This is a genomic window from Microbispora sp. ATCC PTA-5024 (assembly GCF_000511135.2).
In the GTDB taxonomy this organism is placed as follows: Bacteria; Actinomycetota; Actinomycetes; order Streptosporangiales; family Streptosporangiaceae; genus Microbispora; species Microbispora corallina.
Window position 1 is genome coordinate 2,564,150 of the sequence record NZ_KI866522.1, and the last position, 42,851, is coordinate 2,607,000.

35 protein-coding genes are annotated in these 42,851 nt (G+C 73.5%); 13 read left to right on the forward strand and 22 right to left on the reverse strand.

Features of this window, described 5'->3' with window-relative positions; all coding sequences use genetic code 11:
* Positions 1-107 precede the first annotated feature (107 nt).
* Positions 108-1,985, forward strand: a complete 1,878-nt coding sequence (locus MPTA5024_RS11625; RefSeq protein WP_036322353.1) for a S9 family peptidase — start codon at positions 108-110, stop codon at positions 1,983-1,985.
* 184 nt (positions 1,986-2,169) lie between these two features.
* Here MPTA5024_RS11625 and rny read toward each other — a convergent pair whose 3' ends face one another.
* The 3 genes from rny to recA form a co-directional block, all read right to left on the reverse strand.
* The gene (gene rny, locus MPTA5024_RS11630) at positions 2,170-3,795 is read right to left on the reverse strand and encodes a ribonuclease Y (RefSeq protein ID WP_036322354.1); all 1,626 of its coding nucleotides are present in this window, start codon (positions 3,793-3,795) and stop codon (positions 2,170-2,172) included.
* Between the two features lie 320 nt (positions 3,796-4,115).
* Positions 4,116-5,420, reverse strand: coding sequence for a recombination regulator RecX (gene recX / locus MPTA5024_RS43405; RefSeq protein ID WP_232326402.1), 1,305 nt, complete (start codon positions 5,418-5,420; stop codon positions 4,116-4,118).
* A gap of 8 nt (positions 5,421-5,428) precedes the next feature.
* Positions 5,429-6,532, reverse strand: a complete 1,104-nt coding sequence (recA, locus tag MPTA5024_RS11640) for a recombinase RecA (protein ID WP_036322359.1) — start codon at positions 6,530-6,532, stop codon at positions 5,429-5,431.
* 316 nt (positions 6,533-6,848) lie between these two features.
* On the opposite strand from recA, the gene MPTA5024_RS11645 reads away from it, so the two are divergent.
* The gene (locus tag MPTA5024_RS11645; protein ID WP_036322361.1) at positions 6,849-7,124 is read left to right on the forward strand and encodes a hypothetical protein; all 276 of its coding nucleotides are present in this window, start codon (positions 6,849-6,851) and stop codon (positions 7,122-7,124) included.
* Positions 7,125-7,196: 72 nt separating this feature from the next.
* Here the strand turns inward: MPTA5024_RS11645 and MPTA5024_RS11650 are convergent, their stop codons facing one another.
* The 7 genes from MPTA5024_RS11650 to MPTA5024_RS11680 all read right to left on the reverse strand — a co-directional run bounded on the left by MPTA5024_RS11650 (position 7,197) and on the right by MPTA5024_RS11680 (position 12,114).
* Positions 7,197-8,282 carry an ABC transporter permease gene (locus tag MPTA5024_RS11650; protein ID WP_036322363.1) on the reverse strand — a complete coding sequence of 362 codons (1,086 nt, stop codon included), beginning with the start codon at positions 8,280-8,282 and terminating at the stop codon, positions 7,197-7,199.
* Positions 8,279-9,160, reverse strand: a complete 882-nt coding sequence (locus tag MPTA5024_RS11655) for an ABC transporter ATP-binding protein (RefSeq protein WP_036322365.1) — start codon at positions 9,158-9,160, stop codon at positions 8,279-8,281. Before MPTA5024_RS11655 ends, MPTA5024_RS11650 begins: the two co-directional genes overlap by 4 nt.
* Positions 9,153-9,461, reverse strand: a complete 309-nt coding sequence (locus MPTA5024_RS11660; RefSeq protein ID WP_036322367.1) for a winged helix-turn-helix domain-containing protein — start codon at positions 9,459-9,461, stop codon at positions 9,153-9,155. The genes MPTA5024_RS11655 and MPTA5024_RS11660 overlap by 8 nt, the downstream gene beginning before the upstream one ends.
* The gene (locus MPTA5024_RS11665) at positions 9,458-9,892 is read right to left on the reverse strand and encodes a hypothetical protein (protein WP_036322369.1); all 435 of its coding nucleotides are present in this window, start codon (positions 9,890-9,892) and stop codon (positions 9,458-9,460) included. The genes MPTA5024_RS11660 and MPTA5024_RS11665 overlap by 4 nt, the downstream gene beginning before the upstream one ends.
* Positions 9,893-9,991: 99 nt before the next feature.
* Positions 9,992-10,186: a DUF3046 domain-containing protein gene (locus MPTA5024_RS11670; protein WP_036322371.1), complete on the reverse strand. Its 195-nt coding sequence runs from the start codon at positions 10,184-10,186 to the stop codon at positions 9,992-9,994.
* 57 nt (positions 10,187-10,243) lie between these two features.
* Positions 10,244-10,732, reverse strand: coding sequence for a VOC family protein (locus tag MPTA5024_RS11675; RefSeq protein WP_036322373.1), 489 nt, complete (start codon positions 10,730-10,732; stop codon positions 10,244-10,246).
* A 47-nt stretch (positions 10,733-10,779) separates the two neighbouring features.
* Positions 10,780-12,114, reverse strand: a complete 1,335-nt coding sequence (locus MPTA5024_RS11680; protein ID WP_036322375.1) for a pyridoxal phosphate-dependent decarboxylase family protein — start codon at positions 12,112-12,114, stop codon at positions 10,780-10,782.
* A gap of 117 nt (positions 12,115-12,231) precedes the next feature.
* Between MPTA5024_RS11680 and MPTA5024_RS11685 the strand changes: the two genes are divergently transcribed.
* A complete protein-coding gene (locus MPTA5024_RS11685; protein WP_036322377.1) occupies positions 12,232-17,184 on the forward strand; it encodes an ATP-dependent helicase in 4,953 nt (1,650 codons plus the stop codon).
* Between the two features lie 96 nt (positions 17,185-17,280).
* Here the strand turns inward: MPTA5024_RS11685 and MPTA5024_RS11690 are convergent, their stop codons facing one another.
* Genes MPTA5024_RS11690 through MPTA5024_RS11710 form a run of 5 tightly spaced genes read right to left on the reverse strand, consistent with a single transcriptional unit; the run spans position 17,281 to position 23,659 of the window.
* Positions 17,281-18,666: a 2-oxo acid dehydrogenase subunit E2 gene (locus tag MPTA5024_RS11690; protein ID WP_036322379.1), complete on the reverse strand. Its 1,386-nt coding sequence runs from the start codon at positions 18,664-18,666 to the stop codon at positions 17,281-17,283.
* A complete protein-coding gene (locus MPTA5024_RS11695) occupies positions 18,659-19,663 on the reverse strand; it encodes an alpha-ketoacid dehydrogenase subunit beta (protein WP_036322380.1) in 1,005 nt (334 codons plus the stop codon). The genes MPTA5024_RS11690 and MPTA5024_RS11695 overlap by 8 nt, the downstream gene beginning before the upstream one ends.
* Positions 19,654-20,580, reverse strand: coding sequence for a thiamine pyrophosphate-dependent dehydrogenase E1 component subunit alpha (locus tag MPTA5024_RS11700; RefSeq protein ID WP_036322382.1), 927 nt, complete (start codon positions 20,578-20,580; stop codon positions 19,654-19,656). Before MPTA5024_RS11700 ends, MPTA5024_RS11695 begins: the two co-directional genes overlap by 10 nt.
* The gene (locus MPTA5024_RS11705; protein ID WP_036322383.1) at positions 20,577-22,241 is read right to left on the reverse strand and encodes a condensation domain-containing protein; all 1,665 of its coding nucleotides are present in this window, start codon (positions 22,239-22,241) and stop codon (positions 20,577-20,579) included. The genes MPTA5024_RS11700 and MPTA5024_RS11705 overlap by 4 nt, the downstream gene beginning before the upstream one ends.
* The gene (locus tag MPTA5024_RS11710; protein WP_036322385.1) at positions 22,238-23,659 is read right to left on the reverse strand and encodes a class I adenylate-forming enzyme family protein; all 1,422 of its coding nucleotides are present in this window, start codon (positions 23,657-23,659) and stop codon (positions 22,238-22,240) included. The genes MPTA5024_RS11705 and MPTA5024_RS11710 overlap by 4 nt, the downstream gene beginning before the upstream one ends.
* Positions 23,660-24,271: 612 nt before the next feature.
* Here MPTA5024_RS11710 and MPTA5024_RS11715 point away from each other — a divergent pair.
* The 3 genes from MPTA5024_RS11715 to MPTA5024_RS11725 are packed head-to-tail and all read left to right on the forward strand — an operon-like array spanning position 24,272 to position 27,707.
* Positions 24,272-24,505, forward strand: a complete 234-nt coding sequence (locus tag MPTA5024_RS11715; protein ID WP_036322387.1) for an acyl carrier protein — start codon at positions 24,272-24,274, stop codon at positions 24,503-24,505.
* A complete protein-coding gene (locus tag MPTA5024_RS11720) occupies positions 24,502-25,788 on the forward strand; it encodes a condensation domain-containing protein (protein ID WP_036323986.1) in 1,287 nt (428 codons plus the stop codon). Before MPTA5024_RS11715 ends, MPTA5024_RS11720 begins: the two co-directional genes overlap by 4 nt.
* Positions 25,785-27,707, forward strand: coding sequence for a N,N-dimethylformamidase beta subunit family domain-containing protein (locus MPTA5024_RS11725; RefSeq protein ID WP_051457954.1), 1,923 nt, complete (start codon positions 25,785-25,787; stop codon positions 27,705-27,707). Before MPTA5024_RS11720 ends, MPTA5024_RS11725 begins: the two co-directional genes overlap by 4 nt.
* Positions 27,708-27,738: 31 nt before the next feature.
* Here the strand turns inward: MPTA5024_RS11725 and MPTA5024_RS11730 are convergent, their stop codons facing one another.
* On the reverse strand, positions 27,739-28,434 hold the full coding sequence (locus MPTA5024_RS11730) for a M15 family metallopeptidase (RefSeq protein WP_051457955.1): 696 nt from the start codon (positions 28,432-28,434) through the stop codon (positions 27,739-27,741).
* Positions 28,435-28,542: 108 nt separating this feature from the next.
* On the reverse strand, positions 28,543-29,706 hold the full coding sequence (locus tag MPTA5024_RS11735; RefSeq protein ID WP_036322388.1) for an ROK family transcriptional regulator: 1,164 nt from the start codon (positions 29,704-29,706) through the stop codon (positions 28,543-28,545).
* Between the two features lie 216 nt (positions 29,707-29,922).
* Between MPTA5024_RS11735 and MPTA5024_RS11740 the strand changes: the two genes are divergently transcribed.
* From MPTA5024_RS11740 to MPTA5024_RS11755, 4 genes are all read left to right on the forward strand, one after another.
* The gene (locus MPTA5024_RS11740; RefSeq protein WP_036322390.1) at positions 29,923-31,254 is read left to right on the forward strand and encodes a sugar ABC transporter substrate-binding protein; all 1,332 of its coding nucleotides are present in this window, start codon (positions 29,923-29,925) and stop codon (positions 31,252-31,254) included.
* Positions 31,255-31,259: 5 nt separating this feature from the next.
* Positions 31,260-32,273, forward strand: a complete 1,014-nt coding sequence (locus tag MPTA5024_RS11745) for a carbohydrate ABC transporter permease (RefSeq protein WP_051457956.1) — start codon at positions 31,260-31,262, stop codon at positions 32,271-32,273.
* Complete coding sequence (locus MPTA5024_RS11750) at positions 32,270-33,121, forward strand: carbohydrate ABC transporter permease (RefSeq protein ID WP_036322391.1); 852 nt, start codon at positions 32,270-32,272, stop codon at positions 33,119-33,121. The genes MPTA5024_RS11745 and MPTA5024_RS11750 overlap by 4 nt, the downstream gene beginning before the upstream one ends.
* A 109-nt stretch (positions 33,122-33,230) precedes the next feature.
* Positions 33,231-34,790, forward strand: a complete 1,560-nt coding sequence (locus MPTA5024_RS11755) for a glycoside hydrolase family 3 protein (protein ID WP_084369568.1) — start codon at positions 33,231-33,233, stop codon at positions 34,788-34,790.
* A gap of 49 nt (positions 34,791-34,839) precedes the next feature.
* Here the strand turns inward: MPTA5024_RS11755 and MPTA5024_RS11760 are convergent, their stop codons facing one another.
* Entirely contained in the window at positions 34,840-36,018 is a 1,179-nt protein-coding gene (locus MPTA5024_RS11760; RefSeq protein WP_036322392.1) for an ROK family transcriptional regulator, read from the reverse strand.
* Between the two features lie 175 nt (positions 36,019-36,193).
* Here MPTA5024_RS11760 and MPTA5024_RS11765 point away from each other — a divergent pair, with 175 nt between their 5' ends.
* Entirely contained in the window at positions 36,194-38,119 is a 1,926-nt protein-coding gene (locus MPTA5024_RS11765; protein WP_084369569.1) for an endonuclease/exonuclease/phosphatase family protein, read from the forward strand.
* 21 nt (positions 38,120-38,140) lie between these two features.
* On the opposite strand, the gene MPTA5024_RS11770 is transcribed toward MPTA5024_RS11765, so the two are convergent.
* Positions 38,141-39,637 carry a cryptochrome/photolyase family protein gene (locus MPTA5024_RS11770; RefSeq protein ID WP_036322393.1) on the reverse strand — a complete coding sequence of 499 codons (1,497 nt, stop codon included), beginning with the start codon at positions 39,635-39,637 and terminating at the stop codon, positions 38,141-38,143.
* A 96-nt stretch (positions 39,638-39,733) separates the two neighbouring features.
* Here MPTA5024_RS11770 and MPTA5024_RS11775 point away from each other — a divergent pair, with 96 nt between their 5' ends.
* Both MPTA5024_RS11775 and MPTA5024_RS11780 read left to right on the forward strand, forming a co-directional pair.
* The gene (locus tag MPTA5024_RS11775) at positions 39,734-40,198 is read left to right on the forward strand and encodes an RrF2 family transcriptional regulator (protein ID WP_036322394.1); all 465 of its coding nucleotides are present in this window, start codon (positions 39,734-39,736) and stop codon (positions 40,196-40,198) included.
* A gap of 7 nt (positions 40,199-40,205) precedes the next feature.
* Positions 40,206-41,042 carry a DNA-formamidopyrimidine glycosylase family protein gene (locus tag MPTA5024_RS11780; RefSeq protein WP_036322395.1) on the forward strand — a complete coding sequence of 279 codons (837 nt, stop codon included), beginning with the start codon at positions 40,206-40,208 and terminating at the stop codon, positions 41,040-41,042.
* On the opposite strand, the gene MPTA5024_RS11785 is transcribed toward MPTA5024_RS11780, so the two are convergent.
* The 3 genes from MPTA5024_RS11785 to pgsA all read right to left on the reverse strand — a co-directional run.
* Positions 41,039-41,404: a helix-turn-helix domain-containing protein gene (locus MPTA5024_RS11785; protein ID WP_036322396.1), complete on the reverse strand. Its 366-nt coding sequence runs from the start codon at positions 41,402-41,404 to the stop codon at positions 41,039-41,041. The genes MPTA5024_RS11780 and MPTA5024_RS11785 overlap by 4 nt on opposite strands.
* Before the next feature lie 253 nt (positions 41,405-41,657).
* On the reverse strand, positions 41,658-42,152 hold the full coding sequence (locus tag MPTA5024_RS11790; protein ID WP_036322397.1) for a CinA family protein: 495 nt from the start codon (positions 42,150-42,152) through the stop codon (positions 41,658-41,660).
* Positions 42,149-42,851: CDP-diacylglycerol--glycerol-3-phosphate 3-phosphatidyltransferase (gene pgsA / locus MPTA5024_RS11795; protein ID WP_442922036.1), on the reverse strand; the 703-nt coding region annotated here is incomplete at its 5' end. The genes MPTA5024_RS11790 and pgsA, both read right to left, overlap by 4 nt.

Below are 42,851 nucleotides of genomic sequence, written 5' to 3' on the forward strand. Positions count from 1 at the left end.
CTCACGGCCGCTGATCAGTCGGCCCTGCCCCGGCGGCCCCCTGAGTTCCGGCGTCCGTTGGCGGGAATCTGCCCCGCGCGGACGCGCTCTTCGGGCAGGATGCCGTCATGTCCCCCACGCACGGCCCGACGCCGTGGTCTCCGTGGCCTTCGCCGATCTCCACCTCGGACGTGGCGCGCTCGGGGCTGGACCTGGGCTTCCCGACCGTCCTGGGCCAGGAGGTCTGGTGGGAGGAGAGCCGGCCCGCGGAGGGCGGCCGGCGGACCGTCGTCCACCGGGCCCCCGACGGCGCGCGGAGCGAGGTGATCGCCGCGCCGTGGGACGCCCGGAGCCGGGTGCACGAGTACGGCGGGCGGTCGTACGCCGTCGTCCCCGGCCACGGCCTCGTCTTCGCGAACTTCGCCGACCAGCGGCTGTACCTCGCCGAGCCGGGCGCCGAGCCCCGGCCCCTCACCCCCGAGCCCGACCGCCCCTGCGGCCTGCGCTACGCCGACCTGCTGCCGTACCGCAGCCCGGACGGCCCGCAGGTGTGGTGCGTGCAGGAGCGCCATCACGACGGCGGCAAGGTGATCCGGTCGATCGTCTCCGTGTCCCTCGCCGGGGAGGTCGTCGAGCGGGTGTCCGGAGCCGACTTCTACGCCTCGCCCGCCGTCTCGCCGGACGGCGAGCACGTTGCGTACGTCTGCTGGAACCACCCCCGCATGCCCTGGACGGGCTCCGAGGTGCGGATCACGAAGATCTCCGACGGCGCGTCCTGGACGATCAAGGGCGGCACGTCGGAGTCGGTCCTCGCCCCGGCCTGGCGCGACGACCGCCACCTCTACCTGGTCTCCGACTGGTCGGGCTGGTGGAACCTCTACCACATCGGGATCTTCGGCACCGCCCCCCAGGCTCTCTTCCCCGCGGAGGAGGAGTTCGCCGGGCCGTTGTGGCAGCTCGGCGGCCGGCCGTACACGGTGCTGGAGGACGGGCGGCTCGCGGTCCTGCACGGCCGGGGCGACCTGCGCCTGGGCGTCCTCGACCCCGAGGCGGGCACCCTCACCGACCTCGACGTGCCGTACGAGGGCTGGCTGACCGCGCTCGACGCGGACGGGACGACGCTCGTGGGCGTCGGGTACGGCCCGGACGTGCCGCGGTCGGTGGTCCGGGTCGACGTGGTCACCGGGCGGGTCGAGGGGCTGCGGCGCGAGGTGCCGGAGCTTCCCGACGTCGGGTACCTGCCCGTCCCCCGGGCCGTCGAGATCGAGGGCGCCCTCGGCCGCCGGGTCCACGTGTACGTGTACCCGCCGCGGGCGCCCGGGCGGCCGGCGGAGACCCCCGCGCCGTACGTCGTCTTCGCGCACGGCGGGCCGACCGCGCACGTGACGACCGAGATGAGCCTGGAGAAGGCGTTCTTCACCAGCCGGGGCATCGGCGTGATCGACGTGAACTACGGCGGGTCCACCGGGTTCGGCCGCGCCTACCGGGAGCGGCTGCGCGGCCAGTGGGGCGTGGCCGACGTCGAGGACGTGGTCGCCGCCGCCGGATGGCTCGTCGCGGAGGGACTGGCCGACCCCCGCCGCGTCGCCGTGCGGGGTGCCAGCGCGGGCGGCTGGACCGTCATGGCCGCCTGCGCGGCGTCGGACGTGTTCGCCGGAGGGGTGTCGATCTCCGGGATCAGCGCGCTCGCGCCTCTCGTGGCGGCGACGCACGACTTCGAGTCGCGGTACGTGGACTGGCTGGTCGGCCCCGAGCTCCTGTACGGCTCCCGCGAGCCGCTGGCCGCGGCCGACCGGATCTCCTGCCCGATGCTGCTGCTCCAGGGGCTCGCCGACCCCGTGGTCCCGCCCGCCCAGGCCGAGGCGTTCGCCGACCGGCTGTCGGCCCGGGGCGTGCCGTGCACGTATCTGGCGTTCGAGGGCGAGGGGCACGCGTTCCGGCGCGTCGAGACGAAGAGCGCCGCCCTCGCCGCCGAGCTCGCCTTCTACCTGCAGCTGTTCCAGTAGCCTCCGCCGCGCCGCGGGCCCAGCCGGCGAGACGCAGGGTGCGGGCCCACGCCCGCGGCATACACGGGCAGTGGGACGACAGCGGGGCGGCGGCGCACCGTCGCGCGACGCGGGGCGCAGGGACGCGGGGTCGGCCCGGCAGGGGCCCGGCAGGGGCGCCACAGGGGCGCGGCCTGCCGGCCGGTCAGCGGGCGAACTCGGTGGCCCGCGACTCCCTGACCACGGTGATCCTGATCTGTCCGGGGTAGGTGAGCTCCTCCTCGACCTGCTTGGCCACGTCCCGGGCGATGACCTGCGCCTGGATGTCGTCCACCGAGTCGGGACGGACCATGACGCGGATCTCGCGGCCGGCCTGCATCGCGAAGACCTTGTCGACCCCGTCGTACGACTGGGCGATCTCCTCCAGCCGCTCCAGCCGCTTCACGTACGCCTCGAGCGACTCGCGCCGGGCGCCCGGGCGGCTGCCGCTGATGGCGTCGGCGGCCTGGGTGAGGACGGCCTCCACCGTCCGGACCTCGACCTCGTTGTGGTGGGCCTCGATGGCGTGGACGACGTCCTCGTGCTCGCCGTACCGGCGGGCGATCTCCGCGCCGATCATGGCGTGGCTGCCCTCCACCTCGTGGGTGAGCGCCTTGCCGATGTCGTGCAGCAGCGCGCACCGCTTCACGAGGTCGCGGTCGAGCCGCAGCTCCGAAGCCATGATCCCGGCGATGTGCGCGGACTCGATGAGATGCTTGAGCACGTTCTGCCCGTAGGAGGTGCGGTAGCGGAGCTGGCCCAGCAGCGTCACCAGCTCGGGGTGCATCTCCGTGATCCCCAGCTCGACCAGGGCGTCCTCGCCCGCGCGCACGCACAGGTCGCGCACCTCGGCCTTGCTCCGCTCGTACGCCTCCTCGATGCGCTGGGGGTGGATCCGGCCGTCGAGGACGAGCTTCTCCAGCGTGAGGCGGGCCGTCTCCCGTCGTACCGGGTCGAAGCAGGACAGCAGCACCGCCTCGGGCGTGTCGTCGATGATGAGGTTGACGCCGGTCGTGGACTCGAAGGCGCGGATGTTGCGGCCCTCGCGGCCGATGATCCGGCCCTTCATCTCGTCGCCCGGCAGGTGGAGCACGCTGACCACCGACTCGGCCGTCTGCTCCGTCGCGACCCGCTGGACGGCCAGGGTGACGATCTTGCAGGCGCGCTTCTCGCCCTCCTTGCGGGCCTCGCTCTCGATCTCGCGGACGATCAGCGCGGCCTCGCGCTTGGCCTGGTTCTCGATCTCCTTGACCAGCTCGCCCTTCGCCTGCTCGGCGGTGAGACCCGCCACCCGCTGGAGGATCTCCTGGCGCCGCTCGGCGACCCGTTCCAGCTCCTCACGCCGGTCGGCGAGCTCGGTCTCCGTCTCGGCGAGCTTGCGGGCGCGTTCGACCTGCCTGCGGGCCTCCTCGTCGAGCCGCTGCTCGCGCTCGGCCAGGCGGTTCTCCCGGCGTTCGAGGTCGGACCTGAGCTCCTTGAGCTCGCTCTTGAGGATGCGGGACTCCTCCTCGACCTCCTTGCGCATCAGCGCGGCGCCCTCGGCCAGACCCTCCGACTTCTTGAGGAGCTCCCCCGCGTCGTGCTCCGCCTTGGTCCGGATCTCCTCGGCCTCGCGCCGGGCCCGCTCCAGCTCCTCGTTGACTCCGGCCTTGACCTCGGCCAGCTGCTCGGGTGAGGGGCCGGCGGGCATGGTCATGCCGCCGGTGCGGCGGACCACTATCACAAGGGCGGCGATCGCCACGAGAGCCAGCAGCACCACCGCAACCGCCAGAACGATCACGATCGTGTTCATGCTCGCTCCACCCCTCTCGCCTCAGACACATCTCCAGACGAGGGGTCACGCGCGCAGCACGGCACCACCCGGTGGCGTCACCAGGACAAATATCGCCCAAATCCCCGGCCGCCCTCACAGGCGACCGATCCGGCCCGGAGGCCGATCAAGATCTTTCGTCCGTCGTTCACCGTTATGGGAAACCGCGCTGCGCGGAGTAACTCCTCACTGCGGTCGAGATTAAGCGTCAGAGAGGTAACGAGCAAGCAAAGATGGTCTGTCAAGCGACTTTTGCCGGGGTCGGGTCTCCGGATCCCTCGCCCGCTCCGGCCATGTCGCGGTCATCCGAAGTCGTCGGGAAGGTCATCCGATTCGACGCCCTCGGCCTCCAGCGCCTCGCGGACCACGCGGAACGCCAGACCCGGCGCGTAGCCCTTGCGGGCGAGCATGCCGACCAGCTTCCGGGTGCGGGCCCGGGGGTCGGCCCCCCGAGTCGAGGCGAGCTTCTTGGCCACGAGCGCGCGGGCGGTCTCGACCTCCTGCTCAGGGTCGAGCTGTCCGACCGCGTCCTTCACCGTCTCCTCGTCCACCCCGCGATGCCGCAACTCCTGGGCGAGCGCGCGGCGGGCCAGGCCACGGCCGGCGTGGCGTGAGCTGACCCAGGCGGCGGCGAACGCCTCGTCGTCGATGAGCCCTACTTCGGAGAACCTCTCCAGCACGGCCTGGGCGGCCTCCTCGGGGACCTCCCGCTTGCGCAGGGCGTCGGCGAGCTGGGCCCGTGTCCTGGGGGCCATCGTCAGCAGCCTGAGGCAGATCGCCCTGGCCACCGACTCGGGGTCGGCGTCCTGCCCCTGCGCCGCCGGAGACCCCTCCTGGGGCCCGTCCGGCAGCCACCCTGACCGCCGGCCGCGACGTCCCAGGCCGCGACCCGACACCGGATCTCCCGACGACTCCGGATCTCCCGCAAAAGACGGTGACCACCCGGACCGGCCGTCTCGCCGTCCTCGGTCCGACTCCGGATCTCCCGACGACTCCGGCGACCATTCCGGCCGCCGGCCACGACGTCCCCGGCCGCGACCCGACTCAGGATCCGGATCCCGGCCGAGCAGGGCATCGGGCAGCGCCTCATCGGGCGACCAGCCGGGCCGTCCGCCGCGGCGCCCGCCCGTGCCTGGGCTCTCTCCCGGGCCGCCGGCGAACCATGCGGGGTCCGCGCCCTCGGGAGCGCCGGCGGAATCGCGGTCGCCGGTGTACCCGTCCTGCGGCCACCGCCGGGCGCGCGCGGAGGAGTCCCTCCGACGGCGGCCCGAGCGGGCGCCGGCCCCGAATTCCCTACCGGCGCCGGGGGCGGTCGCCCGGCCGGCCGAGCCGGCAACGTCGGAGCCGGCTTCGCCCCTCTCATGCCTGCGGATCTGCTCCCGGAGCGCGTCGAGGGTGGGCCGGGCCTCGTCGCGGCCCGGTGGGGGCGGGCCGGCATCGGGCTGTGGCCACACCGCATCGGCGTGACGGTCGCCGTGCTCAGGGGCGGAGGGCTCGCCGTCCCACAGGGAGGGAGCGGGGCCCGGGTCAGCCGGACTCCAGGGGCCTGACGTCCAGTCCCCCGATCCCGGCTCGTCGCCGGGACCGGAGGTGTCGTCGCGCCTCATGGCAGCGATCAGACGTCACCGGGCTTGGGCGCGGCGGCGGCCTTCGAGCCACGGCCGGAGGCCGGTGCGGCGGGCGCGGCAGGGGCGGCGGCCGGCGGCTCGCTGGGAGCGTCGAGCCGCGGCCCGACCCCCAGCTTCTCCTTGATCTTCTTCTCGATCTCGTTGGCGATGTCGGGGTTGTTCTTGAGGAAGGTGCGGGCGTTCTCCTTGCCCTGCCCGAGCTGGTCGCCCTCGTACGTGTACCAGGCGCCGGCCTTGCGGACGAAGCCGTGCTCGACGCCCATGTCGATCAGGCCGCCCTCGCGGGAGATGCCGATGCCGTACAGGATGTCGAAGTCGGCCTGGCGGAAGGGCGGGGCCATCTTGTTCTTGACGACCTTCACCCGGGTGCGGTTGCCGACCGGCTCGGTGCCGTCCTTGAGCGTCTCGATCCTGCGCGCGTCAAGCCGCACCGACGCGTAGAACTTCAGCGCCTTGCCACCCGTGGTGGTCTCGGGGCTTCCGAACATGACGCCGATCTTCTCGCGGAGCTGGTTGATGAAGATGGCGGTGGTCCGGGTCTGGTTCAGCGCACCGGCGATCTTGCGCAGCGCCTGCGACATGAGGCGGGCCTGGAGACCGACGTGGCTGTCGCCCATCTCGCCCTCGATCTCGGCCTTCGGCACGAGGGCCGCCACCGAGTCGATCACGATGATGTCGACGGCGCCGGAGCGGATCAGCATGTCCGCGATCTCAAGCGCCTGCTCACCGGTGTCCGGCTGGGAGACGAGCAACGCGTCGACGTCGACGCCCAGCTTCTTGGCGTACTCGGGGTCGAGGGCGTGTTCGGCGTCGATGAACGCGGCGATGCCGCCGCCCTTCTGGGCGTTGGCCACGGCGTGCAGGGCGACCGTCGTCTTGCCGGAGGACTCGGGGCCGTACACCTCGACGATCCTGCCGCGGGGATAGCCGCCGATGCCCAGGGCGACGTCGAGAGCGATCGAACCGGTGGGGATGACCTCGATCGGGGCACGCGCGTCGTCTCCGAGACGCATGACGGAGCCCTTGCCGAACTGCCGCTCGATCTGTGCGAGGGCGGTCTCAAGGGCCTTCTCGCGGTCGTTGATTGCCATTGGGTGCCCCCTGGAGGGTCGTCGTCTTCTCGGTCACCGAAAAGCTACGGGGTGCCACCGACATTTTCCCGGGCTTTCGCGTCGCTGTGGACGAGGGCGACCGGGAACGGCCGCACCCCGGCGGCGACCACTCCAATATAGCCGAACGGCTGTTCGATCACACCTCGAAAGCCCCATCCGCCACGCGGGTGGCGCCGCCGGAAGGCGGACCGCACCCCGGCGTTACATTCCCGGGCCTTACCCGCACATGGTTGTCAGCCCGTTGACCTGCGGCGATCCTTGTACCAAAGCCGGATCTCCACGTGAAGGCGGCGACGTGACGGGGACCAGCGCGTACGGCCGCGAGCGCCGCGCATACCTCGAAGCCCTCGCGGCACGGCTCCCCGAGCGCGGGCTCGCCGGCCGCCTCGTGGGCGCCGACGACCCCGTGCTGTGGGTCTGGCACCCGCGCACGAGGAGGCAGACGATCGTCTTCGCGTCGCCGTCGCGCGAGGGCTGGACCTTCCTGTGGTCGCCTGACGGGCAGGAGAGCGTCGAGGAGCCCGGGCTCACCGCCGAGACGATCCGCAAACAGCTCTCACAGCCCGTCTGACACGCCCGCCCGACCGAGCTCGCCGGACACCCCGCCCGGTCGCCGCTCCCGGCCGCCGTTCCCGGGCGCCCCTCAGCGGATGGCGTCGGCCAGCCGCACCCTCGCCCCCGTGCGCAGGACGGCCCGCTCGTACACGCGGGCGCCGGCCAGCAGGACGGCGGCCACCGCGACGAGCATGAGGACGGCGGCCACGGCCGTCTCCGCGACCGGCACGTCGACGGCGGCCGCGCGCACCGGCATGACCATCGACGAGAACGGCGGGACGAGCGACAGCACCCGTGCGAGCGTTCCCGTGGGCTGGACGGCGGCCAGGTACGCCACGACATAGGTCAGCGTCATCAGCATGGTCATCGGGGTGAGCACGCTGTTGAGCTCCTCCTGCCGGGACACCAGCGAGCCGAAGGCCGCGGCCAGCGCCGAGAAGAAGGCGTACCCGAGGACGAACCACGCGACCGCTCCCGCCACGATCCCGGCCATGCCGGGCGGGAGGTCGGCCGCCAGGCCCGTCGCCGAGGCCGCGGCGAGCCCGGCCGCGATGACGACGCCGAGGTTGATCAGGCCCAGCGCGCCCAGCCCGACGATCTTCCCGCCGAGCAGCTGCCACGGCCGGACGGCGGTCAGCAGGATCTCGACGATGCGGCTGCCCTTCTCCTCGACCACGCCCATGGCGACGAACATGGACGAGTAGATGAGCAGGAAGAACAGCACCATGACGAGCAGGGTCGCGATGCCCGTCCGCACCCCCTGGTAACGGGCGTCCGGCCCGATCGACCGCACGGCCAGCGGGGTGACCTCGATGCCGGACGCGCGGATCCTGGCGTCGCGGTGGGCGCTCTCCAGCAGCAGGCCGAGCTTCGCGTCGAGCTCGCCGCGGGCCACCACCGTGCGGTCGTCGACGAGCGCCGCGTCCACGTCCCCGTCGAGTACGGCCTTCCGCACCGCGGCCTCGTCCGGGTACGTCCGGTATTTCACCTGCGCGCCGGCGGCCGGAGCCGTCCCGACCACGCCCACGTCGTACGTGTCGGGGCCGCCGAAGACCTTCGGGGCGAACGCGACCGCGACGACCAGCAGCGCGCTGATCGCCAGGCTGACGATGTACGACCTCGTCCTGATGCGCGTGCGGATCTCGCGCCCCGCCACCAGCACCAGCGTGTTCACGCGACCGCCTCCCTGAAGATCTCCGCGAGCGTCGGCCGCCGGCGGCCGAAGTGCTCCACCCGTCCCGCGCGCACGGCGGCCCGCAGGACCGCCTGGTCGTCGCCGTCGTCCTCGCTGACCAGCACCTGCCGGTCGCCCTCCCGCGTGAGCCGGCCGGGCAGGCCGTCCGCCCAGCCCGGGGGCGCGTCCCGCACGACGACGGTCAGCGGTCCCCGGCCCCCGGCGTCCCTCAGCTCCTCGACGGGGCCGCAGGCGACCATGCGGCCGGCGGAGATGATGCCGACCGAGTCGCACAGCCGTTCCACGAGGTCGAGCTGGTGGCTGGAGAAGATCACCGGCACCCCGGACGCCGCCTGGTCCTTCAGCACCTCGGCCAGGGCGTCGACGGCGAGCGGGTCGAGGCCCGAGAACGGCTCGTCGAGGACGAGCGCCGACGGGCCGTGCACCAGCGCGACGGCGAGCTGCACCCGCTGCTGGTTGCCGAGCGACAGCGCCTCCACAGCGTCGTCGCGGCGTCCGGCGAGGCCGAGCCGTTCGAGCAGCCCGCCCGCGGCCTTCCTGGCGGCGACGGGGGCGAGCCCGTGCAGGCGGCCGAAGTACTCGACCTGCTCGGCGACCTTCATCTTCTGGTACAGGCCCCGCTCCTCTGGCATGTAGCCGAACCGGCGGCGGTCCTCGTACGTCAGGGGCCGCCCGTCGCGCCGTACCTCGCCGGAGTCGGCGCGCAGGACGCCCATCACGATCCGCATCGTGGTCGTCTTCCCGGCGCCGTTCGCGCCGACGAAGCCGAACATCTCCCCCGGCCGTACGGCGAAGCCGACCCCGTCGAGGGCGGTCGTGTCGCCGTAGCGTTTGCGGAGGCCGTCGATCTCAAGCACCGGGGGTCCCTTCGGTGATGCGTCGAAGAACCTGCAGGTAGGTGTCGAAGGCGGCGCGTCCGGCGGCGGTCAGCGAGAGCCAGGTGCGGGCCCGCTTGCCGACGAAGGTCTTGTCCACGCGGACGTAGCCGGCCTCCTCCAGGGTGAGGATGTGCTTGGACAGCAGGGAGTCGCTGACCTCGATCGTGTCGCGCAGGAAGCGGAAGTCGGCCTTCTCGGACGCCGCCAGAGCGGCCATGATCGACAGGCGGACCGGCGCGTGGATCAGGTCGTCGAGCTCGTGCCGGGGATGGGTGGTCATCGGCTCGCCAGCAGCCGCCACGCGCCCCACACCAGGGGAAGCCCCGCCACCACGGACACCGCGACCAGCGCGGTCACCCACACGGGGGCCGGGTGGTCGGGCAGGAGGAACACCCCGAACGCGAACGCGGCCATCATCGTGATCGTGTACGCCGCGGTCAGCGGGCCGTTCAGGCGCGCCACGAGCCGGTCGTGGACGCGGCGCCGGTACCAGTAGACGGTGATGAGGATCGTGAGCAGCACCCACGCGCCTCCGGCGATCGCCGGGACCGGCTGGCGGCCGAGGAACATCGCGGGCCAGTAGCCCATCGTGGCGACCCCGACGATGAGGAACATCCAGCCGGGTCCGCGTGAGGAGTGCCGGACCCGCTCGTCCACCCGTCCGATCTCGCGCAGGGCCTGGTCCGGAGAGAGCCGTTCTTCCGCGTTCATACGCTTCCTCCACTCTCAAGCACTCAATACGCTAGCAACTACTCAACTGCCATTCAAGTGATTGAGCGCGCGGAAGCGGCCCGGACAGGGGATGGGGGTTCAGCGGAGGCGGGGATCCACGTCGACCTCCTGGCAGACGGCCTGCCAGACCTGCTTGGCCGCCACGCCCTCGGCGAGGGCCTGCTCGACGGTCCGGCCGCCGAGGCCGGCGATGACGTAGTCCTTCGCCCACGACTCCGCGTACGCCTCGCCGAAGTGGCGGCGCATCCGGTTCCAGAAGTCGGTCAGGCGCATGCGTCAAGTATGGCCTCGCCCCGGAGCGGTCCGTCCGGGGCGAGAACCGGCACGAGCTCACATGACACGGGTGCCGTACATCTCCCCGAGAGGGTCGGCGAGCAGTTCGAGGCGCGCGCCGTCGGGGTCGCGGAAGTAGACGGAGGCCCCGCTCTCCTCCTGGTACGGCACGCCCGCGGCGTCGAGCTTGCCCCGCAGCCGTTCCCACGTCGGCCGGTCGACCGAGATCGCGATGTGGTGGAGCCCGCCCAGGACCTCTTTGTACGGCTCCAGGTCGAGGCCGGGGAGGTCGAAGAACGCCAGCAGGTTGCCGTTCCCGATGTCGAAGAAGAAGTGGTTGGAGCCCCGGTAGTCGCGGTTCTCGAAGATCTCGGTCAGGGGGAACTCGAGGAGCTCGTGGTAGAAGCGGATGGTGCGCTCGACGTCCGACGAGATCAGCGCGAAGTGGTGCAGGCCCCGAGCGCTGCTCTCGGCACGGCGCTCGCTCAGATAGCGCTCGCGGATGCGCGCGCGCTCCGACTCGATGGCCGCGTAATCAATTTCCATACTTCGCAAGCTTGTCCCATCACCCCCGCATCGAGCCATGGGGGGCCTCACATCGTCGCCAGGATCTCCTCGACGATCTCGACCGTCGTGCCGGGGTGGAGGAAGGCGAACCGGGCCACCGTCTCCCCCTCCCAGCCCGTGGGCGTGACGAACCCGATCTGTCCCGCCAGCAGCCGCTGGGACCAGCGGTGGTAGTCGTCCGCCTGCCAGCCCTTCCGCCGGAACAGGACGACCGAGAGCGTGGGCTCCACGACCAGTTCGAGGTGCTCGCTGCCCCTGACGAGGGCGGCGGCGCGCCGCGCCAGCTCGATCCCCTTCTCGATCGCCTCGGCGTACGCGTCGACGCCGTGGACGGCGAGCGAGAACCACAGCGGCAGCCCGCGCGCCCGCCTCGTCAGGTGGTACGCGTAGTCGGTGGGGTTCCACTCGTCCTCCTCCGTGTGGAGGACGTCGAGGTAGGAGGCGTCCTGGGTGTGGACGGCCCTGGCCAGGCGGGGCTCGCGGTACAGCAGCGCGGCGCAGTCGAAGGGCGCGAACAGCCACTTGTGCGGGTCGACCACGAACGAGTCCGCGTGCTCGATCCCCGCGTACAGGTCCCGTACGGAGGGGGCGAACAGCCCGGCCCCGCCGTACGCGCCGTCGACGTGGAACCACAGGTCGCGCTCGCGGGCGACCTCGGCGACGCCCGCCAGGTCGTCGACGATCCCCGCGTTGGTGGTGCCGCAGGTCGCCACGACGGCGATCACGTCGCGTCCGCCGTCGGCCTCCAGCGCGGCCCGCAGCGCCTCCCCGGTCAGGCGGTGGCCGGTCGTGGGCACGACGAGGGCCTCCGCGCCGATGATGTTCAGCGTGTTGATGATCGAGGAGTGCGCCTGGTCGCTGACGGCGACTCTTGGGACGCCGAGCCCGGGCCGCGTCCGGCGGGCCGTGTCGCGGGCGACGACGAGAGCGGACAGGTTGGCGGCGCTGCCGCCCGAGACGAAGCAGCCGCCTGCCGAGGCCGGCATGCCCGCCTTGTCGGCGATCAGGCGCAGCACCTGGTTCTCCGCCGCGATGGCGCCGGACGCCTCCAGCCAGGAGATGCCCTGCAGCGAGGCGCACGAGACCACCATGTCGAACAGCAGCGCCGCCTTGGTCGGGGCCGCCGGGATGAACGACAGGAAGCGGGGGCTGTCCGCCGAGATCACGGCCGGGGCGAGCTGGTCGGCGTAGACCTCCAGGACCTTCGCGGGGTCGTGGCCCTCCGCGGTGATGAGCCCCGCCAGCGCCGCGTCGAGCTTGTCCTTGACGCCGGGGTGGTCCAGGGGGACGGGATCCATGGCCAGGCGGTCCCTCATGTACGAGAAGACCAGGTCCGTCAGCCGCTCGTCATAGTAGTGCACCGGGCAAGTATGAGGATAAATCGGGTAAACCCGGTAAACGGCAGCAAAAGCCCCTCGGCTCGATGACGCCCGCGCCTGGCCCCGGACGGCGGGCGGGGCGTTTCTGTCGGTGGGCGGATGCATTATGGGCGGGTGGGCGCGCTCGAGGGATTCAGCCCGGTGACCAGGGAGTGGTTCGCCGGCGCGTTCGCCGCGCCCACGGCGGCACAGGAGGGCGCCTGGTCGGCGATCGCCCGCAGGGAGAACACGCTGGTCGTGGCGCCCACGGGCTCCGGCAAGACGCTGGCCGCGTTCCTGTGGGCCATCGACAGGCTCGCGGTCGAGCACGCGGCCGCCGCGGCGGTGCCGGACGACGAGGTCGACCGGGCGCGCCGCCGCCGTGGCGAGAAGGCTCCCGAGCGGCTGTGCCGGGTGGTGTACGTCTCGCCCCTCAAGGCGCTCGCGGTCGACGTCGAGCGGAACCTGCGCGCCCCGCTCACCGGCATCCGGCAGACGGCCCTGCGCATGGGCCTGCCGGCTCCGGACATCTCGGTGGCGATCCGCTCGGGCGACACGGCGGCCGAGGAACGGCGCCGCTTCGCCGCCAGGCCGTCCGACATCCTGATCACCACGCCCGAGTCGCTGTTCCTCATCCTCACCTCGCAGGCCAGGGAGGCGCTGCGCGGCGTCGAGACGGTGATCGTCGACGAGGTCCACGCGGTTGCCGCCACCAAGCGGGGGGCGCACCTCGCGCTCACCTTGGAGCGGCTCGACGCGATGCTGCCCGAGCCCGCCCAGCGCATCGGCCTGTCGGCCACCGTGCGCCCGGTCGCGGAGGTGGCCGCGTTCCTCGGCGGCCCGCGGCCGGCGACCGTGGTCCAGCCGCCCTCGGAGAAGGTCATCGAGGTCGACGTCGTGGTCCCGGTCGAGGACATGACCGAACTGGCCCCGCCGCCGCCCGGCGAGGGCGGCGCGCCGTCGGAGCACCGGCGGAGCATCTGGCCCCACGTCGAGGAGCACCTGCTCGACCTCATCGAGACACACCGCTCGACCATCGTGTTCGCCAACTCCCGGCGGCTGTCGGAGCGGCTGTGCACCCGCCTCAACGAGCTGGCCTGGGAGCGGCGCGCCGCCCCGCCGCCCGGGGACGGCCCGTCGACGGGCGAGCCCGCGCAGTGGTCGGCCGCGTTCGAGGAGCTCCACGCCCAGTGGTCGGCCCAGCGGGAGGGCGGGGCCGCTCCCACGCCGGCCGAGCTGATGGCCCAGGCGGGCGCGTCCGGGGGCGTCGTCCCCGAGGTGGTGCGGGCCCACCACGGCTCGGTGTCGAAGGAGGAGCGGTCGCAGATCGAGGAGGCGCTGAAGTCCGGCCGCCTGCCCGCGGTGGTCGCCACCTCCAGCCTCGAGCTGGGCATCGACATGGGCTCGGTCGACCTGGTGGCCTGCGTGGAGGCGCCGCCCAGCGTCGCCAGCGGGCTGCAGCGCATCGGCCGCGCCGGGCACCAGGTGGGCGCGGTCTCCCGGGGCGTGATCTTCCCCAAGTACCGCGGCGACCTCGTCCAGACCGCCGTCGTCGCCGAGCGCATGCGCTCGGGGCAGATCGAGGAGCTGCGCTACCCCCGCAACCCCCTCGACGTGCTGGCCCAGCAGATCGTCGCGATGACGGCCCTCGACGAGTGGACGGTCGACGCGCTGGAGGAGGTGGTGCGCCGGGCCGCGCCGTACGCCACGCTGCCGCGCAGCGCCCTAGAGGCGACCCTCGACATGCTGGCCGGCCGCTATCCGAGCGAGGAGTTCGCCGAGCTGCGGCCGCGCGTCGTGTGGGACCGGGTCACGGGCACGCTGCGGGGGCGGCCGGGCGCCCAGCGTCTGGCGGTGACCAACGGCGGCACGATTCCCGACCGCGGCCTGTTCGGGGTGTTCCTGGTCGGCGAGAAGTCCTCCCGGGTGGGCGAGCTCGACGAGGAGATGGTCTACGAGTCCCGGGTCGGGGACGTGTTCGTGCTGGGCGCGACATCCTGGCGGATCGAGGACATCACGGCCGACCGGGTGCTCGTCTCCCCCGCTCCCGGGCAGCCGGGCAAGCTGCCGTTCTGGCACGGCGACAGTGTCGGCCGCCCGGCCGAGCTGGGCCGGGCCATCGGCGCCTTCCTGCGTGAGCTGTCGGCCGCGGGCGCCGGCGGCCGGGGCGACGGGGAGGCCGCCCGGTCGCGGGTGCGGGCCGCCGGGCTCGACGAGTTCGCGACCGGCAACCTGCTGTCCTACCTGGCGGAGCAGCGCGAGGCGACCGGATACGTCCCCGACGACCGCACGCTCGTGGTCGAGCGCTTCCACGACGAGCTGGGCGACTGGCGGGTCGTCATCCACTCGCCGTACGGGGGACGGGTGCACGCGCCGTGGGCCCTCGCCATCGGGCGGCGGCTGCGCGAGCGGTACGGCGTCGACGTGCAGGCGATCCACTCCGACGACGGGATCGTGCTGCGCATCCCCGACACGCTGGAGGACGCGCCGACCGACGTGGCCGCCTTCGACGCCGAGGAGATCGAACAGATCGTCACCGAGGAGCTGGGCGGCTCGGCGCTGTTCGCGGCCCGGTTCCGCGAGTGCGCCGGCCGGGCGCTGCTGCTGCCGCGCCGCAACCCCGGCAGGCGCACCCCGCTGTGGCAGCAGCGCCAGCGGGCCGCGCACCTGCTCGGCGTCGCCAGCGGCTACGGCGGGTTCCCGGTCGTGCTGGAGACCATGCGGGAGTGCCTGCAGGACGTGTTCGACGTCCCGGGGCTGGTCCGGCTCATGCGCGACGTGGCGGCCCGGCGGGTGCGGGTGGTCGAGGTGGAGACCTCGCAGCCCTCGCCGTTCGCGGCCTCGCTGCTGTTCTCCTACATCGGCGCGTTCATGTACGAGGGCGACGCGCCCCTCGCCGAGCGCCGGGCGCAGGCCCTCGCCCTCGACACCGCGCTCCTCGCGGAGCTGCTCGGCCAGGCCGACCTGCGCGAGCTGCTCGATCCCGACGTGGTCGCCGAGGCCGAGCGGGAGCTGGCCCGGCTGGACCGGCCGCTGCGCGACGCCGAGGACCTGGCCGACCTGCTGCGCTCCCACGGCCCGCTGCTCGCGGAGGACGTCTTGATCCGCGAGGGCGACCCGGCCTGGCTGGCCGGCCTGGAACGGGCCCGCAGAGCCGTCCGGGTGCGGATCGCCGGCCACGAGCAGTGGGCGGCGGTCGAGGACGCCTGGCGGCTGCGCGACGCGCTCGGCGTCCCGCTGCCGGTGGGCGTGCCGCAGGAGTTCCTGGAGTCCCCGGCGGCCGGCGCCTCCGGGCGGCGGTCCGTCGCCGCCGATCCCCTGGGCGACCTGGTCGCCCGGCACGCGCGCACGCGGGGGCCGTTCTCCCCGGGTGGCGCGGCCACGCGGTTCGGCGTGGGCGTGTCCGTCGTGGAGGACGCCCTGCGGCGCCTGGCGTCGGCGGGCCGCGTCGTCTCCGGCGAGTTCCGGCCCGGCGGGCGGGGCGAGGAGTGGTGCGACGCCGGTGTGCTGCGGATGCTGCGGCGCAGGTCGCTGGCCCGGCTCCGCAAGGAGGTCGAGCCGGTCCCGCACGAGACGCTGGCCGCGTTCCTGCCCGCCTGGCACGGCGTCACGCCCACGACCGTCACCGGCGAGTCCCCCACGGCCCGTGCTTCCGGCCCCACCGGTCAGGGCGGCCCGGCCGCGCACGGGTCCGCCGGGACCGGCCGGGCGCTGGACGTGCTGATCAGCGCCATCGAGCGCCTGCAGGGCGCCGCCGTCCCGGCCTCGGCCCTGGAGTCGCTCGTGCTGCCGAGCCGGGTCCCGGGCTACACGCCCGCGCTGCTCGACGAGCTGACCTCCTCGGGCGAGGTCCTCTGGGCCGGGCAGGGCTCGCTGCCGGGCGGCGACGGCTGGGTGTCCCTGCTGTTCGCCGACACCGCTCCCCTGCTGATGCCCACGCCGTCCGAGATCACCATGACGCCCCTGCACGAGCAGGTGCTGGAGGTCCTGGGCGGCGGCGGCGCGCTCTTCTTCCGCGAGCTGTCCAACCGCGTGGCCGCGCTCGCCGCCCGCGACGACCGTCTCGGCGCGGAGCCCGGCCCGGACGACCGTCGTGGCGACGGCCAGGGCGGTGCCGCTCCCGGTCCCGGCGCCTCGCTGGCCCGCCGTGCCCGGATCCTCGGCTCGGCCGCCCCGTCGCCGGTGCCCGGGGTGCCGTCCGCGGTCCCGGACGACACCGTGCTGGCCGCCGCGCTGTGGGACCTGGTCTGGGCCGGCCGCGTCACCGGCGACACGCTCGCGCCCCTGCGCTCGATCCTCGGGACGGGGCGGCCCGCCCACCGTCCGCCCACGACCCGCCGCCGCCGTGCCGTCCTGCCCACGCGGAGCGGTCCGCCCACGGTCAGCGGCCGCTGGTGGCTGCTGCCCGCCCCCTCGCCGGACGGCACACAGCGGGCCCACGCCCAGGCGGAGGTCCTGCTCGAACGGCACGGCGTGCTGACCAGGGGCGGGATCACCTCCGAACGCATCCCCGGCGGCTTCTCCTCGGTCTACCAGGTGCTCCGCGCGTTCGAGGAGAGCGGCCGGTGCCGGCGCGGCTACTTCGTCGAAGGGCTCGGCGGCGCCCAGTTCGCCCTGCCCGGCGCGGTGGACCGCATGCGGGCGATGGCACCGGGCGGCGCGCCGCCGCAGGAGGACATCTGGGCCCTGCCTGCGGCCACCCCGCCCAAGCGCACCGTCGTCCTCGCGGCGACCGACCCCGCCAACCCCTACGGCGCGGCCCTCCCGTGGCCCGACCGGGACGACGACGTGACGCACAAGCCGGGGCGCAAGGCGGGCGCCCTGGTGGTCCTGGTCGAGGGACGGCTCGTGCTCTATGTCGAGCGCGGCGGCAAGACCCTGCTGTCGTTCGGGGAGGAGGACGACCTGCGGCCCGCGGTCGAGTCGCTGGCCGTCGCCGTCCGGCGGGGCGCCCTCGGCAAGCTCACGGTCGAGCGCGCGGACGGCGCGGCCATCACCGAGTCGCCGCTCGCCGCCGCCCTGGAGGCCGCCGGGTTCCACCCCACTCCCCGCGGCCTGCGCATCCGCGGCTGAGCCTCCGCGGTTCCCGTGACCGCTGCGGCCACTCACGGCCCGCGAGCCCGTGCGGCTTGGGCGCCGCGGTCGGTCCGGACGAGCCGCCGTGGGCGGTCAGGCGAACGTGCTCTCGGGGTCCTCGAGGAGGTCCTTGAGGGCCCGGAGGTAGAGGGCGGCGTCGCGTCCGTTGACGAGGCGGTGGTCGTAGGCGAGGCCGATGTTCGCGTACGTCCGGCCGACGACCTCGCCGCCGCGCAACTGGAGGACCTCCTGCGGGGAGGCGACGGCCAGGGCGCAGGCGTGGCCGGGGAAGATCAGCGGGATCGCGAGCGTGACGTCGCCGTCGTGGTGCAGGGTGACGACGATGTTGGCCCCCGCCAGGTCGTCCTCCCGGAAGTCGCCGGTGGCGGCGGCGAGGCGGTACTCCATGAGCCGCGCCGCCACCTCCTTCAGCGACCGGCGGGCGGCATCATGGACGACCGGCACGAACAGCCCGGCCCCGGCGTCCATCGTGACCCCGATGTGCGGGGCGTCGGGAAGCAGCGCCGTCCGCTCGTCCGCGAGCGTGGCGTACAGCAGGGGGAAGGCCGCGTGCAGGCGGGCGACCGCGCAGGTCACCAGCTCGGGCAGGCCGACCGGCCGCCGGACCCCGCGCGTCAGCCGGGCCGCGAGCGCGAGCGCGTCCCCGACGTCGATCCGCATGACCGTGTACGCCGCCGGGATCGTCTCATGCGAGGCCCGCACGGCCCGCGCCACCGCCCGCTGCACCCGGGACAGCTCGTGGGGCGTACCGCTCGCGCCGCCGGAGGACGGCCGCCACCCGGCGCCGCCGGGCCGCCCGTCGTCGCCGGGCCCGGCGTCCCCCGCCTGTCCGGTCCGGCCCCCGTCCCCGGTGGGGGCGAGGCGGGCCGCGGCCAGGCGCTCGACGTCGGCCCGGCGGACCACGGGGACGCCGAGCGCGCGCAACTCGGCGGGGGCGATGCCCAGTTCCTCGATCAGAGCGCGCGCGGGAGCCGTGACCACCGGATCCGGCGCGTCCACGGGCGCCGCGCCCGTCGTCTCCAGTGAGCCCGCGCCGGTCACGGCCTGCCCAGGCGAGGTAGCACCGGTCGCGACGCGGACAGGCGAGCCGATGCCGGTCGCGGCGTGGGCGGTCGGGGTGACACCGGTCGCGGCGTCGACAGGCGATCCGATGCCGGTCGCGGCATCAACAGGGGAGCCGGCACCGGTCGCGGCATCCGCGGACAGGGCGTCGGCCGGCGGGGTGGCGTCGGCGGTGAGACGGGCGATCAGGTCGCCGGGGGCGCAGTCGGCGTTGAGGGGCAGCACCCGCCAGAGGTAGCCGTCCTCCTCGGCCACCAGTTCCTCGGTGGCCTTGGAGGTCTCCAGGACGGCGACCGGGTCGCCGGAGGCGACCGCACCGCCGTCCTCCGCCACCCATTCGACCAGGACGTACGAGGTGTCGTTGTTGTTGAGCTTCGGCACCCGGATGTCAGTCACGCAGGGCCTCCAGCACCGCGTCGTGGATCGTGGACTCCTGCACGAGGACGCTCCGCTCCAGGTGGAGGGCGGTGGGGATCACGCTGTCGGCCGAGTGGACGAGCGTCACCGGCCGCCGCAGGTCCCGCCACAGGAGGGCGTGGATCCGGTGGGCGACCTCGCTCCCCCATGTGCCGCCCGCCGTGCTCTCCTCGGCGACGAGCACGGCCCGCGCCCGGCGCAGCGACGGCAGCAGCGGCTCGACGTCGAAGGGGTGGAGCCGGGACGGCACGACGAGTGTGCAGCTCACCTCCTGCTCCAGCAGCAGCCGGCGCATCGCGCCCACCGCACGCTCCACCATCCCGCCGGGGGCGATGATCACGCAGTCCGCGGCCTCCGGGTCCTCGAGGAACACCCGGGCCGCGCTCGCCGCCCCGCCGGACCCCGCCAGGTGGTCGTGGAGGAACAGGTCCCCCACGTCGTGCATCCGCCGCGTGTAGAGGACCTTGTCCTCGAAGAACACCGACGGCCGGCCGGCGGCCAGCATCTCCTCCAGCACGACGCGGTTGTCGTGCAGGGGCGACATCTCGTACACCGACAGCCCGGGCACGCCGACGAAGTGCTTCTGCAGGCTCTGGCTGTGCGTGGGGCCGTACCCGCGGCCGCCCCCTGACGGGCACCGCACGACCATCCGCATCGGCACGTGGGAGCCGTACATCGAGACGGACTTGGCGGCGAAGTTGACGATCTGGTCGAACGCGAGCGCCACGAAGTCGCCGAACATGATCTCGACGATCGCCGCGTCGCCGCACAGGGCGAGCCCTGCGGCCAGCCCGGTGATCCCCGACTCGCTGATCGGCGTCCCCAGCACCCGGTCGGGGAACCGGCTCGACAGCCCTTTGGTGATCTTGAAGGCGCCGCCGTACGGGTCGGTGATGTCCTCCCCGATCACGTACGCCGAGGGGTCGGCCTCGAGCACCGCGTGCAGGGCGGCGTTGAGGTTCTCCGCTACGCGCACGGGTCCCACCTCGCCGGGGGCCGGGCGGCGACCTCGGCGACGACGGCCGCCACCCGCTCACGCTGGGCCCGGTCGGCCGCGCCGAACCGGGCGGGGTCCGCCTCGGCGTACCGCCGGTACCAGTCGTTCGCCTCGGCCTGTCGCACGACCTCAGGGGGCCGGGTGTCGTCGCCCTTGCTGTGCGGGCCGAGCCGGTGGGTGGCGAACTCGACGACCAGCGGCTGTCCCTCGAACCGGACCTCGGCGACCAGCGGGGCGAGCTCGCGGCGGATGGCCGCCACGTCCGAGGTCTCCACCCCGTGGTGGCGGCACCCGAATGCCTGCGCCCGGGCCCGTACGGTGCCGGACATCTGGCGGGCGGTCGCGGTGGACTGGGCGATCCCGTTGTGCTCCACGACCACCAGCAGCGGCAGCCGCCAGAGCGCCGCGAGGTTCAGCGCCTCGTAGACCGCGCCCTCACCCCAGGTGCCGTCGCCGATGAACACACAGGCCAGGGCCCCTGGAGAGGTCCGCTTGAGGTGCAGCGCGACCCCCGTCGCGACCGGGAGGCTCTCGCCCTGCACGCCAGTGGAGACGTAGCGGTCGCGCAGGATGTGCTGGCTGCCCCCGACCCCGCGGCAGACCGCCCCCTCGCGGCCCATGATCTCGGCGAGCAGCCCGGCCGGGTCCCGGAAGCGGGCGAGGTAGTGGCCGTGCCCCCGGTGGTTGCTGAAGACGTGGTCGGCCTCGCCGAGCAGCCCCCGCAGCGCCACCGGCACGTACTCCTGGCCCAGGCACGTGTGCGTCGTCCCGTTGAGCTCGCCGCGCCCGAACAGGTCGAGCAGCGCCAGCTCGAAGTGCCTGATGAGCAGCAGCAGGTCGAGGTCGTCGCCGGCCGGCAGCGTGGAGCCGGCCAGGGCGACCGACGGCTCGGTCACCGGCCGCTGCCCGCGGCCGAGCCGGCCGGGTCCCCGGCCTCCGCCGCGTGCGCGACTCCGGACGCGTGAGCCGGAGCGGGCCCGTCCCCGGCCTGCACCGCGTGAGCCTGAGCGGGCCCGTCCCCGGCCTGCACCGCGTGAGCCTGAGCGGGCCCGTCCCCGGCCTGCACCGCGTGAGCCTGAGCGGGCCCGTCCCCGGCCTGCACCGCGTGAGCCGGAGCGACCGGGTCCGCGCCGATGGACTCCAGCACACCGCTGATCGTCGGCGTGTCGAAGAACACGTCGAGCGGCACCTCGATGCCCAGCCGCTTGCGCATGCGGGCGATGATCTGCGTGATGGTCAGGGAGTGGCCGCCGAGATCGAACAGGTCCTCGTCGTCGCCGACCTCGTCGATGCCGAGCACCTCCTGCCAGATCGCCCTGATCTCGTCGGCCAGGGTCGCCGGCCCGGCGCCGCCCGTCGAGATCTCCCCGAGAACAATGTCTGGATTCGTCATGATGGCTTTGAGGTCCTCCGCTATCTGGGCGACACCCGAGAGGGCGTGGGAGCTGTACTGCATGACCACGGTCAGGCCCTCGGGGCCGTCGACCGCCTGGAGGTGCAGCGCGCTGCGGACGGCGTGGTTGAACACCGCCCAGTCGACCTTCGCGCGCAGATCGGAGAAGGCGGGCTCGGACTCCTCCCGCCGCCTCCGGTAGCTCACCGAGACCGGCGCGAGGGCCGTGCGGGGCCGCAGCCCACGGACGGCCCGGGCGAGCGGCACCGGCCGGAACCGGTACAGCTCCCGCAGGTCGTCGTGGAGCCGGACCGCGAGCCCGGCCACCGTCGTCTCCGGAGACGGCGACGACCAGACCGGGAGCTCGTTGACGAACAGGCCGATGTGGTCCCGGAACTCCGGTGTGCGGGTCGAGACGTCGACGGCGCACACCGGAGCCTCGTTGCCGTACGCGAACAGCAGGGCGTGCACGGACGCGAGGAACACCTCGAACCGGGAGGCGCCCGGCACGTCGGGCATCCGCCCGGCGAACGTGTGGACGGCGCCCTCGCCCGCGCCCCGCGTGAGCGCGGAGGGGTCGAGACCGGGGATCCTGACCTCGCCGGGCTCCCGCCAGCGGGCGCTCCAGTAGGCGCGCGCCGCGCCGAGGTCGGCCGCGACCCGCTCGCGCTCGGCCGCCGCGTGGTCGGCGTACGACCGGTCGAGCCGCCGCAGGGCCCGGCCGTTGTACAGGGCGGCGAGGTCGCGGACGAGGACGTCCTTGGACTCGCCGTCGAAGACCAGGTGGTGGGCCACGACGACGAGCGCGTGCCGGGTGGCCGACAGCCGGGCCAGCCGGAACCGGGCCAGCGGGCCCCGCTCGACGTCGAACGGCCGCAGGGTCTCCTCCCGGACCAGCGCGTCGAGGTCGTCGGCGGCGGTGACCCTGATGGCGGGGCGGGCGCCGGGCACCTCGACCGGGATGCCGTCGCGCTCCTGGATCGCGGTGGACAGCACGGGGTGCCGCCGGAGAAGCGCCTCGCACGCCTGGATGAGCCCGCACGCGTCCAGCACGCCGTCGAGTGTGATCACCAGCGGCATGTGGTACGCCGAGCCGGCCCGGCCCATGCGCTCGGTGATCCACATGCCGACCTGGGCGAACGACGCCGGAGAGGGGTCGGTCACGCGCGCCCCCGCAGGGCCCGTTTGTCCACCTTGCCGCCCCGGTTGCGCGGCAGGGCGTCGAGCGTCACGACGTCGGCCGGGATCTCGTGCGGGGCGAGCCGCCCGGACAGGAACGCCCGCAGGTCGGCGGCGGAGGCCTCCTCCCGCAGGACGACGGCCGCGGTGACGGTCATGCCGAGCACGGGGTGGGGCACGCCGTACGCGGCAGCCTCGACCACGGCGGGGTGGGCGTGCAGCGCGTCCTCCACCTTGAGCGTGGACACCTTGAACGCCCCCGACTTGATCACGTCGCTCTCGCGGTCGACCAGGTAGAGGTAGCCCTCCTCGTCGAGGTAGCCGAGGTCGCCCATCCTGATCCAGCCGTCGCGGAAGACGGCCGGGCCCTCGCGGGAGTCGTTGTAGTACGAGCGGGGCGCCGCGGGCGAGCGCATCCACACCTCGCCCGTCTCCCCCGGAGGGAGCGCCTCGCCCGCGGGCGAGGCGACCCGGACGTCGCCGCCCGCCGCCGCCCTGCCGACCGAGCCGGGACGCTCCGGGTCGAAGATCATGATCGTCTGGGCGGGGGCGGCCTCGGTCGAGGTGTAGTAGTTCGTGATCGTGGCGTTGGGGAAGAGCCCGCCGAGCCCGACGGCCACCGGGGAGGGCAGCGGGGCGGCCGCCGAGCCGAGCAGCAGCACGCTGGACAGGTCGTGGGCGCCCCGGTCGTTCAGCAGCTCGATGCCCATCGCGGGCACCAGGAACACCGTGCCCGCCCGGTACCGCTCGATGAGCCGGGCGAACCTCCCGGGCGTGAAGCGCGGCAGGGTCACCACGGCCGGGTGGGCGGTGAGCGCGTTGACCAGCATGAGCTGCCCGGCGTTGGTCCCGATCGGGAACGCGTGGACGAGGTGGCGGGAGTGCGCGAACGCCCGGTGCCGCGGCCGCAGGCGGGTCCCGTAGGCCAGGTTGGCATGGCTCGCCGCGACGCCCTTGGCCGTCCCCGTGGTGCCCGAGGTGTAGAGGATCTGGGCGAGCGCGCCGGGCCCCGGGGGCGCGGGCGGCGGCTGGGACCCCGGCGGGAGCGCCGCGGGGTCGGTCAGCACGATCGAGGCGCCGCAGTGGGCCACGATCCGTCCGATCTCGGCGTCGGGTGTCCGGTCCGACAGCGGGACCGCCACCGCCCCCGCTCTGAGGACGCCTGCGAACGTGACCGCGTAGTCGATCCACTCCGACGCCGGGAACACCAGCACGACCCGGTCGCCGGGCCCGACCCCCGCGGCGAGCAGCGAGGACGCCACCGCGGCCGACCGCTTCTCCCACTCCCCGAAGGTGAGCTCGCCGGCACCGTCGACGATCATCGCGACGCCCGCCGGCTCGTCGGCGGCCCGGGCGGCCAGGAGGCCGGGAAGCGTCGGAACCTCCAGCGCGGTCCTCATCATCACTCCGAATAGATCGGATGAATATCACATACCGAAATAGGGAGGAAACTTTAATACTGAAAGGAATGTTTCCAATAATTGCGGGCTAAGTCTGGCATGTTGCAATGACGGGTCACAAGGGGGTCGCGGCGTCGAGAGGGCCGTCCGCGCCGGGCATTCCGGACGACCGGAGGGGTTGTGAGCGGCCCGGCGCCGTGCCAGACTGACCCCGTCGGGTAACTGCAAACAACCTTTCCAATTACCTTATGCCGGGGGCGCTCACCTCGGCCTTCGAGCTGCATTCATCCGAGCACAGGGGGCTACGCGGGGATGCTTGCGACCTCGGGCGTTCCATTCCTCCGGGACGACGGCGACCGCTGCTCCCGCACGTGCGCGACGCGCACGCCACCGGCCGGATCCCGCCCCGGCGCCCCGCCGTACGGCCCGACGACCACGTCCCACGGCACGCGGGGATCAGGGCACGCGGGGATCACGGAGGCCCTGCCGGACTCCTCGTCCGCGGAACCCGGGCCGGAACACGGGCGGGAGAGGTCCGTAAAGCGGTCGAGACGCGGCCCGGGGAGCGGCCAGTATCGGAACCGGTGGATCAGGAACCCGGCAGGGAGGCAGGAGATGAAGGAGAGACTGGCGGAGCTGGTGTCGGAGTCGTGCGACGGACAGGTCAGCGCCGCCGAGGTGATGGCGGCGACGGTCCCGCTGTCGTACATCGGGGTCACCTCGCTCGCGCAGATGCGGCTCATCGACGCGCTGGAACGGGAGTACGGCGTGGAGATCGACCTCGGCGGCGACGTCTCGTTCCTCGACAGCCTGGACGGCCTGGCGGCCTGGGTGTCGGCGGCCCGATGATCGCATTCTCCGGCGCGCGCTCCGGCACGGCCCCGCTCACGTGGGGCCAGCGGGCGATCTGGGACGCCATCGGGCGGACCGCCCCCGACGACCGCTACTTCAACTTCGGGCGCGTGCTGGAGGTGCCGCGGGGGGCGCGGCCCGCGTCGGTGGCCCACGTGTCGCGGGCCGTCGGCCTGCTGGTCGAGCGGCACGAGGCGCTGCGGACGCTGGTCGCGCCCGGCCCCCGCCAGGACCTGCGCGACCGGGGCGCCGTCGAGGTCGCGATCGCGCCGGAGCGGGACCCCGAGGCCGTGCTGGCGGAGCTGTGCGGCACGGCCTTCGACTACGAGAGGGAGTGGCCGCTGCGCGTGGCGCTGGTGACGGAGGGCTCCGCCGCCGGCGAGGAGGTCACGCACGTCGTCCTCGCGTTCTGCCACATGGCCGCCGACGGGCTCGGGGCCGAGCGCGTCCTGCGGGACCTGCGGCTCATCCTGCTGCGCGGCGGCCTCCGCGAGGGGCCGCCGCCGCAGCCGCTCGACCTCGCCCGGTGGCAGGGCTCGGCGGCCGGCCGCCGGCAGGCCGCGGGCGCGGCCTCCCACTGGGAGCGCGAGCACCGCAGGATCCCGCCCACGATGTTCCACGTGGCCTCGGGGGCGGCCGAGCGGCCGCCGATCCGGCGGGCCCTGCTCACCTCCCCGGCGGCCGACATGGCCGCCCAGCGCCTGGCCGTCCGGCACGGCGCGAGCACCTCGACCGTGCTGCTGACGGCCGTGAGCGCGATGGTGGCGGAGCTGACCGGCCACGAGACCGTCGCCGTGCTGCCGATCGTGGGCAACCGCTTCCGCCACGACACCCGCGCGGCGGTCACCACGCTGTCCCAGGAGGGCCTGTTCGTCCTGGACATGGTGGAGGAGGGCTTCGCCGACCTGCTCGCGCGGGCCCGGCCCGCCGTCCTACGGGCGTACCGGAGCGGCTACCACGACCCGGGCGACCGCGAACGGGTGGTGGCCGAGGCGAGCCGCGACCGCGGCGTCCCCGTCCACCCGTACTGCTGCTTCAACGACATGCGCTTCGCGGAGCGGGCCGTCTACCGCGACGAGGCGCCGATCAAGGAGGCGCTGGACGCGACGCGGATCGCCTGGCCGCTCAGCCAGGACCGGCTCAACTGCCGCTTCTGCGTGCACGTCAACGAGGGCGGGCGGATCTCGCTGACGGCCGACACGCGGTGGCTGACGAGGGCGGACATGGAGCGGTTCCTCGTCGAGCTGGAACGGCTGCTGGTCGAGGCGGCGCTGCGATGACCTCCTCCGGCGTCCGCCACCCCGGTGAGCCCGTCGTCCGCGCGTACGCGGCCGCCACGTCGTGCGCCCAGGGCGGGACGCTGGAGTTCCGGCTGGACACCTCGGCGACGGTGGGGGTCACGGTCCACGACGTGACGAGCGACCGGCTCGTCCTGGCCGACTCGGTGCGGGGGCCCGAGTGGGCGCTGCGGGTGCCGGAGACGTGGCCGAGCTCGCTCTACCGGGCCCGGTTCACGCCCGGGCCGCCCGAGACCGGGGTGCCCGTCCCCCGTGCGACCGGCGACCTGCCCGGGACCGGGACGAGCTCCGACGACGAGGTCTACTTCGTCGTACGGCAGGCCGTCCCGGGCTCGGCGTCGCCGATCCTCGTGTCGATCCCGTTCACCACGTGGCAGGCCTACAACCGGGCCGGCGTGCCCGGCGAGAGCGTCTACTGGACCGAGCAGCCCGACCGGGCGGCCCGGGTGACGTTCGACCGCCCCGGCGGCGGCCCGCCTCCCGAGCGGTGGGAGGACGGCCTGCTGCGCTGGCTCGGCCCGGCCGGCTACACGGTGGAGTACTGCTCCGGGCTCGACCTCGACCCGGGTCTCCTGTCGGCCTACCGGCTGCTGGTCGTGAACGGGCACGACGAGTACTGGTCGGCCCCCATGCGCGACGCCTGCGAGGACTTCGCCCGGCGCGGCGGCAACATCGCGTTCTTCTCCGGCAACACCTGCTGGTGGCAGATCCGGATGGAGGGCCGGACCATGGTCTGCCACCGCGACCCGCTGGCCGACCCCGTGGACGACCCCGCGCTGACCACCGTCGAGTGGTCGAGCGCCCCCGTCGACCGGCCGGAGAACACGCTGACCGGCGTGAGCTTCCGCAACGGCGCCGGCGCCTGGGGGCCGTCGATGGCCCTCATGCGGGAGGAGTCGTACACGGTCCGCTTCGCCGGGCACTGGGTCTTCGAGGGCACCGGCCTGACCGACGGCGACAAGTTCGGCCAGGGCGCGCTCGGCTACGAGACCGACGCGGCCGAGTTCGAGGAGGTCCTCGGCGTGCCCCGGGTCACCTGCCGGGACGGCACGCCCTCGTCGTTCGTCGTGCTCGCCACCGCCGACCTGCGGCACTGGAGCGCGTACGGCCAGGGCGGCTGGGCGACCATGGGCCTGTTCACCCGGGGCCGGGGCACGGTGTTCAACGCCGCGACCGTCAACTGGGGCAACACCCTGCACGACCCGGTCGTCGACCGGATCACCCGCAACGTCCTCGACCGGCTCTCCCGGCCCGCCCGCACGGAGTGGGAGGTCGTCGGGCCCGTCGCGGACCTGCGCGCGCTGGCCGCCTCCGGGCGGACCCTGTACGCCGTCAGCACCGACGGCGTTCTGCTCACCCGCGAGCTGTGCGGGCAGAACCTGCGGTGGCGGCCGATCGGCTCCGGCGGAGGGGTGCTCTGCCTCGACGCGCCCCGCGAGGCGGCCGGCGGGCTCCCCACCGGCCTGTACGGCGTGACCCCCGCAGGGGTGCTCCGCCACCGGCCGGACACGCAGGAGCCCGCCGACTGGGCGGACGTCGGGCGGGTCCCCCCGGACACCGTCGCCCTGGCCGTCAACGACTCCACGTTCTTCGCCGCGACGTCCCGGGGCCGCCTGTGGGCGCTGCCCTTCGGCGACCTCGCCAGGACCGGCCCCTCCCCCTGGCGGGACGCCGGCGACTCGGGCGGGGCCGTCGCCCTCAGCGGGAGCAACGGGAGCCTCTACGCGCTCGGCGCCGGCCACCGCGTCCGCACCCGGCCGCCCGCCGCCGCGCCCGCCGCCTGGACGGACCTGGGCGAGGCCCCGGGGGCGACCGTCCTCACGGCCCACGCCGGACGGCTGGTGTCGGCGGGCGCCGGCCGGCCGCTGCGCTGGCGGCCCGCCGCCGGCCCCTGGACCTGATCGGACGCGCCGGATGCGGGGCGGGAGGAGGTCAGAGGTCGACCGGGCCGTACCGGGCGGCCGGGACCCCGCGGGTCATCGCCCAGTACCGGTCGCCGTACGACCAGTGCCACCACTCCGTCGGGTAGTTGACGAGACCGGCCGCCTCCAGCGCCCCGCCGAGGATCTCCCGGTGCCGCCGTGCCTGCCGTCCGATGGTGGGGGCCGCGGTGTAGCAGGCGCCGTCGCTCTGCTCGGGGTTGGCGTTGACGGCCGTGCCCATGTCGAACTCGCGCCCGTCGTCGTCGCACAGCGTGAGGTCCACGGCCGCGCCCGCCGTGTGGGGGGCGACCTCGATGGGCGAGACGTACCGGCTGGCGGCCACGTGCAGCTCCGCCTCCGACAGACCGGGGTAGGCGGACCTCAGGTCCTCCTTGTACTCCTCGAAGTACCGCTTCTGCAGCGCCGGCGGCCGGTAGCCCTCGACGACCAGGATGTTGCACCCGGCGGGCAGGAGGCGCTGCGCCTCCTCCAGGCGGGTCAGCAGCCCCTCACGCAGATGGGCGTAGGCGCCGGCCGGGTCGGCCAGCCGGCCGTCCACCCGCAGCCTCCCCCGCACGTCGCCCAGTGCCTCTCCGCACTCCTCCACCGGGATGGAGGTCACGCGGGGATCCGAGATCAGCACCACCTCGGCGGCGCCGAGGGCGATCGGGGACACGTCGAGGCAGTCGCGGGAAGCATCAGGCATGCGCAGCAACCTATCGCCCGCCGGAACTCCGCCACTCGGGAGGAGGCCCGCCGGCGGCCGCACGGCGCCGTCCCACCCAGCGGGTCACCCGCCGTCCCACCCGGTGCCTCACACCGTGTCGGAGAAGACCTCGTCCCTGGCCCGGCCGAGGGCGGCGACGATCGCGCCGCGCAGCACGGGGTTGCCCTCGACGCCGGTCACGGCGACGCTCGGCCGGCTCGGGCACACCCGCGCCACGGCCTCCTCCACACGGGCGGCCAGCGCGTCGCCGCCGGCCCTGCCGATGTCGCCGCTCAGCACCACCAGCCCCGGGTCGAGCACCACCGCCACGGCCGCGACGCCGACCGCCAGCCGGCCCGCCAGGTCCTCGATGAAGCCGTGGTTCCCGGTGGCCAGGGCCGTGCGGACCAGGCCGGCGACCCCCGCCTCCTCCTGGATGCCGTGCTCGCGCGCCAGGCCCCCCAGCGCCTCTCCTCCGACGAGACGCTGGAACGACCCGGTCTGCGGCGCCCTCACGTCGCTCGGCAGCGGCTCGCCGGGAACGGGGAGCCAGCCGATCTCGCCCGCGCCGCCGGTGATGCCGCGGTGCAGCCTGCCGCCCAGCATCACCCCGAGTCCCTGGCCGACGCCGGCCCACAGGATCGCGAAGTCCTCCACCCCGCGCGCCGCGCCGTACGTCTGCTCGGCGAGCGCGGCCAGGTTCACGTCGTTCTCGATGATCACGCAGTCGCCCAGCAGCTCGCGCAGCCCAGCCAGGATGCCGACGTGCCAGGCCGGGAGGTCGAAGGAGTACCGGACATCGCCGCTGACCGGGTCGACGACGCCGCGGGTGCCGATCACGAAGCAGCGCAGCCGCCCCAGCTCCACGCTCGCCGTCTCGCACGCCCGCAGCACGGCCTCGTGGACCACCCGGACCGGGTCCCCCGCGTCACTCGGGTCCACCGTCACCTCCGCGACGACCGTCCCGGTGATGTCGGCAACGCCGGCCGTCACGCTGTCGGGGAGGACCTCCAGGCCCGCGACGTACGCGCTGGACGGGTTGACGCCGTACAGCGCCGCGTTGGGGCCGCGCCCGCCGGGCCGCTCGCCCGCCGCAGTGACCAGGCCGCGGGTCTCCAGACGCGACAGGAGCTGGCCCGACGTCACCTTGGAGAGCCCGGTAAGCTCTCCCAACTCGGCCCTGGTCAGCGGGCCCTTCGAGAGGAGCAGCTCCAATGCCGCCCGGTCGTTGATCTGACGCAGCAGCCGTGGTGTTCCCGGTCGTTGAGGCACCGGCTGGTTCCCCTCTCGTCACGATCCGCTAACGCGGGTTTTTTTTAAGAAAGTTTCTTGTTAGTTTAGCCGCAGCCACCCCGGAGGCAACCGATCAAGCCTCGGGACGCCATGAGCGCCGACCGAAAGGAGAGCGCCTTCACCAGGTGAGCGGCCCGCCGACACCCCCCACGAGGCGCACCCCCGACGCGAAGCCGGGAAGGGAGAGAACCACCCGTGAAGATCGTGAAGATCGTGGCCGCGAGCACCGCGACCGCTGCCCTGGCCCTGGGACTCGCCGCCTGCGGAAGCAGCGACGACTCCGGCAAGACGACGCCGACCAACGCCGCCTCGGCCAACGGTCCCAAGTTCGCCGGCCAGACCCTTACCGTGTGGCGTCTTGGTGCCCCCACAGACGTCTTCACCAAGTACATGGACGACCTGAACGCGGCGTTCAAGCAGAAGACGGGGGCCGACGTCAAGGTCCAGTGGGTCCCCTGGCCGGACGCGCAGAAGAAGTGGACGGCGGCGCTCGCCGGCGGCGAGGGCCCAGACGTCACCGAGTTCGGCAACGACCAGGTGGCCGCCTGGGTCGCCCAGGACGCGCTCACCGACGTCACCGACATCGTCAAGGGCGACACCGAGCTCCAGCAGATCCCGCAGAACCTGTGGAGCTACGAGACGATCGACGGCAAGATCTACGCGGCGCCGTGGGGCGGCGGCACCCGGGCCGTCCTGTACCGCAAGGACTGGTTCGACAAGCTCGGCATCGAGGTGCCGAAGACCTGGGACGACCTGGTCGCGGCGGCCAAGACGATCGTCGACAAGGAGGGCAAGGACGTCGACGGCTTCGCCTTCAACGGCGGCTCCGACGCCAACATGTCGCTGTCCCCGTTCGTCTGGTCCGCCGGCGGCGACTTCGCGAAGTTCGAGAACGGCAAGTGGGTCGGCGAGCTGACCCAGCCGGGCTTCAAGGAGGGCTTCCAGTTCTACACGGACCTGGTGTCCAAGGACGCCGTGTCCGGCAAGGGCCGCCTCACCCAGAACAGCGTCGACATCGCCCAGCGCTTCGCGGCCGGCAAGGTCGGCATGTACGTCACCGGCGGCTGGGACATCGCCGCGATCAAGGAGCAGAGCAAGGGCAAGATCGACGAGTCGAAGATGGCCTTCTTCTCGCTCCCGTCCAAGGACGGCAGCGGCCCGGCTCCGGCCTTCCAGGGCGGCAACGACATCGCCATCTGGAAGGACACCAAGAACCCCGAGCTCGCCGCCGAGTACCTGAAGCTGGCCGCGGGCAAGGAGTTCGGCGTGCGGTACGCCAAGGAGGGCGGCCTACTCCCGCTCTACCCCGACGCGCTGGAGCAGCTGGGCAGCGACCCCACCCAAAAGCCGTTCACGGACACCTTCAAGGTGGCCAAGGGCTTCCCCGCCAGCCCCAACTGGGCGGAGGCCAACGACACCAAGGCCGTGCTGCAGAACGCCGCCCGGTCGGTGATCGAGGGCAAGAAGAGCGTCGACCAGGCTCTGACGGACGCGAACTCCGAGCTTGAGACGATCCTCAACCAGTAGGGATCATGACCCAGACGTCACTGGTCGCCCGGGGCGGAGCCGACAACTCCGCCCCGTCGCGGCGTACGCCACCGAGGGCGCGCAGGTCCGGCCTGTCCGACAAGGCGGTCCCGTACGTCCTCCTCCTGCCCGGCCTTCTGGTCATCGCTGCGCTGCTGCTCTACCCGCTGTACCAGATGGTCGACATGTCCTTCCACAAGGTCGGGCTGCGCCAGATCAAGGTGACGAATCCGGCGCCGGCCGAGTTCGTGGGGACCGACAACTACCAGCAGATCCTCAGCTCCGACCTGTTCTGGTCGTCGCTGCGCAACACGGTCGTGTTCGCCGTCCTCGCCGTGGCGTTCACGCTGATCCTCGGCACGCTGGTCGGCCTCCTGCTCAACAGGCTGGGCAGGAAGATGTCGACGTTCGTGATCATCGGCATCATGTCCGCCTGGGCGACGCCGCCCACCGCGCAGGCCATCGTGTGGAAGTGGCTGTTCGACTCCGACTCCGGCGTGGTCAACTGGACGCTGAACCTGCTGCCCGACTGGCTGTCGAGCCTGGTCTTCGGCCGGTCCGACTGGAGCGGCCAGCCGTGGTTCAACGACACGAGCACGCTCTACTTCGTGCTGATCGTCGCCGTGGTCTGGGCGTCGTTCCCGTTCATCGCCGTGTCGGTCCTCGCCGGGCTCAAGAGCATCTCGGCCGAGCTGTACGAGGCGGCGCGGATGGACGGCTCGGGCGCGTTCACGACGTTCAGGAAGATCACCTTCCCGCTGCTCAAGCCGGTCTTCGCCGTGCTGGTCGTGCTGTCGATCATCTGGGACTTCAAGGTCTTCACGCAGCTCTACCTGCTGGCGGGCGGCACGGTGAACCGCGACGCCTTCAACCTCTCGCTGTGGAGCTACGCGGAGGCGTTCAGCAGCCCGCCCAAGATGGGCCTCGGCGCGGCCATCGCCGTGGTCCTGACGGGCATCCTGCTGGTGATCACCTTCGTGTACGTCCGGCAGATCGTGAAGACGGAGGACGTCCGATGAGCCCGCTCGCCCGCAAGAGGCTCGGCGCAGCCGCGCTCAACGCCGCCGGCGTCGCGGTGTTCCTCTTCGCGGTCTTCCCCGTGTACTGGATGGTCACGACGGCCTTCAAGCCCAACGACCAGATCTTCACCACGACGTTCATCCCGTTCCCGAGCCCGCCCTCGCTCGACCACGTCTCACGGGTCTTCACCAAGGGCGTCGCCGGTCACTCCATCTGGCAGTACCTGCTCAACAGCACGTTCGTGGCGGTCAGCGCCGTGGTGATCGGCGCGGTGTTCGCCCTGCTCGCGGCGACCGCGGTGGCGCGCTTCCGCTTCCGCTTCCGCACCTCGTTCCTGATCCTGCTGCTGATCGTGCAGATGGTCCCGGCCGAGGCGCTGCTGATCCCGCTGTTCACCATGGTCAAGCGGCTCGGCCTGTACGACCAGCTGCTCGGCCTGATCATCATCAACGTCGGCCTGACGCTCCCGTTCTCCGTCTGGATGCTCCGCACGTTCGTCGCGGCCGTCCCGAAGGAGCTGGAGGAGGCGTCCTGGATCGACGGCGCCAGCCGGTTCACCACGTTCTGGCGCGTGCTGTTCCCCCTCGTCGCGCCCGGCCTGGTGGCCACCAGCATCTTCTCGTTCATCACCACGTGGAACGAGTTCGTCTACGCCCTCACCCTCATCGGAGACCAGGGCAAGTACACGATGCCGGTCGCGCTGCAGTTCTTCGTCGGCCAGCGGTCGACCGACTGGGGCGGCATCATGGCTGCCTCGACCCTGATGACCATCCCGGTCCTCGCCTTCTTCCTTCTGGTCCAGCGGCGCATGGTCTCCGGCCTGGTCGCGGGCGCAGTCAAGGGTTGACCCCCCTTTTCCGGGCATCCAACGGCCACGGCCCCACAAGGGCCTGGCCGTAACCGGCCTGCCCGTCCACCGAGTAAGCACACACACCCACCTAAGGAGTCGAGACACCATGTCTGCGACCCGCGATCCCCTGCCGACAGGGATCGCCAAGTCCCGCGACCCCCTCCCGGACCCCGGGACCGACGGCGCCCGCGACAGCGGGCCGCGCCGGGGGATCGCCGGCTTGATCGCTGACGCCGGCGATCGGGGACTCGTCCGCCTCGCGGCGGGCACGCTGCTCGCCGCCTTCCGGGGCACCGCCGCGCCCGACTGGGTGCTTCGCGGCCTGGAGGACGGCCTGGGCGGCGTCACGCTCTTCGGCTTCAACGTCGAGGGGCCCGAGCAGATGGCCTCGCTCACCGCCCAGCTCACGGGGGCAGGGCGGCCCGTCATCTCGCTCGACGAGGAGGGGGGCGACGTCACCCGGCTCGCCTACCACACCGGCAGCCCCTACCCGGGCAACGCCGCCCTCGGGGCGGTCGACGACGTGGAGCTCACCGAGCGCGTCTACCGCTCGATGGCCGCCGGCCTCGCCCACTGCGGGGTGAACCTCGACATGGGCCCGGTGGCCGACGTCAACACCGTAGACGACAACCCGATCATCGGCACGCGGTCCTTCGGCTCGTCGCCGGAGCTCGTGGCGCGCCACACGGTCGCCGCCGTCCGGGGGCTCCAGGCCCTCGGGATCGCGGCCTGCGTCAAGCACTTCCCCGGCCACGGCGCCACCCGGCAGGACTCCCACCTGGAGATCCCTCTGGTGGACGCCTCCCTCGACCTGCTGCGCGAGCGCGAACTGGTGCCCTTCCGGGCCGCGATCGAGGCGGGCACGAAGTCGATCATGACCGCGCACGTGGCGGTGCCCGGCCTGACCGGCGGCCTGCCCGCCACGCTCAGCGCCGAGACGCTGACGGCCCTGCTGCGCCGGGAGATGGGCTACGACGGCGTGGTGATCACCGACGCGCTCGACATGCACGCGATCTCCCGTGGCGTCGGCCTCGGCGGCGGCGCGGTCATGTCCCTGGCGGCGGGCGCCGACCTGCTGTGCCTGGGCCCGCTGCCGACGCCCGAGGAGATCACGCTGCTGCTGGCCGCGATCGTGGACGCGGTCGCCGACGGGCGGCTGCCCGCCGAGCGGCTGGAGGAGGCGAACGAGCGGACCGACCGGCTGCGCGACTGGTTCGCCGCCCCCTACCGGGACGCCGGCGAGAGCACGGTCGTCGGCCTGGACGCCGCCCGCCGCGCCGTGTCCCTGACCGGGTCGGCCGCGCCGCTGGTGGACCCGTTCGTGGTGGAGGTCGACACCCCGCCGACCATCGCCGTCGGCGACGTGCCGTGGGGCGTGTCCCCCTGGCTGCCCGACGCGGAGGTCGTCCGCGTGAAGCCGGACGAGGCGGACACCGCCGCGCTGCTCGGCCGGGCCCGGGGCCGTTCACTGATCGTCGTGGTGAAGGACGCCCACCGCCACCCGCGCACCAGGGCGCTCGTGTCCGCGCTGGTCGCCGGACGCCCCGACGCGGTCGTCGTGGAGATGGGCCTGCCGATCTGGCGTCCCGCGGCCGGCGCCTACATCGCGACGTACGGCGCGGCCCGGGCGAACACCCAGGCCGCCGTCGAGCTGCTGACCGCCTGAACGGCCACGTGACCACGGCCCGGGGCAGGCGTCCCGGGCCGTACGGGCGTCAGGAGGCGAAGATCTCCTCGCGGGCCTGATCCAGCGCGGCGAGGACCGCGCCGCGCAGCACGGGGTTGCCCTCGACGCCGGTGACAGCCACCTCGGGACGTATCGGGCAGATGCGGGCCACCGCCTCCTCCACCCGGGAGGTCAGCGCGGCGCCGCCCGCCTGGCCCACCTCGCCGGCCAGCACCACCAGGCCCGGGTCGAGCACCACGCACACCGAGGCCACGCCGAGCGCGAGCCGGGAGGCGATCTCGTCGAGCAGGCGGTCGCCGGCGTCCCCGGCCGCCACGGCGGCCGTGACGCAGCCGGCCGCGCCGTCCGCGCTGAAGCCGTACTCGCGGGCCAGTTCCGTCACCGCCTCGGAGCTGACGAGCGACTGGAGGCCGCCGGCCAGGGAGGGCAGGCGGCCGGGCGTGGCCTTGACGTCCTCGGCGAGAGGGACGCCGGGCACGGGCAGGTAGCCGATCTCGCCCGCGCTCCCCGACCTGCCGCGGTGCAGCCGCCCGCCGAGGACGACGGCGAGGCCGATGCCGCGGCCCACCCAGACCAGGACGAAGTCGTCGACCCCCTGGGCCGCCCCCTTCGCCCGCTCCGCGATGGCCGCGAGGTTCACGTCGTTCTCGATCGTGACGTCGCGGCGCAGGTCGCGGGCGAGCGCCTCGTGTATGCCCTCGTGCCAGTGGGGCAGGTCGAACGAGAACCGCACGTCTCCCGTGCGCGGGTCGACGACGCCCGGCGTGCCGATGACGACGCCGCGCAGCCGCGACAGCGCGACCTTCCCCGACCGGCAGGCCCGCATGACGGCGTTGTGGACGATCGAGACCGGGTCGTCGTGGCCGTTCGGCGAGGCGGTCGCCTCGCCGACGATGTCGCCGTTGATGTCAGCGATCGCGGCCGTCACCGAGTCGGGCCCGACGTCGAGCCCCGCGACGTACGCGCACGAGGCGATCACGCCGTACAGGGCGGCGTTGGGGCCGCGGTTGCCCGCCTGCTCCCCGACGACCTCGACCAGCCCGCGCTCCTCGAGGCGGGCCAGCGTCTGGGACGCGGTGACCTTGGACAGGCCGGTCATCTCGCCGATCTGGCCGCGCGTCAGGGGCCCCGAGGCGAGCAGCAACTCCAGGGCGGCCCGGTCATTGATCTCCCGGAGCAGCCTGGGCACGCCAGGGCGTCGCTCCATGCTCCTGCTTTCTATGGTCGCCCCCGTCGCGGTGACACGATCGCTCCCGCGAATCGTCAACAAAGTTTCCAGCAAGTTTAGCGAGCCCACAAGGGCGCGGACCGGTCCGGGCCGCCCTCTTGATACCGCTCCCACGGGACGTGAGGATCACTCATGTCGCCTGTGAGGAGCGCCCATGACCGGCACGACCGCCGAGCCCCGTCCCGGCTCCCGCCCCGGCCCGCCCGCCGACGCCCCCGCGCCGTGGCCGCTCGTCGCGCTCGCCGGCGGCGTGCTGCTCCTGTTCGACACATTACGCGTGTTCCTGCCGTCGCTCATCACCCTGTACGGCCGGGCGGGCGAGACCCCTCCCGAGCGCATGGGCCTGTTCGCCGCGCTGTGGTTCGCGCTGCCGTTCGCGGCGGTCCCGCTGTCGCGCGTCGTGCCGCCGCGCCTCCTCCGGGTCGCCGGCGCGGCGCTGCTGGCGGCCGCGCGGATCGCCCTGCAGGCGACCGACGGCGGCACCCCGCAGCTCCTCGTCTCCGCCGCCGGCGTCACGGCCGGCCTGGTGTTCCTGTACGGGTCGGCCCGGACGACGGCCGCGGCCTGGGTGCCCGCCGGGCTGACGGGGGGCCTGGCGGCCTCGGTCGCCGTCCACTTCGCACTCGGCCAGATGGACCTCGTGTGGCGGGACGGCCCGCTCCCCTGGCTCGCCGTCCTCGCCCTCTGCGCCGCCTTCCTGTGGTCCGTACGGCTCTCGCAGGCGCCGGCCGATCCCGCTCCCGCGGCCGTCTGGTTCCTGTTCGGCCCGATGCTGCTGCTGACGGGGATGTACTTCGGCCAGGCCGGGCTGCTGTCCGTGGAGGACCACCAGATCGCGGCGCCGCTTGCCGCCCTCGGCGTCGCCGTCCGGGTGGCCGCGATGGTCGGGGCGGCCCTGTGCGCGTGGACCGTTGTCTGGGGACCGATGGCGGGGATCTTCCTCGTGCTCGGGATCGCGATCGAGCAGGCGGGCTCGTTCCCCGTCCTGCCGGTCCTCGTCGCGACGGTCGCCCTCGGCGCCTGCGCCGGCCTCGCGGGGCTGCCCCACGGGGAGGCCGACGGCCCGCGCCGGACCTCACGGGCGGGCGGCGCCGTCCTCGCCGGAATGCTGGTGTTCCTGGTCGCGGTGTTCCTCTACTACGCGGCCTACGACGCCGACCTCGGCTTCCCCAACGGCCTGGTGCCGGTGGCCGTCGCCGTGCTCGTCGCCGGGGTCGCCTGGGCGGGCGGGTCCCGGGGACGGTGGCGCGGCGCCGGCCCCCTTCGGTCGGCGCCCCGCCGGTGGAAGCGGGCCACGCTGTCGGCCGCCCTCCTCATCGGCCTGCTCACCTGGCAGCCGCACCCGGCCGAGCGGCCGGTCCCCGGGCCGGAGTTCACGCTGATCGCGTACAACATCCGGATGGGGTACGGGCTCGGCGGGCGGCTCGACCTCGACAGGATCGCCGCCTGGGCCCGCGCGCGGCACCCCGACGTGGTGCTGCTGAGCGAGGTCGACCGCGGCTGGCTGCTCAACGGCGGCCACGACGACCTGGCCAGGATCGCCCGGGGCCTCGGCATGGGCTACCACTTCGCCTGGGCGGCGGACCGGCTGTGGGGCGACGCCGTGCTCACCGACCTGCCCGTCGCGCGGGTGGAGTCGGTGCGCCTGGGGCGGCACGGGTACCCCACCGGCGCCCAGGCTCAGTCGATCGTGCTGGACGTGGGCGGCCGCCGGGTGGGCATCGTGAACACCCACCTCCAGTCGCCGCCAGGGCAGGCGCCCGAGGTCGCGGCGATCGTCCGCCGGCTGCGGGCCGACGCCCTGCCGTCCAGGGCCGGGGCGGGCGACCCGATCCCTGTGATCCTGGCGGGCGACCTCAACACGACGCCGGAGGAGCCGGCGATGCGGGTGCTGGAGGCGGCCGGGCTGACCGATCCGCTGCGCGCGCTCGGCGACCCCCCGACCTCGCCGGCCGACCGTCCGGTGAGGCGGATCGACCACGTGCTGATCAGCCCGGGGCTGACCGCGGTGTCGGCCGACGCCCCCCGCGTGCCGTACTCCGACCACCTGCCCGTGGTGGTGCGCCTGCGCCTCACGTGAGCGTCCCCGGCTCGGCGTGCGTCAGGGAGGCGCGTCGCCGCGCCGGGCCTCGCGCGCGCGGACCTCGTCGATGTCCGCGAGCCGGCGCATGCCCCTGGCGGCCCGCGCGGTGCGCGGGTTGGCCAGCAGCAGTTCCTCGTTGCGGGCCACGAACGCCCAGTAGCCGGCGGTGAAGGGGCAGGCGTCGTCGCCGGTCCTCCGGTCGGGCCGGTAGCGGCAGCCGCCGCAGAAGTCGCTCATGCGGTCGATGTACGCACCGCCCGCGGCGTAGGGCTTGGTCGCGAGGCGCCCCCCGTCGGCGTGCTGGGACATCCCGACGACGTTGGGGATCATCACCCAGTCGTACCCGTCCACGAACGACCGGTGGAACCAGCCGGCCAGCGCCTCGGGGTCGAACCCCCGCTGGAGGGCGTAGTTGCCGAGCACCATCAGCCGGACGATGTGGTGGGTGAAGCCCTGGTCGCGGACCTGCGCGAGCGCCCACGACAGGCAGCGGGCCTCCACGGCGTCCGCGTCCAGGTCGTCGAACCAGCGCGGCAGCGGGGTGCGGGCCCCGAGCGCGTTCGAGCGCCGGTAGTCCGGGCCGAAGTGCCAGTAGAGATGCCACATGTAGTCGCGCCAGCCGATCAGCTGCCGGACGTACCCCTCCACGCTCGCCAGCGGCGCCCGTCCGTCCCGGTGGGCCGCCTCGGCCGCCCGTACGCACTCCATGGGGTCGAGCAGCCCGAGGTTGAGCGCGGGCGACAGCATGCTGTGCGCCATGACGGGGTCGGCCGCGAGCATGGCGTCCTGGTGGGGCCCGAAGAACGGCAGCCGGTGCCGTACGAAGTCCCGCAGGGCCGCCACCGCCTCGTCCCGGGTCGCGGGGTGGGCCCGCGGGGCGTCCCGTCCGGCGAACGTCATCTCGCCCGCGCGCTCCCACCGGTCGAGGTCCCGGCGGACCCCCTCGTCGATCTCGTCCTCCTCGGGCCGCCAGGACGGCGGCAGGCCGAGTCCGGCCTCGCGCGGCGCCGGCCGCCGGTTCTCGCGGTCGAAGTTCCACCGCCCGCCGGCCGGCTCGTCACCGTCCATGAGCACGTCGAGCCGCCGCCGGGCGTCGCGGTAGAAGTCCTCCATCAGCAGCCGGCGACGGCCGCGCCCGGCCGCCCACGCCGCGAACTCCTCCTCGGTGCTGGCGAACCCCCGGGGCGGGAGCACGGCGACCCCGGGCAGCCCCTCGACGAAGGCGGCCGCCGCGTGGCTGGTCGGCCGGCACACGGTCAGCGGGCCCGGGGCCAGGGCCAGCCCCTCCCGGTAGGTCCGCACCTGGGCGAAGATCGCCTGGTCGCCCAGCTCGGCCGCCCGGTGCCGCAGCGCGGACAGCACGAGGTGGGCCTTCTGCCGGTGGAAGCGCCGCCTCCGCAGCACCGAGGTGGCCTCGACCAGCAGCACCGGCTGGCCGGGCGCGTCGAGGAAGTGTCCGCCGAGCTGGTCGGCGAACAGCCACCGCCTGCCGCCGTCGTTCCCGATGTCCCCCATACCGCATTGTCGGACGACGCGACGGCTCACCCGTGGGCGGGGCGAGTTGTCAGGTTGACGTCATACCAATGCCAACCAGGCGGGATAATCGACTACATGCGACTTTCTGCCCGCGTCGACTACGCCCTCCGTGCCGCCGCCGAGCTCGCCGCGGCCGGCGAGGGACCCACCACGGTGGGCGAGCTGGCCAAGGGGCAGGAGATGCCCCCCAAGTACCTGGAGAACATCCTCCTGCAGATGCGGCGCGCCGGCCTGGTGCGCGGCCAGCGGGGTCCCGAGGGCGGCTACGTCCTGGCCCGCCCGGCCAGCCAGATCTCGCTGGCCGACGTCATCAGGGCGGTGGACGGCCCGCTGGCCAACGTCCGGGGCGAGCGCCCCGAGCACGTCGGCTACCTGGGCGCCGCGCAGGCCCTCCAGCAGGTGTGGATCGCGCTGCGGGCCAGCGAGCGGGCCATCCTGGAGGAGGTCAACCTGGAGCAGATCGCCAAGGGCGAGCTCCCGTCGAGGGTGACCGATCTGGCCTCCGACCCCTCGGCGTGGGACTCCCACATGCCGGTCTGATCCGGCCGTGCCCGAGGGTGACGCCGTCTACCGGACGGCGAAGCGGCTGCGGGAGGCCCTCGACGGCCGGATGCTGACCCGCAGCGACTTCCGGGTGCCCCGCTACGCCACGGCCGACCTGCGCGGGCGCACGGTGCTGACCACCATCTCCCGGGGCAAGCACCTGCTGACCCGCGTCGAGGGCGGCCTGACCGTCCACACGCACCTGCGGATGGACGGGACGTGGCGGGTGAGCCCCGCCGGGCAGGCCGGGCAGGCCGGGCAGGCCTACGGCCGGGCGGGCGGGCGGGGACGCTCCGGCGTGCCGGGCGGCGACGTCGTGCGGCTCATCCTGGCCAACGCGCGCTGGCAGGCCGTGGGGATCAAGCTGGGAATGGTGGACCTCGTGCCCACCGACAGGGAGGACCGGGTGGTCGGCCATCTCGGGCCCGACCTGCTGGGCCCGGACTGGGACGCGGCGCTGGCCGCGCGGAACCTGGCGAGGGACCCGGGCCGCACGATCGGCGAGGCCCTGCTGGACCAGCGGGATCTGGCGGGGATCGGCACGATCTGGCGCGCCGAGACGTTGTGGGCCGCGCGGCTGTCGCCCTGGCGCACCGTGGGGACGATCACGCCGGACGAACTGGAGGCGCTGGCCGGGCTCGCCCACGATCTGATGGAGGCGAGCAAGGACGCACCGCTGCCGGTCACGACGGGCGATGCCCGGCCCGGGCGCTCACTACTGGTGTACGGCAGGGCACACCGCCCCTGCCGTCGTTGCGGGGCAGAGATCAGTAGTGGGGATATCGGGGCACAGCCGTACGAACGGCTGATCTACTGGTGCCGCGCCTGCCAGGCGGACTAGGCGGCGACCATGTCCTTGACCTCGGGGAAACCGTCGAACTCGGGACCGGTGATGCCGCCGGGGACGGTCTCCGGAATGCCCAGGCGCTCGTGCTCCGGCACCTCTGCCAGAACGGGGGCGGCCTGCAGTTCGGCGAGTGCGAACTGGTCGGAGACCTCGCGCAACACCTGAGACAACGGCACGCCGAGCGCGCCGCATATCGAGGCGAGCAACTCCGAGGACGCTTCCTTCTGGCCGCGCTCGACCTCGGACAGGTAACCGAGTGAGACACGCGCCAACGTGGAGACCTCGCGAAGGGTGCGATTCTGCCGCACCCTCAGCCGCCGCAGCACGTCACCGAGCAGCTGACGCAGCAGGATCATGTGTCGCTCCCTCCCCAGGGGGGGCGCCTTTACGACGCCTCGCGCGGTGGGCTCATGTCGCCCCTTCTTCGAACGCCCTTCGTACATACTCCTCGCCGTCATCATTGATTCGCTCGGCCCCTTCGCCGGGCGTGCGCCTGACTTGCTCCTCGCCAATGGCTCACGGACCTCACTCACAGCTCCACCGTACCTGTAGAGGGGGACACCGCGGCAGACCGTGGCGAGCATGTTCGCTGGGGACGTAACGCGGTAATCACCCGGAATGTTCCCCCAAATTTGCCTCCAGCACACCTCTAAGCAGGCTCAAAGCCTCCTGACACGTCGCCAGACGGATCCCGTCACGATCCCCGGTAAGCAGGAGGTCGCGGTGCCAGAGCCGCTCCTCCGGGCCGCACAGGGCCACGTGGACCGTCCCGACCGGCCGGCCGTCCTGCGGGTCGGGCCCCGCCACGCCGGTCACGGCCAGCCCGTAGTCGGACTTGGTGAGGGCCCGCACCCCGCGCGCCATCGCCGCCGCGACCTCCGGGTGGACGGCGCCCTCCCGGTCGAGCAGGTCGGACGGCACGTCGAGCAGGCTCGCCTTGAGGTCGGTGGCGTAGGCGATCACGCCGCCGCGGAAGGCGGCGGAGGCCCCCATCGGGCCGGTCATCGTCGCGCCGATCAGCCCGCCGGTGAGCGACTCGGCCACCGACACCGTCGCGCCCCGGCGGACCAGCAGCGACAGGACCTGGCCCGCCTCGCCCATCATGCGGCTCGCGCCCTCTTCGCCACCTGCCGCAGCCGGACCGCCCTGACCACGTAGTCGAGGCCGGTGCCGACCGTGACGACCAGCGCGGCGCCGAGCGGCACCCACCGGACGACCCCGGGGACGCCCGGCACGATGTAGAGCGCGATGGCCACGATCTGCAGGACCGTCTTGACCTTCCCGCCGTAGCTCGCCGGGATGACCCCGTGCCGGATCACCAGGAAGCGCAGCAGCGTGACCCCGGCCTCCCTGGCGATGATGACCAGGGTCACCCACCACGGGATGTCGCCCAGGTACGACAGGCAGACCAGGGCCGCGCCGATCAGGGCCTTGTCCGCGATCGGGTCGGCGATCTTGCCGAAATCGGTGATCAGGCCGTACTTGCGGGCCAGCCACCCGTCGAGCTGGTCGGTCAGCGAGGCCAGCAGGAAGACGCCGAGGGCGGCGTACCGCCAGCCCGTGCCCTCCAGGAAGAGGAAGACGGCGAAGACCGGGACGATGACCAGCCGGGCGATCGTCAGGGCGTTCGCGATGTTCCACGTACTCACCGCCGACGGCGCACGCGCGGCGGCCTCGGCGGCGCCGGCGGGACCGCCCGCAGGCTCGGACGCAGCGGATCCGGCCGGAGACGGCGCGGGCACGGCCGCGACCTGCGGGGCCGGCGGCCCCGGCACGGCCCCGGGCGGGCCCGCCGCCTCCAGC

Bases quoted from the DNA above. Each gene is read 5' to 3' on its own strand.
- MPTA5024_RS11660 (WP_036322367.1), bottom strand. From the start codon at position 9,461: ATGACCACCCATCCCCGGCACGAGCTCGACGACCTGATCCACGCGCCG.
- rny (WP_036322354.1), bottom strand. From the start codon at position 3,795: ATGAACACGATCGTGATCGTTCTGGCGGTTGCGGTGGTGCTGCTGGCT.
- MPTA5024_RS11725 (WP_051457954.1), top strand. From the start codon at position 25,785: ATGACCTCCTCCGGCGTCCGCCACCCCGGTGAGCCCGTCGTCCGCGCG.
- MPTA5024_RS11715 (WP_036322387.1), top strand. From the start codon at position 24,272: ATGAAGGAGAGACTGGCGGAGCTGGTGTCGGAGTCGTGCGACGGACAG.
- MPTA5024_RS11720 (WP_036323986.1), top strand. From the start codon at position 24,502: ATGATCGCATTCTCCGGCGCGCGCTCCGGCACGGCCCCGCTCACGTGG.
- MPTA5024_RS11745 (WP_051457956.1), top strand. From the start codon at position 31,260: ATGACCCAGACGTCACTGGTCGCCCGGGGCGGAGCCGACAACTCCGCC.
- MPTA5024_RS11685 (WP_036322377.1), top strand. From the start codon at position 12,232: ATGCATTATGGGCGGGTGGGCGCGCTCGAGGGATTCAGCCCGGTGACC.
- MPTA5024_RS11665 (WP_036322369.1), bottom strand. From the start codon at position 9,892: ATGAACGCGGAAGAACGGCTCTCTCCGGACCAGGCCCTGCGCGAGATC.
- recX (WP_232326402.1), bottom strand. From the start codon at position 5,420: ATGAGGCGCGACGACACCTCCGGTCCCGGCGACGAGCCGGGATCGGGG.
- MPTA5024_RS11750 (WP_036322391.1), top strand. From the start codon at position 32,270: ATGAGCCCGCTCGCCCGCAAGAGGCTCGGCGCAGCCGCGCTCAACGCC.
- MPTA5024_RS11775 (WP_036322394.1), top strand. From the start codon at position 39,734: ATGCGACTTTCTGCCCGCGTCGACTACGCCCTCCGTGCCGCCGCCGAG.
- MPTA5024_RS11770 (WP_036322393.1), bottom strand. From the start codon at position 39,637: ATGGGGGACATCGGGAACGACGGCGGCAGGCGGTGGCTGTTCGCCGAC.
- MPTA5024_RS11760 (WP_036322392.1), bottom strand. From the start codon at position 36,018: ATGGAGCGACGCCCTGGCGTGCCCAGGCTGCTCCGGGAGATCAATGAC.
- MPTA5024_RS11710 (WP_036322385.1), bottom strand. From the start codon at position 23,659: ATGATGAGGACCGCGCTGGAGGTTCCGACGCTTCCCGGCCTCCTGGCC.
- MPTA5024_RS11785 (WP_036322396.1), bottom strand. From the start codon at position 41,404: ATGATCCTGCTGCGTCAGCTGCTCGGTGACGTGCTGCGGCGGCTGAGG.
- MPTA5024_RS11765 (WP_084369569.1), top strand. From the start codon at position 36,194: ATGACCGGCACGACCGCCGAGCCCCGTCCCGGCTCCCGCCCCGGCCCG.
- MPTA5024_RS11675 (WP_036322373.1), bottom strand. From the start codon at position 10,732: ATGGAAATTGATTACGCGGCCATCGAGTCGGAGCGCGCGCGCATCCGC.
- MPTA5024_RS11790 (WP_036322397.1), bottom strand. From the start codon at position 42,152: ATGATGGGCGAGGCGGGCCAGGTCCTGTCGCTGCTGGTCCGCCGGGGC.
- MPTA5024_RS11730 (WP_051457955.1), bottom strand. From the start codon at position 28,434: ATGCCTGATGCTTCCCGCGACTGCCTCGACGTGTCCCCGATCGCCCTC.
- MPTA5024_RS11755 (WP_084369568.1), top strand. From the start codon at position 33,231: ATGTCTGCGACCCGCGATCCCCTGCCGACAGGGATCGCCAAGTCCCGC.
- MPTA5024_RS11625 (WP_036322353.1), top strand. From the start codon at position 108: ATGTCCCCCACGCACGGCCCGACGCCGTGGTCTCCGTGGCCTTCGCCG.
- recA (WP_036322359.1), bottom strand. From the start codon at position 6,532: ATGGCAATCAACGACCGCGAGAAGGCCCTTGAGACCGCCCTCGCACAG.
- MPTA5024_RS11670 (WP_036322371.1), bottom strand. From the start codon at position 10,186: ATGCGCCTGACCGACTTCTGGAACCGGATGCGCCGCCACTTCGGCGAG.